Source organism: Acidovorax sp. SRI_002 (assembly GCF_057586455.1).
Window position 1 is genome coordinate 57,672 of the sequence record NZ_JBYCZW010000001.1, and the last position, 54,306, is coordinate 111,977.

Genomic DNA, 54,306 nt, shown 5'->3' on the forward strand with positions numbered 1-54,306 from the left:
TGGTGGTGTTTGCCGTGTTCTTCAACACCGGCATGCCGTCCACCACGGGCGTGCTGCAGGCGGTCTTCAGCCCGCAGAACTGGAGTTTTGTGGCGGTGTACCTCGTGGTGGGCGGCGTATTTGCAGCGCTGGTGTTCTCCACCTCCGTGGTGTCCATTCCCATGATTCTGGACCGAGACACCGATGCGCTTACGGCCGGTATCACCAGCATGCGCGTGGTGCTGGAGAATCCCCTGGTCATGCTGCTCTGGGGCGCACTTATCACCACCCTCGTGGTGTTTTCCCTCTGGTTCTGGGGCATCGGGCTGCTGGTGGCCGGGCCGGTTCTGGGCTTTGCAAGCTGGCATGCGTACCGCGCATCGGTCATCCCGCTCCAACGCCCCCCAGCGGGGGCTTGAAAAACCCATGCTGTTACAGTGAGTCTCAACTTCAGGAAGCAATTACCTTGGCAACACCCAACTACGGATACGAAAAACGCCAGCGCGAACTCGCCAAAAAGAAAAAAAAGGAAGAGAAGCTGAGGTCCAAAACACAGCGCAGGCCGGACGATCCGCAAGGCGACGACCAGCCCGCTGACGGCCAACCCAGCGGCGATGCTGCGGCCCCGGACCAGCCCACAGGCGCTCCCGGCGCCTGAGCCCTCAGCGCAAGAGTTTTTTCAGTTCCGGCCACACATTGGCAAGCATCTGCGGATGCGCCTCGGCGCGCGGGTGGATGCGGTCAGGCTGGAACAGGCGGGTCGGATCGGGCCCGTCGGCCACCCCCTTCAGGAAGAAGGGCACCACGGCCACCTTCTGGGCCTTGGCCACTGTGGTGAACAGGCCCGCGAACTTGTTGGCGTAGTCGGTGCCATAGTTGGGTGGCACCTGCATGCCCACCAGCAGCACCTTGGCCCCGGCCTTTTGCGCCGCCTGCGTCATAACCGTCAGATTCTCTTCCGTGTTCTTGAGCGGCAATCCCCGCAGGGCATCGTTGCCGCCCAGTTCAATTACCACATGGCTGGGCTTGTGCTGCGCCAGCAGCGCCGCCAGGCGCGAACGGCCGCCCGAAGTAGTCTCCCCACTCACGCTGGCGTTGACCACCGTAGCGGCCAGCTTTTCCTGGGTCAGCTGTTTTTCGAGCAAGGCCACCCAACCCGTGCCACGTGCCAGGCCATATTCGGCGCTCAGAGAGTCTCCCAGCACCAGGATCACGGGCTGGCGAATCGGCGCGGCCGCTGTCTTGGACGTTGCCTGGGCCATGGCGCAGGGCGCCGAAAGCCCCACCAGAAGCCCGATAGAGGCGCGCAGGATAAAGTGGCGCCGTTGCTGATATCGAATCAAAGTAAAGAGCCTTTCATGTCCGAATCCTCTCCATTGCCCAAGACAGCTGCTGCCACACCCATCATTGCCGTGGAGCATGTCTTCAAATCGGTCACGGATTCCACCGGAACCCTCGACATTCTGCGGGATATCGATTTCCGCCTGGCCGCCAGGGAAACCGCCGCCATCGTGGGCGCGTCGGGCTCGGGCAAGAGCACCTTGCTGTCCATCATCGCGGGGCTGGACACCCCCAGCCGTGGCACGGTGCGGCTCGATGGCCACGACCTCTTTGCCATCGACGAGGATGAGCGCGCTGCGCTGCGGGCCCAGAAGGTGGGTTTTGTGTTCCAGAGCTTTCAGCTCATGGGCAACCTCACCGCGCTGGAGAACGTGATGCTGCCGCTGGAGCTGGCCAACCGCCCTGAAGTTCGCAAAAATGCCCGCAAGGTCGCCGCCGACATGCTGGCCCGCGTGGGGCTGGGCCAGCGCCTCTCTCACTACCCCAAGGTGCTCTCGGGTGGCGAACAGCAGCGCGTGGCGCTGGCGCGGGCGTTTGTGGTGCAACCTGCCGTGCTGCTGGCCGATGAGCCTACGGGCAGCCTCGACTTTGCCACCGGCGAAACCATCATGAAGCTCATGTTCGACCTGAACCGCGAGCAGGGCACCACGCTGGTGTTGGTCACCCATGACCGCGCCATCGCCGAGCAGTGCGAGCGGCGCATCACCATCGAAGCCGGGCGGGTCGTGTAAGCGCAATTTGCCGCGCTGAGAGGGAGGCGGAAACCAGGTTTTTGAGTGTTTTTGACCTCTAGCGCTTATTCATAAAGCGCTAGCAGCTATCAAATTGATAGTTTTCCAAAGCCGGTGCCCTGCGCCAGCGGATAATCCCCCCATGTCCAGCCCCAAAGTTCTCTTCGGCTTTCACGCCGTGGGCGTGCGTCTGAAGACCGCGCCGAAATCCATCATCGAGATTTACTACGAAGCCACGCGGCGCGATGCCCGCATGCGCCAGTTTCTCGATCGCGCCCGCGAGGCCGGTGCCCGCCTGATCGAAGCCGACAGCGTGCGCATCGCCAAGCTGGCCGGCAGCCATGGCCACCAGGGCGTGGCTGCGCGGGTAGAGCCCGTGAAGGTTGCCACCTCATTGGATGAACTGCTGGAAGACCTGGAAGCCGCCGGCATTGAGCAGCCCCTGTTGCTCGTGCTGGACGGCGTGACCGACCCGCACAACCTGGGCGCCTGCCTGCGAGTGGCCGATGGAGCGGGCGCGCATGCCGTCATCGCCCCCAAGGACCACGCCGTGGGCATCAACGCCACCGTGGCCAAGGTGGCCAGCGGCGCAGCCGAAACCATGCCGTACTTCATGGTGACCAACCTCGCGCGCACCTTGAATGAGCTCAAGGAGCGCAACATCTGGTGCATCGGTACCAGCGACGACGCGCCCAAGACCATCTACCAGGTCGACCTGAAAGGCCCCGTGGCCCTGGTGCTGGGCGCCGAAGGCGACGGTATGCGCCAGCTCACGCGCAAGACCTGCGACGAGCTGGTCAGCATCCCGATGAAGGGCGCTGTGGAGAGCTTGAACGTATCGGTGGCCAGCGGCGTGTGCCTGTACGAGGCGCTGCGCCAGCGCACCTGAAACGCTCTCAGGCGCTCAAGTGCGCCGGCGGGGGGCCGTTCCTGCGGGACACGCCGATCAGCCCGCCCGGCGCCGGGGCCGCAGGCGCGCCGCCATCAGAAAAAGCAGCGCAGCCAGTGCCACGGTCGCAGGCTGTGTGAGCGTGGGGATGGTTTGCAAGGGCACCACCGCCAAGCCCTGGGCGGCGGTGTTATCAGACAGGATGGCCTCGCCCACGGCGGCGGTGCTGGCCACAATCACCATCTGCCCGATGGTTACAGGCGTACCGGCCACATTGCAGATGACGGTGGCGCCTGCTGGCACGGTGTCTCCCGCCGACCAGGCCGCATTTGTACTGTCCAGCACGCAGCCGGTCTGGCTCAGGCCCGGGGGGAGTCCTGAGTCGATGGCGCAGCGCGTGCCACCGACGGCGTCCAGCAGTCCTGCATTGGTGCAGGAAAACGTCCCGGAATAGGGCTGCCCGGAGATCGCTTGCAGCGGCATGCCCGACAGGCTGATGACCATGTTCACCACCGCGATGGTGGTGGTGGCCGTGGCGCTGTTGTTGGCGGTGTGCGCGTCCCCCGGGGTTGCCACCGTCGTGGTGATGGGCACCTGACCCAGGGTGGGCGCCTGGTAGCGGAAGCTCAACGACAGGATCTGCCCGTCGGCCAGCGTGGGGGGCAGGCCGGAGAGGGCCACCGCACAGGTGGCAGCGTCGAAGCCGACCATGGTCACCCCGGGCGGGGCGCTCACCAGTTGCACGGCAGAGGGGCAGTTCAGCGCCGCCCCGATGGCAATGCTGGGTGTCCAGGGTGTCGCTGCGGTACCGCTCAGGTTGGCAAACGATGCCAGGACGGTCACCGATTCACCAGCCAGCGCCGTCAGGGGCGCGCTGGCGGTGGTTTGCAGATCCACCGGGCTGATCACCGTGGTGCCGGTGGCCGAGTTGTTGGCGGGCAGGTCATCGGGCACGGGGCCGGAAATCGTGGCGGCCGCAGTCACGGTTCCGGCCGCTGGGGCTGTGTACGAGAACGCCATGGGCGCCGCGGGATCGGCGCCGAGCACCGACGCGCCGCCTGCCAGCGTGGCCGGGAAGCCCGAGAACACGTAGCGGCCTTGGCCCAGCGTGTCCACGCAGGATGCGGACGCACCGGTGGGCAGATTGGAGAAGCTCACTGCCGTATCGGCACAGCTGTGATCCAGGGTCAGGCTGTACTGCAGCCCCGTGGCTGTGTCTGCACCACGGTTCGCAAAAGTCAGGCGCCCCTGCACCCCGCTGCCCGGCCTTGCCGCTGCAGGCACAAAGATGGACGCCGCTGTATCCCGCAGGAGCGGGTCAATCCAGAGCACGCCATTGCCGGCCGGGGATGTGATGTAGGTCCAGAGGTCCAACCCCTTGGCATCGCCCCACCCGCCGGTGGCCGCACAGTCGGCGTTGGCATTGGCACCGGGCGGCCACCAGCGGTACAGCTGTGACGAAGCGCCATAGACCAGTGTTGAATCCGCACCGCCCAGGGCCTGCGCAGGGTCGGAGGCGGGTGGCGGGGAGCCGGGGCAGAGGGTTCCGTTCAGCTGACCCACCAGGGTGCCACTCTGGGTGACATAACCCCGGTCATCAAAATAGACGGTGGTATTGCCAGCCTGCGGCCCGTTGAGCTTGGTGATGGTGGGGCCGCCGCCAAAGGTCGCCGTGGCGGTGCTGGTGCCATTGCCGTTGTTCTCGGTATCGATCATGGGCAGATGAATCTCGCCAGCACGCGCAAATGCCCGGTAGGCGTAGGGCGTGGCGCTGGCGGGAAAGGCGGTGCCCGCGGCATCGTTGCCATCCCACGGCACATCCTGTGTGCCCGTGGCGGCGATACCCGTGATGACTGCGTTGGCCGTATTGGAGGGGCTGAAATCCACACCGTCGCGGCTCACGACGATCTGGAAGGTGGAGGCACCGGTGATCGAAAGCCGGAACGTGCCGCCCGCACCCGGCAGGGTGCGTGAACCCACGCTGGGCGGGCGCCCGGTGAATGTGGCGGCCGACAGCAAAGGTGGCTGGGGCGTGAGCGGAATGCGCAGCGCTGTGAGCACCTTGTTGACCTCGGCCGAGTGGGGGGCTGCGGGGGCGATGCTGCTGAAAAAAATCGGAAACTCCGGCCGCTGGGCAGACAGGCCCGCCGCCAGGTTCGTCACAAACGAGTCGCTGCCGCGCACACCCTTGTACAGGGGATGCCCGTTGTCCAGAAACCCCAGCCGGTTGGCATACAGCGCAAAGCCATTGGGATCGAGCCCCGCCAGTGCCTGCGAGTAGCGGTAGCCATCAAGCGTCACGTAGTCGTGGCGTGAATAGACAGGGCGGTTGTTCACCCCCGTGAAGCCCAGCCAGGCGTAGGTGAACAGGCGGCCATTGAGATCGCTGAGACTGCTGGCCGAGGCCCGCACCGTGACGTCCCACGCGGCCACGGTGGAGGTGCTGGGCAGCGGATTGAAGATGTCGGCATTCAGATTGGTGTTGCCGCTAGTGGCGGGCATGAACTGCACGCCATAGATCCCGGTGGCGGGAACACGGTAGGCGCAGGGCGCGAACCCGTTGGTGACGGTAGCGCTGCCGTCGGCGCTGTGGGGGCCAGCGAGCTCCTGGTCGCGGGAGTTCAGTTCCCCCAGAGTGCTGCCGCCAAAGCTCCCCGGCGGCGGCGTGTTGGATGCGCACGAGAAGTCGGCGCTGGCCGGCAGGGTCTCGTCGCCCGGTGTGCCGAAATCCTGCGGGTTGTAGACCAGGATGTCGCCGCCCGTCGTGCGGTTGCGGGAGCCCAGCAGCACATACTCGCCCGCCTCTGCGTAGACGTACAGGAAGGTGCGGCGCTGGACCTTGCCCACATAGCGGTTGCCTGGCTGGAGGTCCAGGTTGGCGCGGCATCCCCGGTCGAGCGTGTTGGCACAGGTGCCGCCGCTGGTAGGGTAGGTGGAGGGGTACAGCGTACGGCTGCCTTCCGCCCAGGCCTGCGGAGCCGCGCACAGCCCAACGAATGCGCTCAATGCCATGGCTGCAAAGGTGCTGTGGCGGCGACAAGCGGGTGGTCCGTCGGACATGTGTGGGTCTCCCTGGTTCATTGTCTGGATGCCGGAAGTGTGGACCCCTGGCGATTCATGAGGCTGGGTGGCTGCGCGGCACAGTCCCCAGGCCGCTGTTCAAAAATTCCTTCAGACATCGCGCCGGGGTGCATTCGGCATGGGTAGGCACTTTAGATACACCGCATGAGTCCGCAGCCAGTCAATCAGCCTGTTCCTTCGCAAGCATGATCAGCGGCTGATCCCTCAAAAGGGTATGCCTCAAGTCTCTGGCTTTGCATGCACATTTTGCTGATGTTGGGCGGCAAGCCGCAAGTGCGTTGGATAGTGGTAGCCGCTTGGCGTTAAACCGTATTGCTTTTTGAACAAGCGACAGACGCGCGCGCTGCCTTTGGCCCTCATGTAGATGCAATCTCTGCAACGGAGCGACGCTGGAATGCGAGTGGCAGGTGAGCATGCAAGGGGTCAATAGGGGTCAATAGGGGGCAATGACCCTTGCGCACCCCTCTGCACAGGGAGCACTGCGCATCCCCAATGCCCAATGGCCCAAAGTGAGCGCTGTTCTGGTTCAGGCATCGCCGTGGCACAACCAGGGCCGATTCGTGGAAGGCTTGCCCAAGGGGGCGCCCATGTGTAACGCGACGGGGTCATGGGTGTAGGCCAACTGCCCGACTAATGGCCGCCGTGGACATAAGTCGCGCAAATCGCACCGCTGGGCAGACAAGCGCAGTACTGTGGGTCACACAAGATAAGTTTTTGTTTGATTAATGACTTTTAAGTCACCACAGAAGGTTTAACACCATGCCATCCGACAGCACAACCACCCTCACCAAATCAGGGTACGCCACACGCGATGCTGCCCCGCTGCTGTCCAAGTTCGGTCGAAAAAATCCCGCCTTGCTGCTGAGCCTGGGGCTTGTTTCCCTGCTGTCCCTGGCATACAGCTGTGGCGCATTGGCGGCGACGGCACCGCCGCTGGGTAGTGCCAGCAACTTCGCCATCGTTTCCGACACCTTTACCAACAGCGGAAATCCGACCACGATCAACGGCTCGGTTTGCTACACCACCCCCCCGTCCACTGCGCCCACCACAGTGACCGGGATCATCAAAACGCCGTGTGATACCGAGATTGCCGACCAAGGCATTGCGTTGGCGGATCTGGATTCCCAACTGGGCACCTGCATTCCCCTCGGCTCCGCCGTTGATCTCAGTGCCGTCGTTGTGAGCGGCGGTACGCCTGGAGTGATCCCGCCTGGCTGTTACTCCAGCACGGGAGCCATGAGTATTGGCTCGACGGTAACCCTGAACGGTTCTGGAATCTACGTCTTTCGCCCCGGCGCCGGGGCGACGACTGCGGCGCTCAACACCGCCGCCGACTCCATCGTTTCCCTCAATGGTGGCGCTTGCGCCGGCAATGTGTTTTGGGCGCCCACTGCCGCGACCACGCTGGGTGCCAACTCCACTTTCATCGGAACGGTCATTGGAAACGCCGGTATGTCCATGGGCGCCGGTGCCACCTTGTCCGGCCGAGCCTTGACGTCGGGCGGAACCGTCACGACGAGCGCCAATGCGATTTCGCTCCCTGGCGTGTGTGCAGCCCCCACCGTGCCTTCGATCACGGTATCCAAAATCTCCAATGGTGGCGTGGGTACGTTTGGCTTCAGCGGCAGCAACGGCTTTGCCAACCAGTCCATCACGACCCTGGCATCCGGCTCGGCCGTGGCTGGGGCGACGCAGACGCTGACCGCAGCGGGTGTCAGCACTTCCATCACTGAAGCAGCGCCACCCTTGGGTTACACCCTGGCTTCCATCAGTTGCACCGGCCTGGGTTCAGGTGGAACGCAGACAAACGACCTCTTGACGCGCACCGTCACGCTGGATGCTGCGGCCACTGCAGCAGGGACGGCCATCGCGTGCACCTTCACCAACAACTTGGATGGATTCGTTCCGCCCTCGACCATCCCCTCCCTTTCCGAGTGGGCGATGCTGTTCCTCGCCGGACTTCTGGCCATTGCGGGATTTGCTGCAATTCGGCGCAAGGGCCTGTAGGTCGAGAAACCATGGGCGCAGCGACGCAGACAGACGCCGCCGTTGTGCGGTGATCTGCTGATCCACAACATGCCCCGGTGAGTTTCACGGAGTGCGGCGTTGGCTCGCACGATGTCGGGGTGTCGTGCGGTTCGGCACCCTGTGCACTGCAGGCTGCCGTCGCCAAGTACTGCATCCCCCGGAGAGAGCCGGTCCTTTCTGGGTATGTTCTGTCGCGAAACTGACAGCAAGTTTCCCCAGCTCCCGCTAGGCTGCCCCACCTTTGCTTTCTTCGGGATCTCCCACACCATGAGCCGTCGTCAATTTCTCTTGCGCGCCACCCAGGCCGTTGCTGCCACTGGCCTGCCCGCATGGGCCCACACGGCCCAGGCCGCCGAAGAAGCACTGACCGCCCGCACCATCAACCTGGGTTGCTCCATCGCACTGACCGGCCCCTTGGGCCAGGCTGGCATCGAGCAGGTGGCAGGCATGAAGGCCGCGTTTGCTGAAGTGAATGCTGCTGGCGGCGTGCATGGCCGCGAAATCCGCATGGACCCCAAGGACGATGGCTATGTGGCTGCACGCACCCTCAAGAACGTGACCGAGATGGTCGAGGCCCAGTCGGTGTTCGCGCTGATCTCGCCGCTGGGCACCGCCAACACGGCATCCATCCTGCCGTTGATCGAATCCAAGGGCATTCCCACCGTGGGCCCGGTGACGGGCGCGACCTCGCTGCGTGCGCCTGAGAACCGCCATGTATTCTTCCTGCGCCCCACCTACCGCGAAGAGACGCAGCGCCTGGTCAAGCAGATCGTGGACATGGGCCTCAAACGCATTGCCGTGGTGTACCTGGACAACCCGTTTGGCAAGGAAGTGCTCAAGGACATGTCCCGCGCGCTGGACGAGATCAAGGTCGAACGCGGTGGCGAGTTTGCACTGGCCGTGGACGGCAAGAACGGCGCTGAGCTGGCCGACAAGGTGGCTGCAGAGCGCCCGGGTGCCGTCCTGCTGGCCACCACGGGCACAGCCAACACCGCGTTTGTGCAGGCCTTCCGTGCCAAGGCACAGGGCGTGCCGCTGGCGGGGCTGTCGGTTACGGTGATCTCGTCCGAGCTGCCCAAGCTGGCTGCGTCCACACGGGGCCTTGCGCTGGTGCAGGTGTTTCCGGACGCGAATTCGCAAAAATCGGTGGTGGTTCGCAAGTTTCAGAGCACCATGAAGGCTACCGGGGCTGACCCGGCCTTCTTGAACAGCGGCAGCGCGCTTGAAGGCTGGCTCAACGGCCAGATCATGATCGAGGGGCTCAAAAACGCGGGCAAGGACCTCACACGCGACCGTCTTCGCGCGGGCCTGGCCAGCATCCGCGCGCTGTCGTTTGGGGACTTCAACGTTGGCTTTGGCAACAAGGCGCCCTACATCGGTTCCGACGCGATCTACCTGGCCGTGTACGCGGAAAACGGGCGCCGGATCAGCTGACCCAGCCCCGTGTCACGCAGGGGTGCCAAGCGCGGCACCTCTGCCATCGCCTACACCCAGCCGATAGCCCCCAGCACCGCCCCGGCGCCCAGCATCCACAGCAGGTGCAGCCTGGTGCGCCACACCAGCACCACGGTCACGGCGCTGAGCAGCCACAGGGGCCAAGCGGTGTCGAAGCTGCCGTGTGCGCGTGTCAGCACCCACGAGGTGGCCAGCAGCAGGCCAATGACCACCGGCGCCATGCCTTGCTTGAAGGCACGCACGCCGCGCCGCTCGCGGTTGCGGTGGCCCCAGCGGGTGGCCGTCCAGGTCAGCAGGCTGCTGGGCAGCATCACGCCCAGCATGCACACCGCCATGCCCAGGGCGCCCAGCAGCCAGCCTGCAAGGCCCGGGCCGCCTGCGTTGATGCCCACGTTCCAGCCCAGCAGGGCGATGAACAGCACGTTGGGGCCGGGCGCCGCCTGGGCAATGGCGATGGATGCGTTGAACTGCGGGTCGGTGAGCCAGGCGTTGCGCTCCACCAGGTAGCGGTGCATGTCGGGAGCGGTGGCAATGGCGCCGCCCACGGCCAGCAGTGACAGCGACAGGTAGTACAGGAACAGGTTGAACCAGTCGCCGGCGCCCAGGGCCGTCAAGGGTGTGGTGAGGGTGGTGGCTGCATTCATGGCGCGAGCTTTCTCCACGTCAGCACGCAGGCCGCGCCACCGATCACCGGCAAAATCCAGAACAGCGGCCAGCGCAGCCACGCCATGGCCACGATGGTCAGCGCTGCAAACGCCACACACAGCGGGCGGCCGAGGGGGTGGTTTTTGATCGACACAAACAGCTTGATGCCCACCCCCGCAATCAGCCCCGCCGCCACGGCGCCCATGCCGCGCAGCGCACCGGCCACGGCCGGGTGGCTGGCAAACTGCGCATAGACCACGGCCAGGGCCAGCACCAGGATCAGCGGAAAGGTCAGCATGCCCGCCAGCGCCGCCAACGCGCCGCGCAGGCCGAAGTAGCGGTCGCCAATCATGATGCTGAGGTTGACCACGTTGGGGCCCGGCATGATCTGCGCCACGGCCCAGTCCTCGACAAACTCCTCGTTCGTCATCCAGCGCTTTTTCTCCACCAGCTCGCGCTGCACCACGGCCAGCACGCCGCCAAAACCTTGCAGGGCCAGCCAGGTGAAAGACCAGAACAGATCGGACGGGTTGCGGGGTTGGGGCCGGGGTGGGGATTCCGGGGGCGGGGAGGGCAGATCGGTGGCAGTGGCCATGGAAAATTGAGTAAAAATGGCTGCTAGCGCTTATCTGGTAAGCGTTGGAAGCTATTAAATCAGGAGTATTTGGGGTGCGCGGCTGGCGCTGCGGTGCACCCCGCACCATGTTACGCGCGCCACACGGGCTGCGCAGGGGATGTGGCCCTCGTCTTGCGGCAAGGCAGGGCCGGTGATTGGCGTACACGCTGGGGGTTGCGTGCCGCTATGCTGCGTGTCGGCGCAGCGCGGCTCTGGCTGCGACTGCCACCTTTCGCCGACCCCACCAGGATTTCCCGCCATGAAACTCATCCGTTACGGCCAGCCCGGCGCAGAACGCCCCGGCCTGATCGACGCCACCGGCACGCTGCGCGACCTGTCCATGCTGCTGCCCGACATGGGCCCGGCCCAGCTCAACCCGCGCACGCTTTCTGCCCTGGCCGCCATCGACGCAAGCCGCCTGCCGCCCGTCTATGGCACACCGCGCCTGGGCAGCCCGGTGGCTGGGGTGGGCAAGATCGTGTGCGTGGGGCTCAACTATGCCGACCATGCGCGCGAGGCGGGCCTGCAGCCGCCCGCCGAGCCTGTGTTGTTCATGAAGGCCGTGACGGCGCTCAGCGGCCCTAACGACGATGTGCGCATTCCGCTCGGCGCTGTCAAGACCGACTGGGAGGTCGAGCTGGGCATCGTCATCGGCACCCGTGCGCGCCAGGTGGCCGAGGCCGATGCGCTGCAGCATGTGGCGGGCTATGTGCTGGCCAACGACGTGTCTGAACGCGCCTGGCAGATGGAGCGCGGCGGCCAGTGGGACAAGGGCAAGAGCTACGACACCTTTGCCCCGATCGGCCCTTGGCTGGTGACGGCCGACGAGGTGCCCGACCCGCACGCCATCGACCTGTGGCTGGAAGTCAACGGCCAACGCGTGCAAAACGGCAGCACCCGCAACTTCATCTTTGGCGTGCCCACCGTGGTGTCGTACATCAGCCAGTTCATGACGCTGGAGCCCGGCGACGTGGTGCTGACCGGCACGCCCGCAGGTGTGGGGCTGGGGCAAAAGCCCGCCCCCTGGTTCCTCAAGCCCGGTGATGTGATGCGCCTGGGCGCCACGGGCCTGGGTGAGCAGGTGCAAAAGTGCGTGGGGGGATGAGTCGGGCGGTGGGCCTGGTGCGGTTCACACGGCGCAGCGCTCTTGGGGCCGGACCTATTTGCCCAGCTTGCCGATCAGCAGATGGTCCTTGGTTCGCCAGCCAGCCTGCTCCGGGGTGCTGACCCTGAAGATTTTCAGGTCCGCCTGGCTGGCGTGCTTGACGCGGTAGACCTTGAAGCTGGCCTGGTTGGCATAGGCCACAAAGAACCAGATCGCATCGCCGCTGGCCTGGGTGGCGTAGTGCACCTCGTGCCAGCATAGGTCGGCCTGGCTTTCATGCGCCACCTCGCAAATGTGGGCGTCGGCCTGGTTTTCGTATTTCACTTCCAGGATCTTGGCCATGGGCATCCTTTCGGGCGGTGGTTCGGGCGGGGGCTTGTCCTTCCAAGGGTATCCAGACTTTGGGCGCGCCAGCCCCCGGGTTGCCCTGTAGAGATGTAAGATTTTGAGTAAAAACAGGGCCTGGCGCTTGATGGGAAAGCGCAAGCAGCTATCAAATTGGGAGTGCGAGGAGCAACCAGGGCCCAGTGGCGGGTCAGTTCTCCACCTGCACCGACTCTACAAATACCAGCTCGCAGGAATTGGCCCCGGAATCTGATCGTGTGAGCGAACTCGTCCAGCGCCAGCCGCTGGGGTGTGTCACCTCCACCAGCCTGCCGGTGATGCGGATGTAGGCCCCCGCACGGGCCTTTTTGAGCGCCCGCTCCACCACGGGCGTGGCGGCAATCATGTGCATGTTGGCTGACGATTCGATGATCTCCTGCAGCGGGATGGGCGGTTGGTCGCGCCAGGTATAGCGGTACCAGCGGCCACCCTGGGTGATTTTCAAGGCTTCGTACACCGCAGGGTCGGCCATGCGCTTCCAGCCCAGGGCCAGGTCCAGAGGGGACAGCTCGGCCTCCTTGCCCACGTAATAGTCTTCGCGCGACAACACCCGTGCGCGCACGGCAAACGTGGCCAGTGGCTTGACCTGGTACCCCCGGAACTCGAAAGCCGCCTGGCTGGTGGCCTCCTGTACGGGGCTGTCGGCCGGTGGCTGAGAGACAGCGGCCAGCCCGTGGTTTTGCAGCCGCTGGTCGGCGTAGTGCACCCTGAGCTTCTCGACGGCAAAAAACGCCACGAGCAGGGCCATGGCGATCTTGAGGAGGGTGGAGACGTTCATGGGCTTTCACAAGAGTCACGGAATTGTGCACAGATGCAACGCCAGGTAACGCCGAAAGGCGCTCCACCGATTGGCGACATCCGCTGACAGCCCGGGGGGCCGCACCCCCGCAGCGGTGGGCCCGGGTGGCGTGCACAGTGGCCGGATGCGCGTGCAACCTATTCCTCCTCCAGTCCGTGTTCCATGACCGCTGAGCTGCTTCCCGCCCTGGGCTTTGTGCTGGTCGGCCTGCTGCTGGTGGTGATGACGCTGACCAGCTCCTTCATCGCGCGCGTGCCGCTCAGCTCGGCCATCCTGTACCTCGCCGTGGGCGTCGGCATTGGGCCCTGGGGGCTGGGCCTGCTGGTATTGGACCCGGTGGGTGATGCCCCGCTGCTGGAGCGGCTGACCGAGATTGCCGTGCTCATCTCGCTGTTTACCGTGGGCCTGAAGCTGGATCTGCCCCTGCGCGACCGGCGCTGGCGCATTCCGGTGCAGCTGGCCACCCTGTCGATGCTGATCACCGTGGGCGCCATCACCGCCGTGGGCGTGTGGCTGCTGCACCTGCCGCTGGGTGCTGCCGTGCTGCTGGGGGCCATCCTGGCGCCCACCGATCCGGTGCTTGCGTCCGATGTGCAGGTGTCCGACCCGCAAGACCGTGATCGCTTGCGTTTTGGCCTGACGGGCGAGGGCGGGCTGAACGATGGGGCGGCGTTTCCGCTGGTGATGCTGGGCCTGGGCCTGATGTCGCTGCACGACCTGGGCGAGAGTGGCTGGCGCTGGTGGGCGGTGGACGTGCTCTGGGCCGTGGTGGGTGGCCTGTTGATTGGCTACCTGCTGGGCGTGGTTGTGGGCCGGGCCATTTTGTACCTGCGCATCCGCCACCGCGAGGCGCTGGGCCCGGACGAGTTCATGGTGCTGGGGCTCATCGCGCTGGCTTATGGCGTGGCCTTGTTGTGCCATACCTACGGCTTTCTGGCGGTGTTTGCTGCCGGGTTGGCGCTGCGGCGCGCGGCGGCGGAGCCAGCTGCGTCCGTGGCATCGCCTGCGCAAGGCGACAACAACGATGGTGAAGCCCCCGTGGCCGCTCAGGCGCCGGGCCACATGATGGAGTCGGTCGAGCGCTTCAACGCCCAGCTGGAACGCCTGGCCGAAGTGACCGTGGTGCTGGTGGTGGGTGCGCTGCTTTCGGTGGTGGACTTTGGCACCGAGGTGTTGTGGTTTGTGCCCGTGCTGCTGCTGGTGATCCGCCCGCTGGCGGTGTATGCAGGGCTGGTGGGCGCCAAGGTAGAGCGCTCGCAGCGCCGCCTGATCGCATGGTTTGGCATCCGGGGCATTGGCTCCATCTACTACCTCATGTACGCCATCACACACGACCTGCATCCGGTGATTGCGCAGCGCCTGCTGGCGATCACGCTAGCGGTGGTGGTGGCGTCGGTGCTGCTGCACGGGGTGTCGGTAACGCCGCTGATGCGGCGCTACGAGACGCGCCGCAAAACCAAGGCACAGCGGCCACGGTGAGTGAGCAAGATCTGTTCAATCGAAAATGAACTTTGGCGCTTTATCTGTATGGTTTTGTTGCTATGATTTTTGCAGTTTTGGGGGGCGACCCCCTCTCGCCGCACCTCAGAGGCTGAGAGTTTTTTAGCCGAGCCGAGGCGTTTTCGCGTGCAAGGCGGGCATGGATAAAAGACTCTCAGCCTCTCAGACCCAGGTGTCGTGGCAAGGCACATGGGCGGGGGCCAGGTTGATGTACTGCACCAGCCGGGGCTGCGTGCCCCGATTGGGGCTGGGGCCATGGGGCAGGGCCTGGTGCCAGATCACCAGATCGCCCGTGCCCGCGCCGATGGGGATGGCACCCAGCGCATGCAAGTCTTGCTGGCGGGGCTCGACCCCAGCGGGTAGCTGGGCCAGCCAGTCGCCCACCCGGCGGTGAAAACCTGGCACCAGGGTGAGGGCACCTTGTTCGGGGGGCGTGTCGGTCAGGTACAGAATGCCCTGGGTGGCAAAGGGAATAGGCTGGTGCAGGCTCACATCCCAGTGCATGCCCTGGCCGCCGTAGGGGTAGCCGGGGCGTTCTGGAGGGTTGAAGCCACAGCGGTCGGTGCTGCGCCACAGGTCTGCCGTGCCCCACAGCTGCGCAAATGCCTTGTGGATGCGCAGGGAACGTCGGTTGACGTCGAATGCCGGGTGCTGAAACATCTGCACCATGGTGTTGCGCGGGGCGTGGTCGTACCACGACTCCACATCTGCCGGGTCGGCGCGCACGGCCTCCCACACCGCCTGTGCGGCGGCGACGCAGTGCTCTGGCGTGGTGGCCTGGCGTACCACCACATAGCCATGCTCGTCCCAATGCGCCAGGTCGTCCGCATCCAGCACGGGCTCCATCGCATCGATCCGGGCCTGCAGCTGCAAGGCCGCTTCGGGCGCCGGGCCGCCATCCACAAGGGCTTGAATCCGCGCCACGGTGGCGGCATCGGGCGCGCCCGCCGTGCGCACGATCCAGTCCTCAAAGGCAGCGAACTCCGGGGCCTCGCGCAGCACGTATTGCATGGTCTGCTCCAGCCCCACACCCAGCGCGGCCAGCACGATCTGTGTGCGGTGGGCCTCCGCTTCGGCGCCCTTCAAACCCTGGCCCTGGCGTGCGGCCATCCAGCGTGACCAACAGCGTTTGAGGTGTGGGACCTGCAGGGCGCCCCTGTCCGCATCGGGCGGCAAGGAGCCAGACGCTGTTGGGGGCGTGGTGTTTGGGATCGGGGAGTGCATGGATGGAGCAAATCAAAAACGGTTCGGGGTCACAAGGCACGGCCCGCGCCGAACCCTGCGCGCAGGCCTGCCGATTTTGCAGGGTGGTCCGCCATCACCGGGCCAGGGCCACATCGCCTGCAAGCCGCTGCGCCACCACATTGCGCACAGACGCCGGGGCGCTCTCCAGCAGGCTGGGCCATTCCGTTTTGGCCCGCGCCACCGTGTCGCGCAACAAGGCCAGGTGCCTGGGCACGCGCAGCAGCCCGGCCGATTTCATCAGGCCTTCCATGTCGTCCCAGGTCAGCGCCCGCAGGGTGTTGTCGATGGCGCGGTTCACGGCATATTGCTGGTCCGGCACGCCCTCAAAAAACGCGGCCACACACACCGGGTCGTACACCGGGGCCAGCTGTGGCACGCGGCCGTCGGGGTAGACCAGGGCCCAGTTTTTCAGGTGCGCGTCGGTGTTGCCCATCAGGATGAAGGCCACCATGCGCGCCAGAAACTCGCGCGTGTCCAACACCGGCTGGCGGCTCAGGCGGTTGAGCACGCGCAGCATGGTGGCCCAGTCCTGCAGCGCGCCCTTGCCATGGGTTTTGCCGTATTTCTGGCGCGGCGTGTAGCCCAGCACCTGGTTGAACTCTTCCATGTGCACGCGGGCGCCGCCGGGCAGGTGGTCAAAACGCTGCACGGCCAAAATTTCGTTGAAGGGCACGGCATCGGGCAGGTCGGCCTCAGCGCGGGTGATGACGCGCACATCGGCGCAATGCAGGCCCAGTGCCTTGCACAGCTGGTAGCCGGTGAACTCGTTGGCCACCAGGTCGGGGTGGGCGGTGGTGGGCAGCTTCAAGATCACGCTGCCCGCTGCGCCCTTGCGATGCACCGTGTAGCGGCGGCCGTCCTGCACCGCGCTGAACTTGGTCACCACGCCGGGCAGCGAGGCCGCGTCTTCCACCGGGTATTCCACAAACCCCGGCTCCAGCACATCGAGCCCCTGCGTGGTGTGCCAGTGCCGCACCACGTCCGGGATGCCGTCTTGCGCAGGCACGGGCTCCACCTCCAGCGCGCCCATCAGGTCGTGGCCTGCGGCGGCCAGCAGCTCAAACTCGTCATCGGGGCTGCAGCCGCGCTCGCGCGCCAGGCGGTCGCGGTTGTGGCCTTCGGGCAGCAGGTTCTGGAAGTACACGGGCCAGCGCCCATCGGTGCGCACCAGCCGCGCATCGCGTGCTGATGCCAGGATCTGCTGCGTGGCTGCCTCGTCCGCGCCCTGGTAGCTGAGCGACAGGGTGGGGCGCTGCGGGTTGCGGATATAGCTCTCGTCAAACGACACGCGCAGGATGTCGCCGTATTTCGAGAGGTAGCCAATCGGCTCGCGACCGCCCGCCGCCCCGTCCGCCTTTGCCGGGCGGTGCAGGTACAGGCGCAGGTAGCGGATGGAAGTGCTCATGGGGTGTTGCTATCGTCAGCGGCGCAGACCGTCCACCACCGAGGGCGGTGCATCCACACCCTCCGGCTGGCCCAGAAACTTGCCCCCCGCCTGAATGAACGCCTCCAGGCTGGGCCGCAGGCTGCTGGGCACGGCAATGATGTCCATGCCCAGCACGCGGGCCATTTCAGCCAGGGTGGAATAGCGCGGGTCCAGGTCGCCGCCTTCGGTGCGCTGCACCGTCATGCGGCTAAGGCCTGCACGCTCGGCAAGCTGGGCCTGGGTCATCTGGTGGGCCTTGCGGGCGGCGGCAAGGGTAGGTATGAGGTCAGTAGACATGATGCTATTTATACTCTTAATATTTAAAAAGAGTATAAATTTTATCTTTTCGCAAAGTTTTTTGACCCAACGGGAGCGAGAAGTGGCGGGTATGCCGCTACAGGTCAGGCCCAGTCTGTGCCACTGTTCCGGCGGGACTGCCCGGAACGGGCGCATTGCAGCGGTTGCTGTCGGTGATGTCGGCCCTCTGAGTTCACGGTCTGGGCCACTCAGCGCTCATTCACGCGCATGGACATCTCGGACCCAGTGGCCTGGTTCAAAGTTCGGCTGACCTTGCCAGCCAGCCGGTACGTTCACGCCCGAACCTCTATTGACATCGGCCCATTCGGCGTGGACTTACATGCAGCTTAATGAACCCGCAGCACCTCAAACTGCTGTCGGATTGAAGCGACCTGTATCGACACCTCGTCACCCTCGCATTTACCCAGCATGGCCCCGCCCAAAGGGGCCTCGCTGCTGATGACCTGAACGAGCTGTGCGCCGCTGACCAACTTCATGCTGCCCCCATCCGGGCCGAGGAAGAGCTGCTGCTCCTTGTCGTCAGAATCAACCAGGCAGACCAGCGCGCCGAGCTGGATACCTTTGCTGGCGTCGTAGGGGCGCGGGCGGAATTGGCGCCAATTGGCTATCGCCTGGCGGATGGCTTCGGCGCGCCGAGCTTGGCCGGTGGCCAGGTAGGCGGCTTCGAGTCCTAATGTGTCGTATTTGTTTTCGGCGATGTTTTCTTCGTGAGTGGCCGTTTCATGGGCCGCCCGCATTGCCTGTTCTGCTTGCACCAGGTCTTCGGCGAGCCGTTCCAGCACCTGCTTCTGCAGCAAAAATTTATCCATGATGAAGGGGCGGCATCTCGAACAAGCGGGGGTAAGTCTTGATTGTGAAGGACTCCACCAGCCCTCGACGCTCTTGTTGGCTGCCGTGACCTTCAGCTAAGTGCACGCTGCTACCGATGAGATCATTGATGGAGCCCATTGCCAGGTACGAAGGGATAGACTGAGCTATGCAAAGATTTCCCCTCAGCGTTGTTGCAGCTGTTCGTTGGTTGGCTTTGGCAATTTTTTGCTTCGGCATTGTCACTGTCGGCCAAATGCTGATTTTTTATCAGGTCACGCGTTGGGGGAAGTTTGTCTGTCCAGAAGGGTGGTGGCGTTCGTCGCCCGGACTCTGTGCTTTTCCACCCGTATCAATTTCGATCTGGTCGATTAGCTACGCTGCAGTTTCGATACTTCTTGTTTGCACTGGCGTGTTGCTCGCGCCCTCACATAAGCTTAAAGCTTGCGCGACCATGCTGATCGCGTTGATGAGTTGGCAAGCCTACATCCTCATCGCCAAATCGTTTTCTTGGGTCGCTCTCGGGTCGCTGTGTGCAGTGGTTGGCATAGCAACATGCTTTGGTCTTGGCGCACTGGCTTCGCGTGGCCCATCATTGCGGCGAACGTACGCAAAAATTCCCGCTCCTCAGTAGATCAAGCCTCCGTTGCCGGTAGCCCTGGACGGCTCTTATTGGTCAATAGCAACAGTCGTTGCAACGGCTGCAACGGGCCCGAAGCCGCCGTTGAACAACGCCACCCGGAAGCTGCAGTTGATTCACTGCCCGCTAGCTAACAGCCCCAAACGTGCTGTCGGAATGTCCAGTCTCTGCCTACTGGCAAGCTATAGTTTGCGCACATAAAACTTGCGGGGTTTCACGGATTTTTTATACCTGTGCTTTTGAACAGCGCACTACCTGCAACTCCAAGCTGCAAACCGCGTTCAGGAAGAACCAATGTCCAGAATATCTCGCACAGTACAGCTTATCCCGCAAGGTTTGCGTGATACATCACGTTATATGGCTCCATGACTGAATCGCTGCTCGACAAGGCATCCGACTATGCGTTCGCACGGCTGAAGGAGGTGGGCGGCGATGTATCTCGCCTACCTATGCCTCTCCAGACCGTTGCAGTAATCTACTCGGCTCAGGGCGTTATAGACAACGGTGGCCTCGAGTACTTTTACGAGAGCGACTTCGACGGAACGCCCGAGTACTCCTTCTTTGTGAATGCGTACAGGCGCATAGGTGCTGAGAGCGCCGCAGCTTGTATCGAAGAGTCTGCGGCAATGTTCCCATTTGGTCAGCCGCACCTGTATGAAGCAAAGCGGCAGCAATGGCTTGATGGGGTTCGCGATGATGAAAACCACATATTTGTCAAGCTCAGTCGCAAGATCTGTGGCGACCAATCCGTGTTTCTAAAACTTGCCGAATATGTGGGTGCAAACCGTGATGCTTTCAAATCTGTATAGCTGGTCGCCCAAGGCGGACGCCTGCGGCGCCGCTTGGCTTCGACGTTAGACGTCTTCCAAGGAAGGTCTGCAATGCTCACCGCTCACATGCACGCAGTTGAAGATCACCTTCTGGCGATCTCGCGGATTCCCGCGAATTCGGGTCACTCGCTGCACAAAGGAACTCCTCGTGAAGCGTTCATCCGCGAGTTTCTTCAGAAGCATCTGAACTCAACGGTTTCAATCGGAACGGGCGAGATCATCGATCACAGATCAAAACCGAATGAAAAACGAAATCAGTTCGACATCGTTATCTACAAGCAAAACTACCCTCGCCTAGACTTTGGAGGGGGCATCAATGGCTTTCTCGTAGAGTCGGTGGTCGCCACGATCGAGGTGAAGTCAACTCTCGATAAGTTGGGTATTGAGCAAGCCGTGAAAGCCGCGCGCAACGCGAAGCAACTTCAAAAGAATGAGGTAAAGAGCTTCTCTACCGGGTACATCCCTCCAAGCGCTCTGTCCTTCGTAGTCGCATACGACGGCCCAGCAAAGATGGAGACGATTCACACCTGGATCAAGGAAGTCTATCAAGCCGAAGGGATCGTCGAGCCTCCGATGACCGGAGAGCAAGACCGTTCGGCAGTAGCCGGCCCAGCCCTTGAGGGAGTCTTCGTTCTCGGAAAGGGGTTTCTCAACTTCGACAACGCGCCTTACGGGTTCGTACAGCCCGCGGCTCGCATCGCAAATCCCAACCTACGCTGGGCAATCGCCCAAGCCGAACGAGGCAGCCTGCTCTCCCTTTTCCTCTTGCTCTCTGTCGCCACCAGCAATGTTGAAGGTTCTTGGCTCAATCCCGTCCCCTACCTTCAGGCATTCAAGGTTTCCAGTTTGCAGTTCGGCGCGTGAATCCGTCTAACCCTTCAATTGAGAGGACGTGCCCCGGCAAGCCGGGTCACGCCTCTCATCTCAAACGTTAGCAGTCAATGCCAGCACCGTTCATCGCGGCGTTCTTGGGCGCAATGGCAATGTCAGCTGTCGGCTTCTATTTTTTGAGTGCAGCTCGCGGCCGTAGGCCAATTTGGCTGAGGACTACGATTGTGGTGGTGCTCCTGTCATATGCGATGCTGATGGCGGTTTACGTATGCATCGGCGTGGTGGAAGGCTGGGTCACGGAAAATATGGTCACCGGTTGTGTAGCTGGGACCATCGCACCCCTCCTTTGCGGCTTTGCTGACTACGCCTTGGCTGGCCGCTTCTGGATCGTGTTTGGATTAAGCATGACCTCTGTCTTTCTCATAATGAGTGCTTCGCTTTGGCTCGGCCCCAGGTTGTTGACACGCGAGGCATAGCTTCAATTTGGTATGGACTCAGCTTGATACCTTGATTGCTAACCGGTTAGTCAAGCGGGCGCACTCTGGTCGGCTTTGCCTCCCGGCGCGCGCCGGTTACCTCCAATGTTGAGAGTCCGCTTTCGCCAGCGGCGACCGACTGCTCTTGGCCGGAAGCGGTCGTCCTCGTTATCTCAGACATTGCCGTCGCGACTGCTCGCGAGTGACCTGCTGGGGCCTCCTGTCTCAGACTTTCGCCGTGAAAGAGTGGGCCGGGTCACGGGGCCTGTTGTCTCAGGATTCATTGGCCGTGAACAGCCAAGAATCTGTCAAAAACAATAGCTGCTAGCGCTTGCTCAATAAGCGCTAGGGGCCAAAAATATCGAATTTGTAGCCGCAGTATTCGCCTCGACTCACTGGGTACCACCTGACACCTAGTTGCTGGGTAGTGCGCCGGTTGGGCGTCGTTACCTGGCCTACCCAGCTACCTGGCATCCTGCGGCGCTGGCAGCACCTGCGCCCGCTCCCCACAAAACCGCAACGCCTCATCCCCCAACCAATCCCGCACTAACTGCATCGCCGGGCTGGGATGCGTCGTGGTCACAAACGAATACGCCGCCCGCGACAACACGCTGCGCCCCAGCAGCGGAACCAAACGCCCGGCCTTCACGTCCTGCAGCACCAGCGCCGCGCGGCCCATGGCGATGCCTTGGCCAGCCAGGGCGGCGCCCAGGGCCAGTTGCGACAGGTTGAACTGCTGGCCGCCTGCCCAGGGCGGGGGTGTGGTGCCCACCTGCGCAAACCAGTGTTGCCACTCTTCATAGGTGTCGGCGCCGTCCCAGGCGCTGCCGTCGTGCAGCAGCCAGTCGCCGTGCAGGTCTTGCGGCTGGGTGATGGGCGGGTGGCGGGCCAGGAACTCGGGGCTGGCCACGGGGATGAGCCACTCGTCCAGAAACACGGTGGCGTTCAGGTCGCGGTAGCCGCCTAAATCGAACCGCACGGCGGCCTCGATGCCGTCGCGCACCATGCGGGTGCGGTCCAGCGTGTGGAATTCGCCAAACACGCGCAGGCCGGTGTGCGGGTGCTGGCGAAAGAAGTCGCCCAGGCGGGGCGTGAGCCAGCTCATGGCAAACGAGGGTGAGCAACTCAAGGTGGCGGTGGCGGCCTCGGGAGGCTGGCGCATCTGGGCCAGCGTGCTTTCGATGGCGTCAAAACTTTCGCGCAGCACCACGGCCAGCCATTTGCCCTCGGGCGTGGGCACCAGCGCGCGCGGGGTGCGCAGGAAAAGCGGGCGGCGCAGCCAGTCTTCAAGCTGCTTGACCTGCTGGCTGACAGCGCCCTGGGTAATGCACAGCTCGGCCGCTGCCTTGGTAAAGCTGCCATGGCGGGCAGCTGCATCAAAACTGCGCAGCCAGGCGAGCAGGGAGGGGGAGAGGCGAATGTCCATTATTAATACTAATGCTGCGCTCACTATAAATGGCTTGTGACAGCGGCGTGACCGGCGAAGAATGCAGTCAAGACTTCAACGACTGAATGAATCTGTATGACGCCTGCTGAACGAACGCCTGCTGTGGATGCACTGTTGGCCTACCGTCTGCGCAATGCTCAGCCCGCGCTGTGGACCAACCCGGCCCGGCAGGCGCAACCCCCGGCTGCTTTGCAGGCGCTGGGGCACAGCATTAGTCTGGATGATACGCAGGCCGCCGCCGACCGGTTGGCCCGTTTTGCGGGCCTGCTGGCGCAGGTGTTCCCGGAGCTGGCTGCCACCGGGGGCGTAGTGGAGTCGCCTCTGCTGCCCGCCTCCGCGTTGCAACCTGCGCTCGGTTTGGCCGAGGGGCAGGGGCGCCTGTTCATCAAGGCCGATCACAGCCTGCCGGTGGCGGGCTCCATCAAGGCCCGGGGCGGCATGCACGAGGTGCTGGAGTTTGCCGAGCGGCTGGCGCTGGAGCATGGGCTGGTACAGCCCGGCGGTGATTACCGTGCGCTGGCCACTCCGGCAGCGCGCGAGGTGCTGGGCCGCTACCAGGTGGCGGTGGGCTCCACCGGCAACCTGGGGATGAGCATTGGCGTGGTGGCGTCGGCCCTGGGTTTCCAGGCCACGGTGCACATGTCGGCCGATGCGAAGGAGTGGAAGAAGGACCGCCTGCGCCAGCGCGGCGTGCAGGTGGTGGAGCACACCGGCGACTACGAACGCGCCGTGGCCGCAGGCCGTGCCGAGGCGGCCAGCAACCCGATGTGTCACTTTGTGGACGACGAGCAATCGTTCTCGCTGCTGCTGGGCTACAGCGCGGCGGCGCTGCATTTACAGAACCAATTGGTGGAGCAGGGCGTGGCGGTGGATGCCGAGCACCCGCTCATCGTGTACCTGCCTTGCGGGGTGGGTGGCGCGCCAGCGGGCATCGCGTTTGGCCTGCGGCAGTTGCTGGGGCCGCATGTGTTTTGTTTTTTTGCCGAGCCGGTGCAGTCGCCATGCTTCATGGTGCAGATGCTGGCCGACACCACACCAGGGATGGACGACCACCCCTCGGTGTACGACTGGGGTCTGACCAACCGCACCGAGGCAGATGGCCTGGCCGTGCCGCGTGCGTCGCTGCTGGCCGCCGAGCTGATGCTGCCGCTGCTGTCGGGCGTGTTTACCGTGGCCGATGACACCTTGTTTGCGCAGCTGGTGCTGGTGCTCGATGCCCTGGGCGAGCGCATCGAGCCCTCGGCTGCGGCAGGCTTCAGCGGCCCGGCCATGCTGACGGGCACTACCGCCGGGCAGGCCTGGCTGCGCAGCACGGGCATCGACGCGGTGCTGCACAACGCCACACACCTGGTGTGGACCACGGGCGGCCTGCTGGTGCCCGATGCGCAGTACCAAGGCTTTGTGCAGCGTGGGCGGGCCGTGCTCGCGGCGCAAGGCTGATTGTTGTCATTCCCTGATTCGTCCATTTCTCTATCCCCCAACCTTTGTCACCTTTGGAGAGCTCCCCATGAACCGCAAGCAACTGCTTTTGTCGTCCGCCATCCTCTGTGCTTTGGGGGGCGCTGCATGGGGCCCTGCCGTGGCGCAAGAGGCTACGTTCCCTTCCAAGCCCATCACGCTGGTGATTCCGTTCCCGCCCGGTGGAGCCACTGACGTGCTGGGTCGCCTCATTGGCAAGAAGCTGGGCGACAAGCTGGGCCAGAGCGTGGTGATCGACAACCGCGCGGGGGCGGGCACCACCATCGGCGCGGCCTATGTGGCCAAGGCCGCGCCGGACGGCTACACGCTGCTGATGAGCTCGGGCACCACCTTCACCGTGAACCCCGCCGTGCGCGCCAAGCTGCCGTACGACCCGGTCAAGAGTTTTGAGCCCATTGGCATCGCAGGGCGCACCAGCCTGATCCTGCTGGCCAACAAGGACGTGCCGGTCAGCGACGTGAAGCAGTTTGTGGCCATGGTGAAGGCCGCGCCCGACAAGTATTCGTATGGCTCGTATGGTGCCGGCACCACGTCGCAGTTTGCGGGCGAGATGTTCTTCCACGCGGCGGGCCTCAAGATCCAGCATGTGCCCTACAAGGGCAGCTCCCCCGCCATGGTGGACCTGATGGGCGGACAGATTCCGTTTACCGTCGATACCGTGTCGGCCGCGCTGCCCCAGCTCAAAGACGGCAAGATCAAGGCCATTGCCGTGACGGCGGGCAAGCGCTCGGCCCTGCTGCCCAAGGTGCCCACGCTGGCAGAAAGTGGCTACCCCGGCGTGGAGATGGACACCTGGCTGGCCATGGTGGCCCCACGCGGCTTGCCGCCCGCCGTCAAGGCACGGCTGGAGCTGACACTGGCGCAGGTTGTGGCAGACCCCGAAACTCGCGACAAACTGATCGCCGTGGGGTTTGAACCGACCTATGCTTCTGCCAAGGCGGTGAGCGAGCTGATCGACAAGGAACTGCCGCTGATGCGCGCCGTTGCGCAGCGGGCGGCCATCACGGCAGACTGATCTGCTCCCCACCAGGCAAGCAAGAAAAAGGAGACAAATTCGACATGACGACTTCACACAGCACCCTGGTCGAGCTGACCGCCAACGAACTGCGCCACCGCATCGGCACGCGGGAAGTCTCGCCCGTCGAGCTGCTCGACGCTTGCATTGAGCGCATCGAGGCCGTCAACCCGCATGTCAACGCCATCACCGCCACCTGCTACGACCGCGCCCGCACCGAGGCCAAGGCCGCCGAGCAGGCGGTGCTGCATGGCGAACCGCTGGGCCTGCTGCACGGGCTACCACTGGGCGTGAAGGACCTCGAAGCCACGGCCGGGCTGCTGACTACCTACGGCTCGGAGATCTACCGCAGCAATATCCCGGCGGAGGACAACGTGCTGGTGGCGCGGCTGCGTTCGGCGGGCGCCATCGTCACTGGCAAGACCAACATCCCCGAGATGGGTGCAGGCGCCAATTCGCGCAATACCGTGTGGGGCGCCACCGGCAACCCGTTCAACCCGAACCTGAATGCCGGGGGCTCGTCGGGCGGATCGGCCGCTGCGCTGGCGTGCGACATGCTGCCGGTGTGCACGGGGTCGGACACGGGCGGGTCGCTGCGCATTCCGGCGTCCATCTGCGGCGTGGTGGGCTTTAGGCCATCGCCCGGGGTGGTGCCCAGCTCGCGCAAGCTGCTGGGCTGGACCCCCATTTCGGTGGTGGGGCCCATGGGCCGTACGGTGGAAGAGGCCTGCTTGCAGCTGGCCGCCACGGCGGGCATATCGGCGGGCGACCCGCTGAGCTACCCGCTGGACCCGATGAGCTTCTTGTTGCCCGACACGGTAGACCTGGGCCGCCTGCGTGTGGCCTACACCGAGGACTTCGGCGCCTGCGCTGTGGACAACGGCATCCGCGCCGTGTTCCGCCGCAAGGTGCAGGCCATGAAGCACCTGTTTGCCAGCTGCGATGCCATCGACATCGACCTGGGTGACGTGCACCGCTGCTTTGACGTGCTGCGCGCCGAAGCCTTTGTGGCCAGCACGCGCGAGGCCTATGAGCGCGACCCCACCAGCCTGGGCCCCAACACCCGCGCCAACTACGAAATGGGCGCTGCGATGACCCTGCTGGACAGCGCCTGGGCGCAGGCCGAGCAGACGCGCATCCTGGCGCGGTTCCAGAAGTTGTATGAGCAGTACGACGTGATCCTGGCGCCCACCACGCCCGTGTCGCCTTTTGCGTGGACGCAGCTGTTCGCCAGCCACATCAACGGCGAGCCGCAGGCCAACTACTACAGATGGCTGGCGCTGACCTATGTGACCACGTTGACCACGCACCCAGCGCTCAGTTTGCCGTGCGGGCTGGATGACGTGGGGATGCCGTTTGGTCTGCAGATCGTCGGGCGCTTTCGCGCCGACCGCCACACGCTGGGCGTGGGCCACGCGCTGGAGCAAGCATTCAAGGGCATCGCCGGGCTTGCCCGCCCACGGCCTGACATCGCCAAGCTGATGCAAACAAACGCCGCGCCCGCGCTGACCTCCATCGTGACCGGTGCGCCCGATCCGCGCGATGCGCGCAGCCTGCCGCGTGATGACCGTGCCACCTCGGCAGCGCAAGTGTCAGCGGTGTAATTCGAGCCAGGAGACAAAACCATGCAATCAGTGGACACCATCGTCATTGGCGCGGGCATTGCAGGTGCCTCGGTGGCTTGGCAGTTGGTACAGGACAAAGCCGGTGGGGAGGGCGCCAGCGTGCTGCTGCTGGAGCGCGAATCGCAGCCCGGTTACCACACCACCGGCCGTTCGGCCGCGCTGTACATGGCTACCTACGGCACACCGAACATCCAGGCGCTGACGCGGGCGAGCCGCGCTTTTTACGACGCACCCCCGCCGGAGTTCGGGTCCGACCCCATCCTCTCGCCCCGTGGCGTGGTCTACGTGGCCGGGCCGGACCAGCTCGATATGCTGAAACAGGCCTATGCAGAAGCCCATGCGATCTCGCCCAACGTGGAATGGGTGGAGCAGGCCGCACTGCTGGCCCAGCTGCCGTGCCTGAAGCCCGAAGCCGTGGCCGCAGGCATGAGCGAGCCCGAGGCGGCCGACATCGATGTGCACGCGCTGCACCAGGGCTACCTGCGTGGCCTGCGCCAGCGCGGCGGCCAGGTGCTGACGAATGCCGAGGTCACGGCCCTGCAGCGCGTTGGCGATAGCTGGAAGGTGACCCTGGCCGATGGCCGGGTGCTGCAGGCCAAAACCATTGTGAACGCCGCAGGCGCCTGGGCTGACGTGGTAGCGGGCCTGGCAGGCGTGCCGCCCATTGGCCTGGAACCGCGCCGCCGCACCGCCTTCACCTTTGCCGTGCCCGAGGGCATGGATGCCACGCACTGGCCTGCGGTGATCGGCATCGACGAGAGTTTTTACTTCAAGCCCGATGCGGGCCAGCTGCTGGGCTCGCCGGCCAACGCGGACCCTACGCACCCGCACGACGTGGTGCCCGAAGAACTGGACGTGGCCACGGGGATTTATCACATCGAGGAAAAAACCACCTTCCAGATCCGCCGCCCCTCCCACACCTGGGCGGGCCTGCGCTCGTTCGTGCCCGATGGCGACATGGTGATTGGCTGGGACAACCATGTACCCGGCTTCTTCTGGCTGGCCGGGCAGGGCGGGTATGGGATCCAGAGCGCGGCGGGTGCCTCGTTGTTGGCCCGGCAGTTGTTGCGCGGCGAGCCGCTGGCCGAGGAGCTGGTGCGCGAGAAGGTGGATGTGGCAGGGCTGTCGCCTGCGCGGCTGAGGTAGTTACGCGCCCTTGCTCTGGGTTGTCGAGGGGCTCAGGCGAACGTGTTGACCTGGGTGCCCAGCGTGCCAGACGTTGCCAGCGCCGGTTGGGGCATGGACTGCTGCATGGCGTCCAGCATCGTGGCGGCCGACACGGCCTGCATGTCCAGCGCCTTCTTCAAGACCACCATGTTCAGCGCGTCCGACGTCTTGGCACTGGCCAGCGCGGTGGCGGTGTTGACGATGCTGTTGGTGAGGGCGACGTCCATGGTGGTTCCTTGGGGTAATGGGTGGATATCGGTAATTTGGGAAGTGCGCTTGAGGAGTGTTACATCTCTGCCCTGTTAAGGATGACCTGCATAACCCTCGCGAGGCGGTGGTAGTGCGGATCGGGATGGGGCACAAGGCGTCTTTTTGCAGCCAATAGCCGCGCTATTGGCAAGAAAAGCAACGCAGTGGCCCGCCCGAGACCGCGCTATCACAGACCGCAGGGAGTTGTGCAGGTCATCCTTAAGAGCCTGTTTACGATCTCCCAGGGGTCGCGTTGGAGTGCAATCGGGATGAGTGGATGCTTCGGGTGCGCCGCGTGGGCTCATGCCCATGCAAGCAGCCGAGGCGTTCAATCGCCCGATTTCGCTCCAACCCTTCGGGCAGCGGTCTTTGCGGGCGGTCTGCGGCGTTGCGGCGCTTGCCAATAGCCGAGCTATTGGCTGCGCACCGCGCCTTGCATACCATCCCGCAAAGACCGCTGCGCGACTCCTGGGAGATCGTAAACAGGCTCTAAGGCTCCTATTCCAACGCCGCCACCCCAATGGCCGTGCACGTCGCCAAATCAGACTCGCGCCCCCGGGGCAATTGCCGTGCTGTATCCCGCAGCGCAGTGCGCAAGCCTTCTTCCAGCGTAGGGTGGTAGAACGGCATACCCAGTAGATCGTGCACGGTGAGTTTTTGCTGAATGGCCAGCGCGAGCAGGTGGGCCATGTGTTCGCCTTGTGGGGCGCACATTTCAGCGCCCAGCAGGCGGCCGGTGGCCTGGTCGGCGTGGATGCAGATGCGCCCGTGGTTTTGCTGCGCGGTGCGGGCGCGGCCCTGGTTGTCAAAGCTGGCTGTGCCGGTGACGGTGTGGGCGGGGTCCATGTCGGCAAAGCGCTGGCCCACGGTGGCGATGTTGGGGTCGCAGAACACGATGCCCAGCGGGGTGCGGCGCTGAAAGCGTGTGGGGGCGTCCGCCAGCGCGTTCATGCCCGCAATGTGGCCTTCGTCGGCGGCCTCGTGCAACAGGGGGGCATGGGTGTTGGCGTCTCCGGCCAGAAACACGGGCAAATCGCCTATTTGCTGGGTTTGTGGATTGACGGTGGGCATGCCGCGCTGGTCCAGGGGCACCCCCAGCGTCTCCAGGCCCAGGTACTGGATGTTGGGCACCCGGCCCATGGCCGCGATGACCTGGTCCACCACCACGCGGTTGTTGCCACTGGTGACTTCAATGCCGCCGGGTACTTCACGCAGCTGCGCTTCGGCCCCCATGTGCAGCACCATTTCCTGCTTGAGCAGCGCTGTCAGTTCGGCGTTGAGCACTGGGTCGCTCAGGCCCGCCAGCGTATCGCCCGTGGTGAATGCGGCCACCTGCAAGCCCAGCCGCGCAAGGGCTTGCGAAATCTCCACCCCAATGGGGCCCATGCCAATCACAGCAATGCGAGGGCCGAGGGTGCTTTGCTCGAACAAGGTGTCGGTGGTGAGCATGCGGTCGCCAAACGCGAGCCATTCTTCCGGCACGCTGGGGCGTGACCCGGTGGCGATGATGATGCTGCGGGTGGCGTAGGCGGTGCCGTCAATGTCCAACGAGTGGGGGCCCAGCAGGGTGGCGCGCCCCGACATCTGTGCGCTGCCCAGTTCGCTGGTGGCTTTGAGGGCACCGGCCACAAAGTCGTCGCGCAGATCGCGCACGCGCTGCAGCACGGCGGGCAGGTCGGCGGTCAGCGCGCTGGCGCCCCGCAGGCCGAATTCTTCAAACGTATGGCGGCGGTGGAAGGCGTTGGCCGCCTCGATCAGTGCCTTGGAGGGCATGCAACCCACGCGGGCGCAGGTGGTGCCCCAGGGGCCTTCGTTGACGATGAGGTAGCGGTCCGTGCGCTTGCGTACTTCGCGCAGGGCGGCCAGACCGGCGGTGCCTGCGCCGATGATGATGGTGTCGAGCGGTTGGCTCATAGCGTCTCCTTAGCAGCCCGGTAAAGCTCTGAGTGTGGCGGCCTGCCGCTACAGCGCTTGTAGGCGTAAAGGCATTTGTTCCGAGTCGGCGCCAGGTCCGGCTGGGCTGCCCCTAGGAGGGTGGGCGGCAGAAGGCATCGAAGCGAAACGCGCGAGACCGGTTTATCGCGGGTTGCAGCCGATGCTCCCTCTGCAGCCCACACTCCCAGCTCAGGCGTCGGGCTCGGTCCAGCCCACGCGGCCTTGGCCGCTGTTGTTGATGCGCAGCACAAAGGCGGCGGCCTGGGCCTCGGGCAAGCGCAACTGCAGCGTGACGAGCGTGCCGTGCTGCACGTTGATCAGCTCCGCACCCGCGGCCTCGATCTCGCGGCGCAGCAGCCCCTCCAGCGCATAGGGCACATGGCACTGCAGGGTTTTCATGCGTTGCAGCGTGACCTTGGGCGCGGTCAGCAGGGCCTGGGCAATGGTGTCGGTGTAGGCTCGCACCAGTCCGCCTGCGCCCAGCTTGACGCCACCAAAGTAGCGCACCACGGTAGCCAGCACTCCTTCCAGGTCCTGGTGGCGCAGCACGTCGAGCATGGGGCGGCCTGCCGTGCCACCAGGCTCGCCGTCGTCCACCGCCGCCGACTGGCCGCCCGCCAGCAGCGCCCAGCAGATGTGGGCGGCGCCGGGGTGCTGCTTCCACAGGGCATCCACCGTCGCCTGCGCACTGGCACGGTCGGCCATGGGTTGCACACAGCCGATGAAGCGGCTTTTCTTGATGATGATTTCGCTGTGCGCGGGCGCAGCCAGGGTCTGTGACATGGGGCGAAGAGTTTACGGCGTGGCGGATTCGGCCGATTTGTGGCGTGCACCGTGCCGTTTGTCGCGATAAGCGCGCCCTTCGTGACAAAACCGTGTTGTTTGTGCGTTCTGTCACACCTGCAAAAGGCGCTCGTTCCTACACTTGAGGCTTGTTGCTGTGGCCTAACCTGCTGCTACCGATTTGAAAGCACTCAGGCCATCAGAAAAGGAACTGCCATGTTTGCCGCACCATTTACCGCTCCCCTGCATGAAACCCTCGCCAGCCACGTTTTTGGTCGGTTGATGCCCCTGCGCGCGCAGCCAAGTGTGGCGGAGGCGGTCATGGCCCCAGTGCAGGCAGCACCCGTTGTGGAGGACGATGCGATCCCGGACTTGGCCCAGCGGGTGCGCGAAGTGGGGGAGTGGTAACCAAAAGCGCCGGGCTGCCGGGCCGTGCACTCTGGCCTGCAGGCTGCTATGAACAAAAAATGGACCATCGGGACCATTTTTTTATGAATCAATCACTCCAGGTTGCGCGCACCAGCACAGGAGCAAAGGGTGCAGGCCATGGGAGATATCAGGACGTTCGTCTGTGAAGGACTTGTTTGGTCAGTTGACAAGCAGGCACAACGGCGCGCCCCGTCAGGTGTTTCTAGAGCTTGAGCTCCCACGTCTCACCCACCAGTTGCCGGCCAAAACCTTCGTACGGCTCTGACTTGACCAGCTTGAATCCGCGTTTGGCATAAATGCCCCGTGCAGCAGCCAGGCAGCTGTTGGTCCACAGCGCCATCTTCTTGTAGCCCTTGGCCCGCGCAAAGGCGATGCACTCGTCAGTCAGGCGCGCACCCAGACCCAGCCCGCGCGCCTTGGGCGACAGGATCAGCATGCGCAGCTGGGCCGTGGTGGCCGATTTGCGCACCACAAACACGGCGCCTACACGTTCGCCGTCCAGCTCGGCCACCCAGCACCGCTCCCACGCCGGCTGGAACTTGCGCAAAAACTGCGCGGCGATGTCGGCCACCAGGGCTTCAAAGCGGCTGTCCCAGCCGTATTCGCGCCAGTAGATCTCGCCGTGCTGTTGCACCACCCAGCCGATATCGCCAGGAACCGGGTCGCGCAGCACAGCCATGCGCGTGGCCTTAGGCGCCGCGTTGGCGGGGTCCAGCAAGGCTTCGATGCGTTCCATGGCGTCCACCAGCTCCTGCTGGCGCGCGGGGGGCAGGGGGGTCAGCAGGGCTGCGGCCTCGTCGCGTGAGCGTTGTTGCAGCGGCTCGAACACCTCGCGCCCCGTGGGGGTGAGGGTCAGCATGCTCTGGCGGGCATCCTTGGCGCTGGCGCTGCGGGTGATCCAGCCGGATGCTTCAAAACGGCGCAGGATGCGGCTCAGGTAGCCGCCGTCCAGGCCCAGGTCGCGCGCCAGTTCGCTGGCAACGGGCGCCTCGCGGTGCGCCAGTTCGTACAGCACGCGTACATCGGTGAGCGACAGGTCGCTGCCCAGATACGGGTCGAGCACGCCCACCCGCCGGGTAAAAAAGCGGTTGAAACGCCGCACTGCTTTCACGGCTGCGGAGGTGGGCTGGGATGTAGTGCTGGTCGTGGTCATGAATGCCTTAGTCATGCAATTAATTGACTTTGGCAAGTATATGCCTGATGTTCATCAAGACCTCCAACGCACAAGGGCAACGCGCAAGCAGCGACAAAAAGAGCTTGCCGCCGTAAAATCGCGGGTTAACCACCACAGCCGCGCCCCACGACGCCCTTGACGCACAAGGGCCGGCCGCGAAACTCCTCTGCATGAACGCCCCCGTTGACGTCTCCTTTTTTGCGCGCGCCGCAAAGCCATTGACCAGCTACCGTCCGTACTGGGCCAAGCGCTTTGGCACGGCCCCGTTCCTGCCGATGAGCCGCGCCGAGATGGACAAACTGGGCTGGGACAGCTGCGACATCATCCTGGTGACGGGCGATGCCTATGTGGACCACCCGAGCTTCGGCATGGCCGTGATCGGCCGCACGCTCGAAGCCCAGGGCTTTCGCGTAGGCATCATCGCCCAGCCCGACTGGCAAAGCGCCGAGCCCTTCAAGGTGCTGGGCAAGCCCAACCTGTTCTGGGGCGTGACGGCGGGCAACATGGATTCGATGATCAACCGGTACACCGCCGACCGGAAGATTCGCAGCGACGACGCCTACACCCCCGGCGACATCGGCGGCAAGCGCCCTGATCGCGCCGCCATCGTCTACAGCCAGCGCTGCCGCGAGGCGTTCAAGGACGTGCCCATCATCCTGGGTGGCATCGAAGGCAGCCTGCGCCGCATTGCGCACTACGACTACTGGAGCGACAAGGTGCGCCGCTCCATCGTGGTGGATGCCAAGTGTGACCTGCTGCTGTACGGCAACGCCGAGCGTGCTCTGGTTGAGGTTGCCCACCGCATCGCCGCACGCGAGCCGGTCGAGCAGATCACCGACGTGCGTGGCACGGCGTTTGTGCGCCGGCCCGACGATGAGACCGGCAAGGGCTGGTTCGAGATCGACTCCACCAGCGTGGACGAGCCTGGCCGTGTCGAGGCCCACGTCAACCCCTACATGACCACCAGCGAGCAGGCCGCCGCCCAGGGCAGCACCTGCAGCAAGGACGATGCTCCTGATTCCGTAGCAGATAGCGAAGGTGGAACAGGCGCTGGTGGCCAAAAAGACCTAAAATCTGCCGAGCCCAACCCCGCCATCCAGCCCATGCTGTTCGTGGCGAACCCGGCGCTCAAGGCCAAGCTCAAGGTGCCACCACGCGACAAAAGCGTGATCCGGCTGCCCAGCTACGAGCAGGTCAAAAGCGACCCCGTGCTGTATGCCCATGCCAACCGCGTGCTGCACCTGGAGACCAACCCCGGCAACGCCCGCGCGCTGGTGCAGGCGCATGGCGAGGGCGTGACCGCGCGCGACGTGTGGATCAACCCGCCGCCCATCCCGCTGACCACGGCGGAGATGGACTACGTGTTCGACCTGCCTTACGCCCGTGGCCCACACCCGAGCTACGCCGACGAGAACGGCAGCCACGACGGCGCGACCAAGATCCCCGCGTGGGAGATGATCCGCTTCTCGATCAACATCATGCGCGGCTGCTTTGGCGGCTGCACCTTCTGCTCCATCACCGAGCACGAGGGCCGCATCATCCAGAGTCGAAGTGAAGATTCCATCATTCAGGAGATCGAGGACATCCGCGACAAGGTCAAGGGCTTCACCGGCACCATCAGCGACCTGGGCGGCCCCACGGCCAACATGTACCGCCTGGGCTGCAAGAGCCCCGAGATCGAAGCCGCCTGCCGCAAACCGAGTTGCGTGTACCCAGGCATCTGCTCCAACCTGGGCACCAACCACGATCCGCTGATCAAGATCTACCGCCGTGGCCGCGCGCTCAAAGGCATCAAGAAGATCCTCATCGGATCGGGCCTGCGCTACGACCTGGCCGTGAAAAGCCCCGAGTACGTGAAGGAGCTGGTGCAGCACCACGTGGGCGGCTACCTCAAGATCGCGCCCGAGCACACCGAGCAGGGGCCGCTGACCAAGATGATGAAGCCGGGCATCGGCAGCTATGACAAGTTCAAGCAGATGTTCGAGAAGTTCAGCGAAGAAGCGGGCAAGAAGCAGTTCCTGATACCGTACTTCATTGCCGCGCACCCGGGCACCAGCGACGAGGACATGATGAACCTCGCCATTTGGCTGAAAAAGAATGGCTTCCGTGCCGACCAGGTGCAGACCTTCTACCCCAGCCCCATGGCCACGGCCACGGCCATGTACCACAGCAACAAGAACCCGCTGCGCAAGATCACGCGCGACAGCGAGGCTGTGGACATCGTGCGCGGCGACAAGCGCCGCCGCCTGCATAAGGCCTTCCTGCGCTACCACGACCCCAACAATTGGCCGCTGCTGCGCGAGGCGCTCAAGGCCATGGGCCGCGCGGATCTGATCGGCAACGGCAAGCTCCACCTGATACCGACCTTCCAGCCGCTGACCGACGGCGGATACCAGAGTGCGCGGCGCAAGAACTCGACGCCCGTGGGACAGAAGGCAGAAGCCGCCAAAGTGCTGCCATCCCGGCCTGCCAAGCCAGGGCAGCCCCAAAAGGGCCGCATGCTGACCCAGCACACCGGCTTGCCGCCGCGTGTGACCGGGGCGGCCAAACCATCGGCACGCAAGCCCCGCTGACCATGCCTACGCCCTGACGCATCTGTCTGGCCCGTTGGGTTTGCGGGATGTGTCGCGGGAGGCGGATCCACAAGGTACCTCCACCGGCGAATTTGGCGTGCAGATGCGCACCCGCGACATGGCGCGCCTGGCGCTGCTCTACCTGCGTGGCGGCGAGTGGAATGGCCGCCAGCTGGTATCGCGCGATTGGGTAGCCAGGGTGTTTGCGCCCACGGTGTCTATGGGTTGGCGGCTGCGCGCTATGCCGACCAGTGGTGGAGCATGCCGGAGCGGGGGAGGCACGGCCGTGGGGTTCCACCGGCAAATCCTGCTGGTGATGCCCCGGTACGGCATTGCGGCAGCGTTTACCGGGCGCAAGCACTGGGCCTTTGCGCCCTGGATGGATTTGCTGGAACTCGCGGCCAAAACTCCTTCTGCCGTTTCAACCAGCGTTGCCAGCCCGGCTGGTACCGCTGCTGCGGGATGAACGCAAGCTTCAGCCTTCTGCTGCGTGGGTGCCCACCACCACCGATTGCGGGCCGTCACCGGCGGGCTGTGAGATCAGGTCTTCGATGATGAAGGTACGGTAGTAGAAGGCGGTGACTGCACCTTGGGGGGCAATGGCTTCCACCAGGGTATCGGTGTTGTCTTTGTCGGCCATGGCGATCAGCATGCCGTGGTGGCCAGTGCCCGCTAGGTCGGCAATGCGGCGCACCATGTCGCCCTCGGCGCCCACCGAGGGCATTGGGGCATCTGCCGTGCCCAGGGTGCGGACGATCTCTTGCAGAATGACCTCGGGGCTGGCGTAGGCGGTGTCGCCCTGGTGGCCGGCGGCCTGCAACGCGGTGGCGGCCTGGCGCACGCAGTCCTCGTCGGGGAACAGGGCGAACACATGCCCCGTTGGGTAGAACACGCCGCCCATATTGGTCATGGTGGAGTCAAGAATCATTGGCTTCATGGCCGTCTCCTGTGGAGGGGTGGATACGCATTCCATTGAAGCCGCGGGCCGCTGGAATGCGTGTAGTCCCGGGGGGAATTCCTGTGTCATCCGCGGGCATCTTTCACCACTTCGCCATGCGCGGGAGCGCGACGGATTTCACACCATATCGTTCGAAGTTGTATCTGCCGCCACCCATTCGTTGACACCCGGCCTGCGCCAGCGATGATGCTCGTGCCCCCTGGCCTGGACGCAGCCATCGCGCTTCCTATCTTCCATTCGTGCACCACGGCGCAGTGGGCGCGGGATATTGCGCAGCCGGGCCAGCAACTTCGATTCAACCTTTGATGGAACTGATAAGGAGAGAGCGGTGCCCACTATTATTTTCGCGTTGAAGCCTTGGTCCTCGTCGACGGCCACCATTTCAAGACATGAGAACTCACTTGGCGGCATTGACAGTACTTCCTGGCCGGTCAATTCGGTAACGGTCGCCGATCCCTACGCCATTGCCGTCGGCCGGATCCTGAATTGGGACGAGGGAACTTTCGATGACCAGGGCGGGATCATCGTGCGCCGTTCCGGGGTGGGGTTCGCCTTTCAAAAGGCATTTGAGCACTACACCAAGGTCACTGGGGAGCCCGCGCCCCATAAATACAAGGTCACGCGCGCGACCTTGTCATTCAGGTACCGCAGCCTGGGCATGACGTTCATGGTGGGCGACGTGCAGCATTCCATCAAGCGCGGCGGGTCGCAGCTCAACCGGTTGTTCTTCTCCAGCAGAATCGGTCCCGACGAGCTTTTTGAGCCGACCGAGCCTGTGCCCATCAAGACCATCGCGCCGTTTGATCCGCGGCACCAGAAGATACCGGCGAGAATCGAGACCAGCCCGCTCGATTATTCAAAGATCAAACCTTTTTACAAGGTTCGTGAGGGAGGCCCGCCACCCATTTCCGTACCGATCGGGTTTGTCACAAATCCGGGTGGGCATGTCCTGAGTGTCGATACCAAAAATGATTACGATGGTGTTTACGTCATTGATTTGACCGGGAAAATAAACCCGCAAAACAGGTTCGGCATCGTTTTTGCGGGTGCACCCCATGGCGAGAGCTTGAGCGATCCCGATATCAGTGTCTTCGATTTTGGTGCGGCGCTTTATTACAATTTTGTTCTGGCGGTACAAATCGATTTCTGATGGTTCGGCAGCAGCCGGGTAGCCGTTTGCAAAAGCGATTTCCGCTGCCGACCGTTATTCTGCCCCGCGAAGCAGCCAGGCAGCCAGGCCTGCGCAATGCAGCACGACCGTGGCCCAGTACAGCACGCGGAACGCGGTCTTGCTCGATTTGTGGCGCAGTATCTGCTGGGCGAACCAGGCGCCCGGCCAACCGCCCGCGAGGGCCAGCAGGTGCAGGTGGTTCTCCGCCACGCGCCGTTGGCCGCTTTGCGCAGCGCTCTTGTCCAGGGCGTAGACGATGAAGGTCAGCAGATTGAGCGCCACGGCGGCGCCCAGCAGCCACCAGGGCAATTGGTTGTTCCATGCGCCGAAGGCCAGCATGCCCAGCCACAGCGCCATCAGCAGGAAAGCTAGCCCCTGGAAGGCTGGCGAGGCACCGGATCGACCGGCGCGCGGTGGCTGCGGCCGCCAGGGTGAAGGCGCTTGCGCCTTTTTGCTGCCGCCGGCCGCCGCGCGGGCGGCGGGTGCGGTGACCGCAGGAGTGCCCACGGGCTGCACTGCCATGGCCCGGGGGCCTTTGCCGCGGACATGGATCTCCTGGTAGCTCACCGAATGCCCTTCGAGGGGCGTTCCACCGCCCTCGAAATCCCGCATGTGGAAGAAGACGTCGGCGGGCGTGTCGGGACTGCGGATGAAGCCAAAGGCACGCTCGGCGTTCCAGCGCACCACCGTTCCCTGTTTTTGCATGTCGGTTCTTTGCCTTCAGGCCAGGGTGTGCAGTGGAATGTCCTGCGCCTTTGCCAGCGCATCGAGCTGCGCACGGGTCTGCGTGCGCAAGAAGCCGGCCACGGCCTCGTGTGTGGGCCGGGTGCGCAGCACCTGGGCATCGCCCGTGGCGGGCAGGCCTGCAGCGGCGCACAGACTGGCGGCAAAGTGGGGTTCCAGCGCGGCCACGGCAACACGGCCGTCGGCGCAGGGGTAGATGCGGTAACCCGCGTGGTTGCCGCCCACGTCGCCCTCGGGGGTGGTCAGGCCCCAGTCGCGCGGCTGGGCCAGCCAAGCGGCGGCGTCGGCCAGGGCGACTTCGATGCACACGCCGCTGCCCGTGTGGCCACGCTCCAGCAGGGCCTGCAGCACGGCTTCGCTGGCCATCAGGGCGCCGCCCATGTCGGCGTACAGGGTGGGGGGCATCTCGGTGCCGGTGACCAGCCCGGCATCGGCCAGGTAGGTGAGGTCGTGGCCGGGCTCTTCGGCACGCTCGGCGGCTGCGCCCACGATGCGCACCAGGGACAGGCGCGGGTACTTCGCTTGCAGCGCCTCCCAGGAGAGGCCCAGCTTGGTGAGCGCCGAGGGGCGGAATGAGGTGATCAGCACATCGGTGCGGGTCAGTTCTTCGTGCAGCGCGGCCTGGCCTTCTGCCGTCTTGAGGTGGGCATGCAGCACGCGCACGCCTTGGTGCAGCGTGGCGTAGGCCGCTGGACTGTAGATGCCCATGGGGTCCGCACTGGGATAGCCAGGGGCGGGCGGGGGTTCAAGCTTGGTGCAGTCGGCCCCCATGCGCGCGCAGCGCATCAGGGCGGCGGGGCCGGGCAGGTTGAGCGCGAGGCTCAGGACGCGGACATTGCGAAGGGGCAGGGGCAGGGCGGTTGTCATGGGTGTGGGGTTATCTCGGTGTTGTAGTTTTGAATGGAAGGAGAAGGCGCGGCGCTGGAACTTCAAGGGCGCGCGCGGGCTCACTCCCCGCGTTATACATAATTTGTTACGCTCCCCGACCCATGCAACGCAGAACCTCTTTGGCCGCCCTCACGGGCCTGGCCGCCTTTCCGGGAGCTTTCATGACCACGTCCCTGAGCAGCGCCGCCACAGCGACCGCGCTGCAGGCGCTCAAGCCCTCGCCCCGCATGCCCGTGCTGTTTGTGGGCCACGGCAGCCCCATGAACGCCATCGAAGACAACGCCTGGCGCCGCAGCTGGCAGGCCATGGGTGCGGAGCTGATGGCGCGCGCGGTGCAGCCGCAGCTCATCCTGTGTGTGTCGGCACACTGGCTCACACGCGGCGGCTGGCAGCTGACGGGCATGGCCAACCCCAAGACGATCCACGACTTCGGCGGCTTTCCGCAGGCGCTGTTCGACCAGCAATACCCCGCGCCCGGTGCGCCGCAGGTGGCGCGCAGTCTGGCGGCCGAACTGAAGTCGCCCGCTACCGGCGGGGCACTGGGTGTGGACGAAGGCGAATGGGGCCTGGACCATGGTACCTGGTCGGTGCTCAAGCCCATGTTCCCCCAGGCTCGGATCCCGGTGATGCAGTTGAGCATGGACTACAGCCGCGCCCCGGCCGAGCACTATGCGCTGGGCCAGCAGCTCAAGGTCTTGCGCGAGCGGGGTGTGCTCATCGTGGGCAGCGGCAACATCGTGCACAACCTGCGCGCATCCCGCCGTGGCTCGGCCGCCAACGAAGCCTACGACTGGGCGGCCGAGTTCGACACCGTGGTTCAGGAGCAGATCAAGAAGGGCCAGTTGGGCGCCTTGCAGGACTTCCAGAAACTGGGTGCGGTGGCCCAGCAGGCGCACCCCACGCACGAGCACTATCTGCCGCTGCTGTACGCCGCAGGAGTTGTTTTGCCCAGCGAGATGCCGCGTTTCTTCAATACGGGTTACCAGTCGGCGTCGATCTCGATGCGGTCGGTGCTGTGGGGGTGATGTAGGAAAACGCCGAATGCTTCTATTTTGATAGCTGCCAGCGCTTTTACATCAATCGCTAGGGGTCAAAAAGACGTAAAAATTGGCGGCTTTGCCGATCAGGCGGTGGCCCGGATCGTCAGCCACGGCCAGCGTTCTCGGTAGCTTTGAGCCTTGGCCTGGAACAGCGGTAGATGCGGGCATGCGGGGTTGGGTTTGAGCAGTCCTGCGTACAGTTCTTCCAGCCCGTAGGGCGCGTACAGGGTGGACTCGTTGACGCTCAGGTTGTCAGCAGGTTGCAGCCCGACGCAGGTGCAGGGCACCAGAAAACGCTCGATCCCGTTGCGGGCTGATTGCAGTGGCGCATACGGGTAGCCAAACCAGCGTTCGTACCAGAGGTGCACGCGGGCCTGGTTCTTGGCTTCCACGGTGATGGGCAGGTCGGCGAAGAGGGCGGCGACTTGGGCTTGCACCTGCTGCTCTGCCGATTCGGACAAGTCGTTGCCGTCGAAGTAGAACAGGTCGTAGTCCTTGATGTTCGCCGTGGGCGCCACGCCGGAGTGCAGATTCCACACCGTCTGGAACAGGCAGCCCGCCACCAGCCACGCATCGGGCAGGCCCAGAAACGGCAAACGCTCCAGAAGGGCCGCGTTGTGCGGGTTCTGGAGCGCTTCGCTCACAAAGCGGTGCTGAAGATCAGAGTGAGGGTTCAAGAGGGCATTCAATGGATTGCGTATCGCCACTGCCCCCCGAACAAGCGCAGCCCATGCGAGGTAGCCGCGCAAGGGCCGCCCCGCCGCGCTGGCTGCGTCCCCCTTCCCGAACTGCGCAGCAATTCGAGAGAAAGGGGGAAGGCGCGCAAGCGCCTCAGGGGGTTAAACCACCTTGGCGATCGCCTGGCAGACGTAGTCGATGTTCTTGCTGTTCAGGGCTGCCACACACATGCGGCCGGTGTCGGTACCGTACACGCCGAACTCATTGCGCAGGCGCACCATCTGGTCCTTGGACAGGCCGGAGTAGCTGAACATGCCGATCTGGGTGGTGATGAAGCTCATGTCTTGCTTCACACCCGCAGCCTTGAGACCGTCCACCAGCTTCTGGCGCATGGCCTTGATGCGCACGCGCATCTCGCCCAGTTCCTTCTCCCACATCGCGCGCAGCTCAGGGTTGTTCAGCACGGCAGCCACCACTGCGCCACCGTGGATGGGTGGGTTGGAGTAGTTGGTGCGGATCACGATCTTGAGCTGGCTCAGCACGCGCGAAGCTTCTTCCTTGTCGGCGCACAGCACGGACAGGCCGCCCACGCGCTCACCGTAGAGGCTGAAGCTCTTGCTGAACGAGGTAGAGACAAAGAAGTTGAGGCCTGCAGCCACGAACTTGCCGATCACGGCACCGTCTTCGGCGATGCCGTGGCCAAAGCCTTGGTAGGCCATGTCGAGGAAGGGCGTCAGGCCCTTGGCCTTGACGGCCGCAATCACTTGGTCCCACTGCTCGGGGGTGATGTCGTAGCCCGTGGGGTTGTGGCAGCAGGCGTGCAGCACAACGATGGTGCCGGGGGCTGCAGCGTTCAGGCTGGCGAGCATGCCTTCGAAGTTCACGCCACGCTTTTCCGCGTCGTAGTACGTGTAGGTATCGACTTCAAAACCGGCGTTGGTGAACAGTGCGCGGTGATTTTCCCAGCTGGGGTCGGAGATCAGCACCTTGGCGTTGGGGCTGAGTTTCTTGAGGAAGTCAGCGCCGATCTTCAGGCCGCCCGTGCCACCCACCGCTTGCACGGTAGCCACGCGGCCCGAGGTGACGGGTTCGCTGTCCGCGCCGAACACCAAAGCCTTCACGGCGTTGTCGTAAGCCACGATGCCGTCGATGGGCAGGTAGCCACGGGCCGTGGGGGTGGACATCATGGTCTTTTCTGCCGCCTGCACGCATTGCAGCAGGGGCAGCTTGCCGTTGTCGTCGAAATAAACGCCGACGCCCAGGTTGACCTTGTTGGGGTTGGTGTCGGCGTTGAATTGCTCGTTGAGGCCCAGGATGGGGTCGCGGGGGGCCATTTCGACGGCGGTGAACAGAGACATGAGAATCCTTGAAAGGTTGTCAGTAGCGAAGAATCCGGGCGTGGTGTACTGTGCCGGGTTCGGCCGATTTTAACGGCCTGCCTCTACCAATCGTTGACCGCACCTATGCCGGATCTCACAGAAGTCATAACGGAAAAGCAAGACGGCGAGTTCGTCCATTTCCCCAACTCCCCCTTCGAACTGTTCCAGCCGTACCCACCGGCCGGCGACCAGCCCGAGGCCATCAATAAGCTGGTGGAAGGTTTGAACGATGGGGAAACCTTCCAGACGCTGCTGGGGGTGACGGGCTCTGGCAAGACCTTCACCATGGCCAATGTGATCGCCCGCATGGGGCGCCCGGCGATCATCTTCGCACCCAACAAGACGCTGGCCGCGCAGCTGTACAGCGAGTTCCGCGAGTTCTTCCCCAAGAACGCCGTGGAGTATTTCGTGAGCTACTACGACTACTACCAGCCCGAGGCGTATGTGCCGCAGCGCGACCTGTTCATCGAGAAGGACAGCGCCATCAACGAGCACATCGAGCAGATGCGGCTTTCGTGCACCAAGAGCCTCATGGAGCGCACGGATGTGGTCATCGTGGCCACGGTGTCGGCCATCTACGGCATTGGCGAGCCCGAGAGTTACCACCGCATGGTGATGACGCTGCGCACCGGTGACAAGCTGGGCCAGCGCGACGTAATCGCACAGCTGATACGCATGCAGTACCAGCGCAATGAGGCTGATTTTTCGCGCGGCAAGTTCCGCGTGCGGGGCGACACCATTGATGTGTTTCCGGCCGAGCATTCCGAGCTGGCCGTGCGCATCGAGCTGTTTGACGACGAGATCGAGAGCCTGCAGCTGTTTGACCCGCTCACGGGCCGGGTTAAGCAGAAGATCCCGCGTTTCACGGTGTACCCGAGCAGCCACTACGTCACTCCACGCGACAAGGTGCTGGCAGCGGTGGAGACCATCAAGGTCGAACTGGCCGAGCGCCTCAAACAGTTGCTGGCCGACGGCAAGCTGGTGGAGGCGCAGCGGCTGGAGCAGCGCACGCGCTTTGACCTGGAGATGCTCAGCGAAGTAGGGCACTGCAAGGGCATTGAGAACTACACGCGCCACCTGTCGGGCGCCGCGCCCGGCGACCCGCCCAGCACGCTGACCGACTACATGCCCAAGAACGCTCTGATGTTCCTGGACGAAAGCCATCAGATGATCGGCCAGCTCAACGCCATGTACAGCGGCGACCGCTCGCGCAAGACCACGCTGGTCGAGTATGGCTTTCGCCTGCCCTCGGCGCTGGACAACAGACCGCTCAAATTCGAGGAGTTCGAACAGCGTATGCGGCAGGTCATCTTTGTCACCGCCACGCCGGCAGACTACGAGCGCACGCACTCCGGTCAGATCGTCGACCAGGTGGTGCGCCCCACCGGACTGGTGGACCCCGAGGTTGAAGTACGTCCCGCCACCCATCAGGTGGATGATGTGCTGCAAGAAATACGCATTCGCGTCGAAAAGCATGAGCGCGTACTCATTACTACACTGACCAAGCGCATGGCTGAACAGTTGACCGACTACCTGACAGACAACGGCGTGAAGGTGCGCTACCTGCACAGCGACGTGGACACGGTGGAGCGGGTGGAGATCATCCGCGACCTGCGCCTGGGCGCCTTTGACGTGCTGGTGGGCATCAACCTGCTGCGCGAAGGTCTGGATATCCCCGAGGTGTCGCTGGTGGCGATTCTGGATGCGGACAAGGAAGGCTTCCTGCGGGCCGAGCGCAGCCTGATCCAGACCATCGGCCGTGCGGCGCGGAACCTCAATGGCCGGGCCATCCTCTATGCGGACCGCATCACCGACTCCATGAAAAAAGCCATGGGCGAGACGGAACGCCGGCGCATCAAGCAGATCGCACACAACGAGGCCCACGGAATCACGCCGCGCAGCATTGTCAAGCGGGTAAGAGACCTGATTGACGGGGTTTACAGCGAAAAGGCCGGTAAGGACGCAGAACGGCTGGAGCAGGAAGCCCTGCAGCGCGCCAAGGTGGAGGACATGTCAGAGAAAGACGTGGCGCGCGAGATCAAGCGGCTGGAAAAACTCATGCTGGAACACGCCCGCAATCTGGAGTTCGAGCAGGCCGCCCGGGTTCGGGACCAGCTCACGCGGCTCAAGGACCAGGCATTTGGTGCACATGGCAATGATTCGGTGGCCTTGTAATGGGCGAAAGAACAATCGGAAATAACTATCGGGTCAATTAAAAACTAGTTGGTTTTTTAACCCGACAGATTCGATAGGGATTTGTGTTATACTCGCACAAAATACTCAAGAAAACAGCCCAGCGATGAAGGGCTCCGTGGCAGGCGACTGTTCGGAGTAAGGGGCGGAGACGGTGCCTTGCTGACCAACAGTCAGTGCAGGCGGTTTCTACAACGAACAAGCCTTAGCACAAGGAGCTTGCGATGCGTCTCACAACCAAAGGCCGTTTTGCGGTCACCGCCATGATTGATCTGGCCCTGCGCCAGAACAATGGCCCAGTCACCCTCGCGGCCATCAGCCAGCGCCAGCAGATCTCGCTGTCGTACCTGGAGCAGCTTTTCGGCAAGCTTCGCCGCCATGAACTGGTCGAATCGACCCGTGGCCCCGGTGGCGGTTATACCCTGGCCCGCAAGGCGGGCGACATCACCGTGGCCGACATCATTGTCTCGGTGGATGAGCCCATTGACGCCACGCAGTGCGGTGGCAAGGAAAACTGCCTGGGCGAAGCTGGCCGCTGCATGACTCATGAGCTGTGGGCATCGCTCAACCAACGCATGGTCGAGTTTCTGGATTCCGTCACTCTGCAAAAGCTGGTGGACGAACAGATTGCCAAGGGCGTGCAGATCGAAGACAAGCCGGTGGTACGCCGTGCCATTTCGACGACCCCGGTGGTCAAGCCGATCCGCGTGAATGCTCCGAACTCCGTGTTCGCGCTGGGCAACGTTTTCGCCAAATCCTGATAGCCCAAGGGCTTGTGTCGACCCTGGGGTCGGCACCGCCCTGAACAGTTTTTGAACCCGTTTTTGTTTCTTATTGCGTTTGCCAGCCAGCAACCACTACTGAGCCAGCCATGGACATGACCCCGCACTTCCCCATCTATCTCGACTACGGCGCCACCACCCCCGTGGACCCCCGTGTGGTCGATGCCATGATTCCCTGGTTGCGTGAACACTTCGGCAACCCGGCGTCGCGCAGTCATGCCTGGGGCTGGGAGGCTGAGGAAGCGGTTGAAAAGGCGCGGGTGCAGGTGGCAGACTTGATCGGTGCGGACCCGCGTGAAATCGTGTGGACCAGCGGCGCTACCGAATCCATCAACCTGGCCTTGAAGGGTGCAGCGCACTTCTACAAAGGCAAGGGCAAGCACCTCATTACGCTCAAGACCGAGCACAAGGCCGTGCTGGACACCATGCGTGAGCTGGAGCGGCAGGGTTTTGAAGCCACTTATCTGGATGTGCAGGAAGACGGTCTGGTCAACATGGATGCCCTGAAGGCCGCCATCCGCCCCGATACGGTACTGATCAGCATCCTGTTCGTGAACAACGAAATCGGCGTGATCCAAGACATCCCTGCTATCGGCGCGCTGTGCCGTGAAAAGGGCATCCTGCTGCACGTGGATGCCGCCCAAGCCACAGGCCGGGTCGAAATCGACATGAACGTGCTGCCCATCGATCTGATGAGCATGACCGCGCACAAGACCTACGGACCCAAGGGCGTTGGCGCGCTGTATGTGCGACGCAAGCCTCGTGTTCGGCTGGAAGCGCAGATGCACGGCGGTGGTCACGAGCGTGGCATGCGTTCGGGCACCTTGCCCACGCACCAGATCGTGGGCATGGGTGAAGCCTTTCGCATCGCCAAAGAAGAAATGGCCGAGAGCAATGCCAAGGCCCATGCCTTGCAGCAGCGCTTGCTCGATGGCTTGAAGGACATTGAACAGGTGTTCATCAACGGCAGCATGGAGCGCCGCGTGCCGCAGAACCTGAACATGAGCTTCAACTTCGTCGAAGGCGAATCGCTCATCATGGGCATCAAGGGCCTGGCGGTGTCGTCGGGGTCTGCCTGCACATCCGCCAGTCTGGAGCCCAGCTACGTGTTGCGCGCCCTGGGCCGCAGCGATGAGCTGGCGCACAGCAGCCTGCGGATGACCATCGGCCGTTTCACGACCGAAGAAGAGATCGACTACGCCATCTCCACCATCCGCGAGAACGTGGCCCGCCTGCGCGAATTGAGCCCACTGTGGGAGATGTACAAGGACGGCATCGACATCAGCACCATCCAGTGGGCTGCGCACTGATTTCCTGAAGATTTTGGAAGAATTGAAGAGGTACACATCATGGCTTACTCAGAAAAAGTGGTTGACCATTACGAAAACCCCCGCAATGTGGGTTCGTTCGACAAGGGCGACGATTCGGTGGGCACCGGTATGGTGGGCGCGCCCGCCTGCGGCGACGTGATGAAGCTGCAGATCAAGGTGAACCCCGAGACCGGCGTGATTGAAGACGCGCGCTTCAAGACCTACGGCTGTGGCTCGGCCATCGCCTCGTCTTCGCTGGTGACTGAATGGGTCAAGGGCAAGACGCTGGACGAAGCGGCAGCCCTCAAGAACAGCGAGATCGCTGAAGAGCTGGCCCTGCCGCCCGTCAAGATCCATTGCTCCATCCTGGCTGAAGATGCCATCAAGGCTGCTGTGCTCGACTACAAGACCAAGCACGCAGCCACTGCAACTGCCGCTGCCTGATTTGACAGATAAATAGATCGAGAGACATGGCCATTACGCTGACAGAAGCCGCTGCACGGCACGTCAACCGCTACTTGTCCCGCCGAGGCAAGGGCCTGGGAGTGCGCCTGGGAGTCAAGACGACCGGCTGCTCCGGGCTTGCCTACAAGCTCGAATATGTGGACGACAGCGAGCCTGAGGACATCGTGTTCGAGAACCACGGTGTCAAAGTGCTGATTGACCCCAAGAGCCTGGCCTACATCGACGGCACCGAGCTGGACTTTGTGCGCGAGGGTCTCAATGAAGGCTTCAAGTTCAACAACCCCAACGAGCGTGACCGCTGCGGTTGTGGGGAGAGTTTCCGCGTTTGATCACCAGCTGCTTTCGCGCCGTCGAACCGCCATCGCGTCGCGTGCTGGCGGTTTTTTTCTTGGATTTCCGCATTCAGCCTACTAGCGCATGAACCTGCAATCTGACGACTTTGAATTGTTTGGCCTTGAGCGCCGCTTTGCCCAGGAGCGCAGCGCCATCGATGCGCGCTGGAAGGAACTGCAGCGCGAAGCCCACCCCGACAAATTCGCGGCGCAGGGTGCGGCGGCGCAACGCGTGGCCATGCAGTGGTCCGTGCGCATCAACGAGGCTTACCAACGCCTGAAAGACCCAATGCGCCGCGCGGCCTACCTGTGTGAACTGCATGCAGCCCCCATCAACGCCGAGGACAACACGGCCATGCCCGCTGCGTTTTTGATGCAGCAGATGGAGTGGCGCGAGGCTTTGGAAGATGCCCGCGAAGAGGGCGAACTCGACACGTTGGACGACGCTGTCGCGCAGGCCCGCAGCGCCGCGCTGGCGCAGTGCGAGCAACTCATCGACCAGCAGCAGGACTACGCGGGCGCGGCCCGCCAGGTTAGAGCCCTCATGTTCATTGCGCGATTTGCCGACGACATTGAACGACGCCGAGAGCAACTGGGACAATAGAGCGGTTTTGCCTTCCCCTTGGGGCCTCTATCGTTTGCTGATCTGACGGTAGGCTCCACCACGTTGAGACCCGAAATTTCATGGCGCTTTTGCAGATTTCCGAACCCGGCCAATCTCCCGACCCACACCAGCGGCACATTGCCGTGGGCATTGACCTGGGCACGACCCATTCGTTGGTTGCCGCCGTGCGCAATGGCGTGGCAGAGTGCCTGCCCGACGCGCAGGGCAGGGTGCTGCTGCCCTCCGTTGTGCGCTACCTCGAAAACGGTGGTCGCCAGATCGGATATGACGCCGTGGCGGCGCAGGCCCAGGATGCGCGCAACACCATCGCCTCGGCCAAGCGCTTCATGGGGCGTGGCCTGAAAGACGTGGCGGAAGCGGGCAAGTTGCCCTACGACTTCGTGGTTGCTGCCGATAGTGACGAGGGCGGTATGGTCAGTCTCGCTACGGTGGATGGCAACAAGTCGCCCGTTGAGGTCAGCGCTGAGATTCTGGCCACGCTGCGCTACCGAGCCGAAGACACCTTCAACGACGATCTCTATGGCGCCGTCATCACCGTGCCGGCCTACTTTGACGACGCGCAGCGCCAGGCCACCAAGGATGCGACCAAGCTTGCCGGCATTAACCTGCTGCGCCTGATCAACGAGCCCACCGCTGCCGCGATTGCCTATGGCCTGGACAACGCCAGCGAGGGGGTCTATGCCGTATACGACCTGGGCGGAGGCACCTTTGACATCTCGATCTTGCGCCTGACGCAGGGCGTGTTTGAAGTCATTTCCACGGGGGGTGACTCGGCTTTGGGGGGGGATGACTACGATGCCGCGCTGGCTGACTGGGTCCTGCAACAGCTAGGGCTGCGGGCGACCACTGCAGCCGACAAATCCGCCGTGCGCATGGCTGCACGCGCCTGCAAGGAGGCCTTGACTGCTACTGATTTGGCAGCATTCAGCGCTTTACTATCAAGCGCTGAGGCCCGATTTGACGTCAAACGGTCGGACTTTGAAGCGATCACAGCCGACTTGACGGCACGCTCCATGGCCGCAGTGCGCCGTGCGCTGCGTGATGCCCATCTGGCACGGGACGAGGTGCAAGGCGTGGTGATGGTGGGTGGCTCCACCCGCATGCCGCAAGTGCAGCGCGCCGTTGAGGAGTTCTTCGGCAAGCCGCCGCTGACCAACCTCAATCCCGATGAAGTCGTAGCCTTGGGCGCCGCCATCCAGGCCAACCAGCTGGCGGGCAACAACACCTCAGGTGATCTGCTGCTGCTTGATGTGATTCCGCTGTCGCTGGGCATCGAAACCATGGGCGGGCTGGTGGAACGCATCGTGGCGCGTAACGAGACCATTCCCACCGCCAAGGCGCAGGACTTCACCACGTACAAGGATGGTCAGACCGCCTTGGCGATCCATGTGGTGCAGGGCGAACGCGACCTGGTGCAAGACTGCCGCAGCCTCGCGCGTTTTGAGCTGCGTGGCATCCCGCCCATGGCCGCAGGGGCTGCTCGCATCCGTGTGACCTTTACCGTCGACGCCGATGGACTTTTGAGTGTGAGTGCGAAGGAGCAGGGTAGCGGTGTGGAAGCGCGCATTGATGTGAAGCCGTCATATGGTCTCTCCGATGACCAGATTGCGCGCATGCTGCAGGACGGGTTTGCCACTGCCGCGCAGGACATGAAGGCTCGCGCCGTGGTCGAGGCGCGCGTGGATGCCGACCGTATGCTGATCGCCACCCAGAGTGCGTTGGATGCGGATGGCGATGTGCTCAGCCCCAAGGAGCGCGCCGCCATCGATGCCTTGATGGTGGCCTTGCGCCACCAGCGCGATGCCGATGATGCCGCTGTCATCGAAGCCGCGACCGATGCACTGGCCAAAGGCACCGAAGGTTTTGCGGCCCAGCGCATGAATCGCGGCATCCAGCAGGCATTGGCTGGCAAGAACGTCGCGAGCCTCTGAGCGTGCCCGGCGGATCCCTCTGAACAAGAAAAAGACACCCCATGCCCGTCATCAAAATCCTCCCCCATCCCGAATACTGCCCCGCAGGTACTGAAATCACGGCGCCTGCTGGCACCTCGATCTGCGAAGCCCTGCTGGACAACCACATCAACATCGAGCACGCCTGTGACATGAGCTGCGCTTGCACCACCTGCCACGTCATCGTGCGCCAGGGGCTGAGCTCGCTCAACCAGGCCGAGGAAGAGGAAGAAGACCTGTTGGACCGCGCCTGGGGCCTGGAGCCACAATCGCGCCTGTCGTGCCAGGCCATCCTTGCGCAAACCGATCTGACCGTCGAAATTCCGAAATACACGATCAACCACGCGAAGGAAAACCACTGATGTCCCGGCAAATTGTTCTGGACACCGAAACCACCGGCCTGTCGGCCGAGGGGGGCGATCGCATCATTGAACTGGGCTGTGTAGAGCTGCTCAATCGCAAGCTCACCGGTAACAACCTGCACCTGTACTTCAATCCCGGCCGCGACAGCCACGAAGACGCGCTGAAGGTGCACGGCATCAGCAACGAGTTCCTGAAGGACAAGCCCAAGTTCGCCGAGGTGGTGGATGACATCCTGCAGTACCTGCAAGGTGCCGAGATCATCATCCACAACGCCGCGTTCGATGTGGGCTTTCTGAACAAGGAGCTGGAACTGGTGGGGCGTCCCGCGTTTCGCACCTATGTGGAGAGCGTGACCGACACGCTGGCCATGGCCAAGGAGATGTACCCGGGCAAGCGCAATTCGCTCGATGCCCTGTGCGACCGCCTGGGTGTGGACAACTCGGGCCGCACGCTGCATGGCGCCTTGCTGGATGCCGAGCTGCTGGCCGATGTATACATCAATCTCACGCGCGGCCAGGATGCCCTGCTGATTTCCGATGATGCGCAGGACAGTGGCGATGGCCTGAAGATCGCAGCCATCGACCTGCGCGGATTGAGCCTGCCCGTCCTGCGTGCCAGTGAGCAGGAACAGGTGGCCCACGCGGAGCTACTGGTGCAGATCGACAAGGCCAGTGGTGGCAAAACAATTTGGAGAACTGTTCAGGCGGCCTGAAAAGCTGTGCCATAATAGAGGGCTGTCACAGAGACACGGGTGATTAGCTCAGCGGTAGAGCACTGCCTTCACACGGCAGGGGTCACATGTTCGATCCATGTATCACCCACCACGCTTTTTGACTTCTTGCGAATGCACTCTGTTTCAGGGTGCCTACGTCGGGTGATTAGCTCAGCGGTAGAGCACTGCCTTCACACGGCAGGGGTCACATGTTCGATCCATGTATCACCCACCAATTTGAAAACCCCTGCAGATTTTGGTCTGCAGGGGTTTTTTCATGGGCGTTTGCATAGGCGGCTGTTTCGCCTGCTGCACGCCGCAGAGAGACTAAAGTGTCGGACCATGATTCCACGGGAGTTGCATTTCCTGGAACCGCACTCGCTGTCCTCTGGCCTCTTTGCCGCTATCGATACGCCCTGACCCATGATCACCTTCCACAATCCGTTTCACCAGGGTCACGCCCCCGTCCATGAATTTTTTCGCGGCGAACGCGTGCCGTGTTTTGAGAAGCCTGCACGCGTGGACTATGTCGAAGAGGCGCTGCGGGCGCGGGGCCATGGCCTGATGGCCCCGGATGTGGATAGTGCCCCGGTGTTGTCTCAGGTGCACGCGCCACGCTATTTGGCCTTTTTGCAGACCGCTTGGCAGCATTGGCTGGCCCTCGACCCTGCCAACGCTGGAGTGCAGCCATTCCCGTCGGTCTGGCCCGTGCGTACCTTGCGCAGTGATCTGGAGCCTGAGAATTTTGTGGCACGCCTGGGCCTGTACTCCATGGACAACGGCACGCCCATGGCGTCGGGTACCTGGGCTGCAGCCAAGGCGGGAGCCGATGCTGCCGCCAGCGCTGCGACCCTTGTGGCGCGAGGGGCCCGCGCGGCGTTTTGCTGCACAAGGCCGCCCGGCCACCATGCCGGCCCCGACTTCATGGGCGGCTATTGTTTTCTGAACAATGCTGCCGTGGCCGCACAGGTGCTGCGCAACCAGGGTGCACAGCGTGTGGCGTTGCTTGATGTGGACTACCACCACGGCAACGGCACGCAAAGCATCTTCTACGACCGGGCCGATGTGCTGTTCATCAGCATCCATGGCGATCCCCGCACCGAGTACCCGTTTTATCTGGGCCATGCGGACGAAACCGGGGTGGGCGAGGGCGCGGGATTCAATCTGAACCTGCCGCTGCCTGCAGGCACCAGTGCGACGACCTGGTTCGATGCGCTGGAAAGCGCCTGTGCGCGTATTGCCAGCCAGGGGGCCGACGCCCTGGTGGTCTCCCTCGGGCTCGATACCTTTGAGGGCGATCCCATCTCCAAGTTTGCGCTGGCGTCCGCCGATTTCACCCGGGTGGGTGAGCGCCTTGCACGGGCGGGCCTGCCCACCGTCTTTGTGCTGGAAGGTGGCTATGCGGCTGCAGAACTGGGCACCAACGCCGTCAATGTGCTCGACGGGTTCGAGCAGGTTTGAGGATGCGGTGCCTATTGGAGAGCTGAGTGATGGCGGATGCTGTTGATTGTGTGGTGGTTGGTGCGGGTGTCGTGGGCCTTGCCGTCGCGCGGGCGCTGGCCCTGCAGGGCCGTGAAGTAATGGTGCTGGAGTCTGCCGATGCCATCGGAACGGGTATCAGCTCGCGCAACAGCGAGGTGATCCATGCCGGGATCTACTACCCTACCGATTCGTTGAAGGCCAAGCTGTGCGTGCGAGGCCGAGACATGCTGTATGCCTACTGCATTGAGCGCAATGTGCCTCACCGCCGCTGCGGCAAACTCCTGGTGGCAACCTCGACGGGCCAGTTGTCAAGTCTTGAGTCCATCCAGGCGCGGGCGCAAGCCAACGGCGTGCTGGATCTGCGCTGGCTAGGTCGCCATGAAGCCCAGGCCATGGAACCTGCGCTGGAATGTGTTGCCGCTTTGTTTTCGCCCAGTACCGGCATTGTGGACAGCCATGCCCTGATGCTCGCGCTGCAGGGCGATCTGGAGCATGCGGGGGGACTTGTTGCACTGAATTCGCCCATGGCGCTTGCGGAATGTGCGCAAGATGCTATAAATTTGGAAGCATTCGACGGTACGCGCTTGCGAGCGCGCACGGTGGTCAATGCAGCAGGGCTGCACGCCCCCGCGCTGGCCCGCCGATTCGCAGGGCTGGGGGTGGATCAGGTGCCCCATGCTCGCTGTGCCAAAGGCAGCTATTTCACGCTGTCCGGCAAAGCCCCCTTCAGCCGCTTGATCTACCCCGTGCCCGAGGCCGCAGGCCTGGGTGTGCATCTGACACTGGACCTGGGTGGGCAGGCCAAGTTCGGCCCCGACGTGCAGTGGGTGGATTCGCCAGATGACCTGTTGGTAGACCCCGCACGCGGAGATGCGTTTTACGCCGAGGTCCGCAAGTACTGGCCCGCACTGCGCGACGGGGAGCTGGCACCCGGCTATGCGGGCATGCGGCCCAAGATCCACGGACCGGATGAGCCGGCAGCGGACTTTGTGATCCAGGGACCATCAGTCCATGGCATCCCCGGTCTCGTGAACCTGTTTGGCATTGAGTCCCCGGGGTTGACAAGTTCTCTAGCGATTGCAGAACATGTGGCCGCACTCATTTGATCTGGGGCAAGCCATTTGCAATCGGTAACCTCTTGAGACCCCGTCCTACGAAGGGGAACAGAGCGGATGACTAAGATGAACTGGTGTTTTGCACGGCTCTGCCGACAGGGCTGACTGATTTTTTTGTTGCTTAAAGAAAGGCTTGTATGACTGCTTCCGACACCACCACGACCCAGGGCGAACTGGAAAAGCTGGTTTCTGATCTGCGGGGGCTACTGGCCAACAAAGATCTCGACGCGGTTCCGGAAATCAAGCTGCTGCGCCAGCGTCTTGACGATGGCATGCACAACGTGCGCGAGTCTGCCGTGCGTGCGGCGCAAGATGCCGCCCGCCAGGCCAAAGAAGCGGCACTTGCGGCCGACCGCTATGCGCATGATGAACCATGGCGCGTGGCCGGGGCCGCACTGGCGGTGGGCGCGCTGGTGGGCTTCCTGCTTGCACGCCGCTGATCCGGGCCGTCAGGGCTCGGTTGCACAACACGGGGGCTGCGCATGAACTGGCTTTCTCTTCTGGGGCTGGAGTCGCTGGTGGCCCGGTGGCGCGCCAATGTGATCGAAGGCGCCATTGCGGCCGAAGACCGGATGGACCTCGCCCGTCTGGAATGGCAGGATCAGAAACAACGCCTGCAGCAGATGCTGGTGTTGACCATCGTGGTGGCGGGGCTCACGGTGGTGGCCTTGATCATGCTTTCGTTGGCGGTGCTGGTTCATTTCTGGGATACCCCCCATCGCACGCTGGTGGCCTGGTTGGTCGCGGCCGTGTGGACTGTGGGATGGGCCGCGACGCTGATGTCGCTGGTTTCCGTGGTTCAGAAGGCGGGCAATGGCTTCGCCCTCACGCGCCGCGAACTCGCACAGGACTGGCGTGACATCAAGGAGCGTTTGTAATGGCGACGACCCCTTCATCTCCATCCCCCATGTCACAGCCTGTGTTTCCCCCGCCGACGGCTGCCCAGCAGCGGGTGCTGGACCGCATTGCCCTGCAACGCGAACGTCTTCGCGCTCGCAGGGCTGCACGGGCCCAGTCGCTGGCCTTGGCGCAGCGTGACCCTGGGGCAGGCGGCATGGACGAATCCCTGGCGCTTCGCGCCGCAGGGTTTGCGCGGGAGCATCCCCTGGCGGTTGCGG

At 63.6% G+C, this 54,306-nt stretch carries 55 protein-coding genes and 2 tRNA genes (2 of these 57 running past the window's edge); 37 read left to right on the plus strand and 20 right to left on the minus strand.

What is annotated here, in order from left to right; genetic code table 11:
* Positions 1 to 398, plus strand: partial view of a DUF2189 domain-containing protein gene (locus tag AC2YJX_RS00235; protein WP_487254894.1) — the end only. The gene continues 451 nt to the left of window position 1, outside the view; only the last 398 of its 849 coding nucleotides appear in the window; its start codon lies beyond the left edge, outside the window; its stop codon occupies positions 396 to 398.
* A gap of 47 nt (positions 399 to 445) precedes the next feature.
* Positions 446 to 637 (plus strand): hypothetical protein, encoded by a 192-nt coding sequence (locus tag AC2YJX_RS00240; RefSeq protein ID WP_218301002.1) that lies wholly within the window; start codon positions 446 to 448, stop codon positions 635 to 637.
* A gap of 4 nt (positions 638 to 641) precedes the next feature.
* On the opposite strand, the gene AC2YJX_RS00245 is transcribed toward AC2YJX_RS00240, so the two are convergent.
* Positions 642 to 1,322: an arylesterase gene (locus AC2YJX_RS00245; protein WP_228895166.1), complete on the minus strand. Its 681-nt coding sequence runs from the start codon at positions 1,320 to 1,322 to the stop codon at positions 642 to 644.
* 15 nt (positions 1,323 to 1,337) lie between these two features.
* Here AC2YJX_RS00245 and AC2YJX_RS00250 point away from each other — a divergent pair, with 15 nt between their 5' ends.
* On the plus strand, positions 1,338 to 2,051 hold the full coding sequence (locus AC2YJX_RS00250) for an ABC transporter ATP-binding protein (RefSeq protein ID WP_055398119.1): 714 nt from the start codon (positions 1,338 to 1,340) through the stop codon (positions 2,049 to 2,051).
* A 142-nt stretch (positions 2,052 to 2,193) separates the two neighbouring features.
* Positions 2,194 to 2,940 carry a 23S rRNA (guanosine(2251)-2'-O)-methyltransferase RlmB gene (gene rlmB / locus AC2YJX_RS00255; protein ID WP_056644258.1) on the plus strand — a complete coding sequence of 249 codons (747 nt, stop codon included), beginning with the start codon at positions 2,194 to 2,196 and terminating at the stop codon, positions 2,938 to 2,940.
* A gap of 57 nt (positions 2,941 to 2,997) precedes the next feature.
* Here the strand turns inward: rlmB and AC2YJX_RS00260 are convergent, their stop codons facing one another.
* Positions 2,998 to 6,000: a hypothetical protein gene (locus AC2YJX_RS00260; protein ID WP_487254895.1), complete on the minus strand. Its 3,003-nt coding sequence runs from the start codon at positions 5,998 to 6,000 to the stop codon at positions 2,998 to 3,000.
* 780 nt (positions 6,001 to 6,780) lie between these two features.
* Between AC2YJX_RS00260 and AC2YJX_RS00265 the strand changes: the two genes are divergently transcribed.
* Positions 6,781 to 8,028 (plus strand): IPTL-CTERM sorting domain-containing protein, encoded by a 1,248-nt coding sequence (locus AC2YJX_RS00265; RefSeq protein WP_487254896.1) that lies wholly within the window; start codon positions 6,781 to 6,783, stop codon positions 8,026 to 8,028.
* 288 nt (positions 8,029 to 8,316) lie between these two features.
* On the plus strand, positions 8,317 to 9,483 hold the full coding sequence (locus AC2YJX_RS00270) for an ABC transporter substrate-binding protein (RefSeq protein WP_218301006.1): 1,167 nt from the start codon (positions 8,317 to 8,319) through the stop codon (positions 9,481 to 9,483).
* Positions 9,484 to 9,533: 50 nt separating this feature from the next.
* On the opposite strand, the gene AC2YJX_RS00275 is transcribed toward AC2YJX_RS00270, so the two are convergent.
* The gene (locus tag AC2YJX_RS00275) at positions 9,534 to 10,148 is read right to left on the minus strand and encodes a chromate transporter (protein ID WP_228895174.1); all 615 of its coding nucleotides are present in this window, start codon (positions 10,146 to 10,148) and stop codon (positions 9,534 to 9,536) included.
* On the minus strand, positions 10,145 to 10,744 hold the full coding sequence (locus AC2YJX_RS00280; protein WP_121420015.1) for a chromate transporter: 600 nt from the start codon (positions 10,742 to 10,744) through the stop codon (positions 10,145 to 10,147). The genes AC2YJX_RS00275 and AC2YJX_RS00280 overlap by 4 nt, the downstream gene beginning before the upstream one ends.
* Positions 10,745 to 11,024: 280 nt before the next feature.
* On the opposite strand from AC2YJX_RS00280, the gene AC2YJX_RS00285 reads away from it, so the two are divergent.
* Complete coding sequence (locus AC2YJX_RS00285) at positions 11,025 to 11,870, plus strand: fumarylacetoacetate hydrolase family protein (protein WP_487254897.1); 846 nt, start codon at positions 11,025 to 11,027, stop codon at positions 11,868 to 11,870.
* Positions 11,871 to 11,924: 54 nt separating this feature from the next.
* Here the strand turns inward: AC2YJX_RS00285 and AC2YJX_RS00290 are convergent, their stop codons facing one another.
* Complete coding sequence (locus tag AC2YJX_RS00290; RefSeq protein ID WP_055401176.1) at positions 11,925 to 12,212, minus strand: 7(1) septoil knot domain-containing protein; 288 nt, start codon at positions 12,210 to 12,212, stop codon at positions 11,925 to 11,927.
* Positions 12,213 to 12,405: 193 nt separating this feature from the next.
* Complete coding sequence (locus AC2YJX_RS00295) at positions 12,406 to 13,032, minus strand: hypothetical protein (RefSeq protein ID WP_487254898.1); 627 nt, start codon at positions 13,030 to 13,032, stop codon at positions 12,406 to 12,408.
* A gap of 183 nt (positions 13,033 to 13,215) precedes the next feature.
* Between AC2YJX_RS00295 and AC2YJX_RS00300 the strand changes: the two genes are divergently transcribed.
* The gene (locus AC2YJX_RS00300; protein WP_487254899.1) at positions 13,216 to 14,532 is read left to right on the plus strand and encodes a cation:proton antiporter; all 1,317 of its coding nucleotides are present in this window, start codon (positions 13,216 to 13,218) and stop codon (positions 14,530 to 14,532) included.
* 183 nt (positions 14,533 to 14,715) lie between these two features.
* Here the strand turns inward: AC2YJX_RS00300 and AC2YJX_RS00305 are convergent, their stop codons facing one another.
* The 4 genes from AC2YJX_RS00305 to AC2YJX_RS00320 form a co-directional block, all read right to left on the minus strand.
* Complete coding sequence (locus AC2YJX_RS00305) at positions 14,716 to 15,663, minus strand: phytanoyl-CoA dioxygenase family protein (protein WP_487254900.1); 948 nt, start codon at positions 15,661 to 15,663, stop codon at positions 14,716 to 14,718.
* 208 nt (positions 15,664 to 15,871) lie between these two features.
* Positions 15,872 to 17,203 carry a type II toxin-antitoxin system HipA family toxin gene (locus AC2YJX_RS00310; RefSeq protein ID WP_487254901.1) on the minus strand — a complete coding sequence of 444 codons (1,332 nt, stop codon included), beginning with the start codon at positions 17,201 to 17,203 and terminating at the stop codon, positions 15,872 to 15,874.
* A 15-nt stretch (positions 17,204 to 17,218) separates the two neighbouring features.
* The gene (locus AC2YJX_RS00315; RefSeq protein WP_487254902.1) at positions 17,219 to 17,521 is read right to left on the minus strand and encodes a helix-turn-helix transcriptional regulator; all 303 of its coding nucleotides are present in this window, start codon (positions 17,519 to 17,521) and stop codon (positions 17,219 to 17,221) included.
* A gap of 347 nt (positions 17,522 to 17,868) precedes the next feature.
* Positions 17,869 to 18,351 (minus strand): GreA/GreB family elongation factor, encoded by a 483-nt coding sequence (locus tag AC2YJX_RS00320; protein ID WP_055401157.1) that lies wholly within the window; start codon positions 18,349 to 18,351, stop codon positions 17,869 to 17,871.
* Positions 18,352 to 18,518: 167 nt separating this feature from the next.
* On the opposite strand from AC2YJX_RS00320, the gene AC2YJX_RS00325 reads away from it, so the two are divergent.
* The 4 genes from AC2YJX_RS00325 to AC2YJX_RS00340 all read left to right on the plus strand — a co-directional run bounded on the left by AC2YJX_RS00325 (position 18,519) and on the right by AC2YJX_RS00340 (position 21,126).
* Entirely contained in the window at positions 18,519 to 18,983 is a 465-nt protein-coding gene (locus tag AC2YJX_RS00325; protein ID WP_487254903.1) for a hypothetical protein, read from the plus strand.
* 371 nt (positions 18,984 to 19,354) lie between these two features.
* A complete protein-coding gene (locus tag AC2YJX_RS00330; protein WP_487254904.1) occupies positions 19,355 to 19,798 on the plus strand; it encodes a DMP19 family protein in 444 nt (147 codons plus the stop codon).
* A gap of 72 nt (positions 19,799 to 19,870) precedes the next feature.
* A complete protein-coding gene (locus tag AC2YJX_RS00335; protein ID WP_487254905.1) occupies positions 19,871 to 20,683 on the plus strand; it encodes a DUF6602 domain-containing protein in 813 nt (270 codons plus the stop codon).
* 77 nt (positions 20,684 to 20,760) lie between these two features.
* Positions 20,761 to 21,126, plus strand: coding sequence for a hypothetical protein (locus AC2YJX_RS00340; RefSeq protein WP_487254906.1), 366 nt, complete (start codon positions 20,761 to 20,763; stop codon positions 21,124 to 21,126).
* Positions 21,127 to 21,589: 463 nt separating this feature from the next.
* On the opposite strand, the gene AC2YJX_RS00345 is transcribed toward AC2YJX_RS00340, so the two are convergent.
* Positions 21,590 to 22,552, minus strand: coding sequence for a LysR substrate-binding domain-containing protein (locus AC2YJX_RS00345; RefSeq protein ID WP_487254907.1), 963 nt, complete (start codon positions 22,550 to 22,552; stop codon positions 21,590 to 21,592).
* 96 nt (positions 22,553 to 22,648) lie between these two features.
* Here AC2YJX_RS00345 and dsdA point away from each other — a divergent pair, with 96 nt between their 5' ends.
* The 4 genes from dsdA to AC2YJX_RS00365 all read left to right on the plus strand — a co-directional run bounded on the left by dsdA (position 22,649) and on the right by AC2YJX_RS00365 (position 27,838).
* The gene (dsdA, locus tag AC2YJX_RS00350; RefSeq protein WP_487254908.1) at positions 22,649 to 24,013 is read left to right on the plus strand and encodes a D-serine ammonia-lyase; all 1,365 of its coding nucleotides are present in this window, start codon (positions 22,649 to 22,651) and stop codon (positions 24,011 to 24,013) included.
* Between the two features lie 67 nt (positions 24,014 to 24,080).
* Positions 24,081 to 25,067 (plus strand): Bug family tripartite tricarboxylate transporter substrate binding protein, encoded by a 987-nt coding sequence (locus AC2YJX_RS00355; protein ID WP_487254909.1) that lies wholly within the window; start codon positions 24,081 to 24,083, stop codon positions 25,065 to 25,067.
* A gap of 44 nt (positions 25,068 to 25,111) precedes the next feature.
* Positions 25,112 to 26,671 carry an amidase gene (locus AC2YJX_RS00360; protein WP_487254910.1) on the plus strand — a complete coding sequence of 520 codons (1,560 nt, stop codon included), beginning with the start codon at positions 25,112 to 25,114 and terminating at the stop codon, positions 26,669 to 26,671.
* A gap of 21 nt (positions 26,672 to 26,692) precedes the next feature.
* Positions 26,693 to 27,838: an NAD(P)/FAD-dependent oxidoreductase gene (locus AC2YJX_RS00365; RefSeq protein WP_487254911.1), complete on the plus strand. Its 1,146-nt coding sequence runs from the start codon at positions 26,693 to 26,695 to the stop codon at positions 27,836 to 27,838.
* A 32-nt stretch (positions 27,839 to 27,870) separates the two neighbouring features.
* Here AC2YJX_RS00365 and AC2YJX_RS00370 read toward each other — a convergent pair whose 3' ends face one another.
* The 3 genes from AC2YJX_RS00370 to AC2YJX_RS00380 all read right to left on the minus strand — a co-directional run bounded on the left by AC2YJX_RS00370 (position 27,871) and on the right by AC2YJX_RS00380 (position 30,826).
* Entirely contained in the window at positions 27,871 to 28,086 is a 216-nt protein-coding gene (locus tag AC2YJX_RS00370) for a putative motility protein (protein ID WP_121420030.1), read from the minus strand.
* Between the two features lie 520 nt (positions 28,087 to 28,606).
* Positions 28,607 to 30,022, minus strand: a complete 1,416-nt coding sequence (locus tag AC2YJX_RS00375; protein ID WP_487254912.1) for a dihydrolipoyl dehydrogenase — start codon at positions 30,020 to 30,022, stop codon at positions 28,607 to 28,609.
* Positions 30,023 to 30,232: 210 nt separating this feature from the next.
* Positions 30,233 to 30,826 (minus strand): IMPACT family protein, encoded by a 594-nt coding sequence (locus tag AC2YJX_RS00380; protein WP_121506494.1) that lies wholly within the window; start codon positions 30,824 to 30,826, stop codon positions 30,233 to 30,235.
* Between the two features lie 216 nt (positions 30,827 to 31,042).
* Here AC2YJX_RS00380 and AC2YJX_RS00385 point away from each other — a divergent pair, with 216 nt between their 5' ends.
* Positions 31,043 to 31,234, plus strand: a complete 192-nt coding sequence (locus AC2YJX_RS00385) for a hypothetical protein (RefSeq protein WP_487254913.1) — start codon at positions 31,043 to 31,045, stop codon at positions 31,232 to 31,234.
* A gap of 223 nt (positions 31,235 to 31,457) precedes the next feature.
* On the opposite strand, the gene AC2YJX_RS00390 is transcribed toward AC2YJX_RS00385, so the two are convergent.
* Positions 31,458 to 32,408, minus strand: a complete 951-nt coding sequence (locus AC2YJX_RS00390) for a bifunctional helix-turn-helix transcriptional regulator/GNAT family N-acetyltransferase (RefSeq protein WP_487254914.1) — start codon at positions 32,406 to 32,408, stop codon at positions 31,458 to 31,460.
* A 191-nt stretch (positions 32,409 to 32,599) separates the two neighbouring features.
* On the opposite strand from AC2YJX_RS00390, the gene AC2YJX_RS00395 reads away from it, so the two are divergent.
* Both AC2YJX_RS00395 and AC2YJX_RS00400 read left to right on the plus strand, forming a co-directional pair.
* Positions 32,600 to 35,002, plus strand: a complete 2,403-nt coding sequence (locus AC2YJX_RS00395) for a YgiQ family radical SAM protein (RefSeq protein ID WP_487254915.1) — start codon at positions 32,600 to 32,602, stop codon at positions 35,000 to 35,002.
* A 97-nt stretch (positions 35,003 to 35,099) separates the two neighbouring features.
* Complete coding sequence (locus tag AC2YJX_RS00400) at positions 35,100 to 35,468, plus strand: hypothetical protein (RefSeq protein WP_487254916.1); 369 nt, start codon at positions 35,100 to 35,102, stop codon at positions 35,466 to 35,468.
* 9 nt (positions 35,469 to 35,477) lie between these two features.
* On the opposite strand, the gene AC2YJX_RS00405 is transcribed toward AC2YJX_RS00400, so the two are convergent.
* Positions 35,478 to 35,939, minus strand: coding sequence for a hypothetical protein (locus tag AC2YJX_RS00405; RefSeq protein ID WP_431152932.1), 462 nt, complete (start codon positions 35,937 to 35,939; stop codon positions 35,478 to 35,480).
* Between the two features lie 349 nt (positions 35,940 to 36,288).
* Here AC2YJX_RS00405 and AC2YJX_RS00410 point away from each other — a divergent pair, with 349 nt between their 5' ends.
* Positions 36,289 to 37,110 (plus strand): hypothetical protein, encoded by an 822-nt coding sequence (locus AC2YJX_RS00410; RefSeq protein WP_431152933.1) that lies wholly within the window; start codon positions 36,289 to 36,291, stop codon positions 37,108 to 37,110.
* Positions 37,111 to 37,164: 54 nt separating this feature from the next.
* On the opposite strand, the gene AC2YJX_RS00415 is transcribed toward AC2YJX_RS00410, so the two are convergent.
* The gene (locus AC2YJX_RS00415) at positions 37,165 to 37,836 is read right to left on the minus strand and encodes a DUF1294 domain-containing protein (protein ID WP_487254917.1); all 672 of its coding nucleotides are present in this window, start codon (positions 37,834 to 37,836) and stop codon (positions 37,165 to 37,167) included.
* A 15-nt stretch (positions 37,837 to 37,851) separates the two neighbouring features.
* Complete coding sequence (locus tag AC2YJX_RS00420) at positions 37,852 to 38,742, minus strand: CoA transferase (RefSeq protein ID WP_487254918.1); 891 nt, start codon at positions 38,740 to 38,742, stop codon at positions 37,852 to 37,854.
* Between the two features lie 182 nt (positions 38,743 to 38,924).
* On the opposite strand from AC2YJX_RS00420, the gene ygiD reads away from it, so the two are divergent.
* Positions 38,925 to 39,788, plus strand: coding sequence for a 4,5-DOPA-extradiol-dioxygenase (gene ygiD / locus AC2YJX_RS00425; RefSeq protein WP_487255402.1), 864 nt, complete (start codon positions 38,925 to 38,927; stop codon positions 39,786 to 39,788).
* Positions 39,789 to 39,886: 98 nt separating this feature from the next.
* On the opposite strand, the gene AC2YJX_RS00430 is transcribed toward ygiD, so the two are convergent.
* The gene (locus AC2YJX_RS00430; protein ID WP_487254919.1) at positions 39,887 to 40,480 is read right to left on the minus strand and encodes a nucleotidyltransferase family protein; all 594 of its coding nucleotides are present in this window, start codon (positions 40,478 to 40,480) and stop codon (positions 39,887 to 39,889) included.
* Positions 40,481 to 40,642: 162 nt separating this feature from the next.
* Positions 40,643 to 41,839, minus strand: a complete 1,197-nt coding sequence (locus AC2YJX_RS00435; RefSeq protein ID WP_055395858.1) for an amino acid aminotransferase — start codon at positions 41,837 to 41,839, stop codon at positions 40,643 to 40,645.
* A gap of 105 nt (positions 41,840 to 41,944) precedes the next feature.
* Between AC2YJX_RS00435 and uvrB the strand changes: the two genes are divergently transcribed.
* The 16 genes from uvrB to AC2YJX_RS00515 form a co-directional block, all read left to right on the plus strand.
* Positions 41,945 to 44,035: an excinuclease ABC subunit UvrB gene (gene uvrB, locus AC2YJX_RS00440; protein WP_487254920.1), complete on the plus strand. Its 2,091-nt coding sequence runs from the start codon at positions 41,945 to 41,947 to the stop codon at positions 44,033 to 44,035.
* A gap of 242 nt (positions 44,036 to 44,277) precedes the next feature.
* Positions 44,278 to 44,814 (plus strand): Fe-S cluster assembly transcriptional regulator IscR, encoded by a 537-nt coding sequence (gene iscR / locus AC2YJX_RS00445; RefSeq protein WP_008904778.1) that lies wholly within the window; start codon positions 44,278 to 44,280, stop codon positions 44,812 to 44,814.
* Between the two features lie 110 nt (positions 44,815 to 44,924).
* A complete protein-coding gene (locus AC2YJX_RS00450) occupies positions 44,925 to 46,145 on the plus strand; it encodes an IscS subfamily cysteine desulfurase (protein ID WP_121420095.1) in 1,221 nt (406 codons plus the stop codon).
* Between the two features lie 39 nt (positions 46,146 to 46,184).
* A complete protein-coding gene (gene iscU, locus AC2YJX_RS00455; protein ID WP_121420096.1) occupies positions 46,185 to 46,589 on the plus strand; it encodes a Fe-S cluster assembly scaffold IscU in 405 nt (134 codons plus the stop codon).
* A gap of 26 nt (positions 46,590 to 46,615) precedes the next feature.
* Positions 46,616 to 46,939 carry an iron-sulfur cluster assembly protein IscA gene (gene iscA, locus AC2YJX_RS00460; protein ID WP_008904781.1) on the plus strand — a complete coding sequence of 108 codons (324 nt, stop codon included), beginning with the start codon at positions 46,616 to 46,618 and terminating at the stop codon, positions 46,937 to 46,939.
* Between the two features lie 88 nt (positions 46,940 to 47,027).
* Positions 47,028 to 47,546, plus strand: a complete 519-nt coding sequence (gene hscB / locus AC2YJX_RS00465) for a Fe-S protein assembly co-chaperone HscB (RefSeq protein ID WP_218301025.1) — start codon at positions 47,028 to 47,030, stop codon at positions 47,544 to 47,546.
* Between the two features lie 80 nt (positions 47,547 to 47,626).
* Positions 47,627 to 49,498 (plus strand): Fe-S protein assembly chaperone HscA, encoded by a 1,872-nt coding sequence (hscA, locus tag AC2YJX_RS00470; protein ID WP_487254921.1) that lies wholly within the window; start codon positions 47,627 to 47,629, stop codon positions 49,496 to 49,498.
* A gap of 41 nt (positions 49,499 to 49,539) precedes the next feature.
* Positions 49,540 to 49,878, plus strand: coding sequence for an ISC system 2Fe-2S type ferredoxin (gene fdx / locus AC2YJX_RS00475; RefSeq protein WP_228895220.1), 339 nt, complete (start codon positions 49,540 to 49,542; stop codon positions 49,876 to 49,878).
* A complete protein-coding gene (dnaQ, locus tag AC2YJX_RS00480) occupies positions 49,878 to 50,591 on the plus strand; it encodes a DNA polymerase III subunit epsilon (protein ID WP_228895222.1) in 714 nt (237 codons plus the stop codon). Before fdx ends, dnaQ begins: the two co-directional genes overlap by 1 nt.
* A gap of 37 nt (positions 50,592 to 50,628) precedes the next feature.
* Positions 50,629 to 50,703: transfer RNA gene (locus AC2YJX_RS00485), tRNA-Val, on the plus strand.
* Positions 50,704 to 50,751: 48 nt separating this feature from the next.
* Positions 50,752 to 50,826 (plus strand) — tRNA-Val (locus tag AC2YJX_RS00490).
* A gap of 188 nt (positions 50,827 to 51,014) precedes the next feature.
* The gene (locus tag AC2YJX_RS00495; RefSeq protein WP_487254922.1) at positions 51,015 to 52,052 is read left to right on the plus strand and encodes a histone deacetylase family protein; all 1,038 of its coding nucleotides are present in this window, start codon (positions 51,015 to 51,017) and stop codon (positions 52,050 to 52,052) included.
* A 29-nt stretch (positions 52,053 to 52,081) separates the two neighbouring features.
* Positions 52,082 to 53,179 carry an NAD(P)/FAD-dependent oxidoreductase gene (locus tag AC2YJX_RS00500; RefSeq protein ID WP_487254923.1) on the plus strand — a complete coding sequence of 366 codons (1,098 nt, stop codon included), beginning with the start codon at positions 52,082 to 52,084 and terminating at the stop codon, positions 53,177 to 53,179.
* 146 nt (positions 53,180 to 53,325) lie between these two features.
* Positions 53,326 to 53,628 carry a DUF883 family protein gene (locus tag AC2YJX_RS00505; RefSeq protein WP_008904788.1) on the plus strand — a complete coding sequence of 101 codons (303 nt, stop codon included), beginning with the start codon at positions 53,326 to 53,328 and terminating at the stop codon, positions 53,626 to 53,628.
* A 42-nt stretch (positions 53,629 to 53,670) separates the two neighbouring features.
* Complete coding sequence (locus AC2YJX_RS00510; RefSeq protein ID WP_055395878.1) at positions 53,671 to 54,066, plus strand: phage holin family protein; 396 nt, start codon at positions 53,671 to 53,673, stop codon at positions 54,064 to 54,066.
* Positions 54,066 to 54,306, plus strand: partial view of a hypothetical protein gene (locus AC2YJX_RS00515; protein WP_436130208.1) — the 5' portion only. Its footprint extends 92 nt past the window's final position; only the first 241 of its 333 coding nucleotides appear in the window; the start codon lies at positions 54,066 to 54,068; its stop codon lies beyond the right edge, outside the window. Before AC2YJX_RS00510 ends, AC2YJX_RS00515 begins: the two co-directional genes overlap by 1 nt.

What these genes read in the sequence shown, in the direction of transcription:
- AC2YJX_RS00405 (WP_431152932.1), bottom strand. Translation starts at nt 35,939, where the DNA reads ATGAAGCCAATGATTCTTGACTCCACCATGACCAATATGGGCGGCGTG.
- AC2YJX_RS00285 (WP_487254897.1), top strand. Translation starts at nt 11,025, where the DNA reads ATGAAACTCATCCGTTACGGCCAGCCCGGCGCAGAACGCCCCGGCCTG.
- AC2YJX_RS00390 (WP_487254914.1), bottom strand. Translation starts at nt 32,408, where the DNA reads ATGACCACGACCAGCACTACATCCCAGCCCACCTCCGCAGCCGTGAAA.
- AC2YJX_RS00340 (WP_487254906.1), top strand. Translation starts at nt 20,761, where the DNA reads ATGCCAGCACCGTTCATCGCGGCGTTCTTGGGCGCAATGGCAATGTCA.
- AC2YJX_RS00325 (WP_487254903.1), top strand. Translation starts at nt 18,519, where the DNA reads ATGCAAAGATTTCCCCTCAGCGTTGTTGCAGCTGTTCGTTGGTTGGCT.
- AC2YJX_RS00290 (WP_055401176.1), bottom strand. Translation starts at nt 12,212, where the DNA reads ATGGCCAAGATCCTGGAAGTGAAATACGAAAACCAGGCCGACGCCCAC.
- hscB (WP_218301025.1), top strand. Translation starts at nt 47,028, where the DNA reads ATGAACCTGCAATCTGACGACTTTGAATTGTTTGGCCTTGAGCGCCGC.
- AC2YJX_RS00250 (WP_055398119.1), top strand. Translation starts at nt 1,338, where the DNA reads ATGTCCGAATCCTCTCCATTGCCCAAGACAGCTGCTGCCACACCCATC.
- AC2YJX_RS00365 (WP_487254911.1), top strand. Translation starts at nt 26,693, where the DNA reads ATGCAATCAGTGGACACCATCGTCATTGGCGCGGGCATTGCAGGTGCC.
- AC2YJX_RS00360 (WP_487254910.1), top strand. Translation starts at nt 25,112, where the DNA reads ATGACGACTTCACACAGCACCCTGGTCGAGCTGACCGCCAACGAACTG.
- AC2YJX_RS00355 (WP_487254909.1), top strand. Translation starts at nt 24,081, where the DNA reads ATGAACCGCAAGCAACTGCTTTTGTCGTCCGCCATCCTCTGTGCTTTG.
- AC2YJX_RS00450 (WP_121420095.1), top strand. Translation starts at nt 44,925, where the DNA reads ATGGACATGACCCCGCACTTCCCCATCTATCTCGACTACGGCGCCACC.
- AC2YJX_RS00505 (WP_008904788.1), top strand. Translation starts at nt 53,326, where the DNA reads ATGACTGCTTCCGACACCACCACGACCCAGGGCGAACTGGAAAAGCTG.
- AC2YJX_RS00420 (WP_487254918.1), bottom strand. Translation starts at nt 38,742, where the DNA reads ATGACAACCGCCCTGCCCCTGCCCCTTCGCAATGTCCGCGTCCTGAGC.
- AC2YJX_RS00275 (WP_228895174.1), bottom strand. Translation starts at nt 10,148, where the DNA reads ATGAATGCAGCCACCACCCTCACCACACCCTTGACGGCCCTGGGCGCC.
- AC2YJX_RS00280 (WP_121420015.1), bottom strand. Translation starts at nt 10,744, where the DNA reads ATGGCCACTGCCACCGATCTGCCCTCCCCGCCCCCGGAATCCCCACCC.
- fdx (WP_228895220.1), top strand. Translation starts at nt 49,540, where the DNA reads ATGCCCGTCATCAAAATCCTCCCCCATCCCGAATACTGCCCCGCAGGT.
- iscR (WP_008904778.1), top strand. Translation starts at nt 44,278, where the DNA reads ATGCGTCTCACAACCAAAGGCCGTTTTGCGGTCACCGCCATGATTGAT.
- AC2YJX_RS00305 (WP_487254900.1), bottom strand. Translation starts at nt 15,663, where the DNA reads ATGGCCGCACGCCAGGGCCAGGGTTTGAAGGGCGCCGAAGCGGAGGCC.
- AC2YJX_RS00345 (WP_487254907.1), bottom strand. Translation starts at nt 22,552, where the DNA reads ATGGACATTCGCCTCTCCCCCTCCCTGCTCGCCTGGCTGCGCAGTTTT.
- dsdA (WP_487254908.1), top strand. Translation starts at nt 22,649, where the DNA reads ATGACGCCTGCTGAACGAACGCCTGCTGTGGATGCACTGTTGGCCTAC.
- AC2YJX_RS00265 (WP_487254896.1), top strand. Translation starts at nt 6,781, where the DNA reads ATGCCATCCGACAGCACAACCACCCTCACCAAATCAGGGTACGCCACA.
- AC2YJX_RS00270 (WP_218301006.1), top strand. Translation starts at nt 8,317, where the DNA reads ATGAGCCGTCGTCAATTTCTCTTGCGCGCCACCCAGGCCGTTGCTGCC.
- AC2YJX_RS00300 (WP_487254899.1), top strand. Translation starts at nt 13,216, where the DNA reads ATGACCGCTGAGCTGCTTCCCGCCCTGGGCTTTGTGCTGGTCGGCCTG.
- AC2YJX_RS00415 (WP_487254917.1), bottom strand. Translation starts at nt 37,836, where the DNA reads ATGCAAAAACAGGGAACGGTGGTGCGCTGGAACGCCGAGCGTGCCTTT.
- AC2YJX_RS00375 (WP_487254912.1), bottom strand. Translation starts at nt 30,022, where the DNA reads ATGAGCCAACCGCTCGACACCATCATCATCGGCGCAGGCACCGCCGGT.
- AC2YJX_RS00500 (WP_487254923.1), top strand. Translation starts at nt 52,082, where the DNA reads ATGGCGGATGCTGTTGATTGTGTGGTGGTTGGTGCGGGTGTCGTGGGC.
- ygiD (WP_487255402.1), top strand. Translation starts at nt 38,925, where the DNA reads ATGACCACGTCCCTGAGCAGCGCCGCCACAGCGACCGCGCTGCAGGCG.
- AC2YJX_RS00295 (WP_487254898.1), bottom strand. Translation starts at nt 13,032, where the DNA reads ATGAACGTCTCCACCCTCCTCAAGATCGCCATGGCCCTGCTCGTGGCG.
- AC2YJX_RS00380 (WP_121506494.1), bottom strand. Translation starts at nt 30,826, where the DNA reads ATGTCACAGACCCTGGCTGCGCCCGCGCACAGCGAAATCATCATCAAG.
- rlmB (WP_056644258.1), top strand. Translation starts at nt 2,194, where the DNA reads ATGTCCAGCCCCAAAGTTCTCTTCGGCTTTCACGCCGTGGGCGTGCGT.
- AC2YJX_RS00435 (WP_055395858.1), bottom strand. Translation starts at nt 41,839, where the DNA reads ATGTCTCTGTTCACCGCCGTCGAAATGGCCCCCCGCGACCCCATCCTG.
- AC2YJX_RS00385 (WP_487254913.1), top strand. Translation starts at nt 31,043, where the DNA reads ATGTTTGCCGCACCATTTACCGCTCCCCTGCATGAAACCCTCGCCAGC.
- AC2YJX_RS00495 (WP_487254922.1), top strand. Translation starts at nt 51,015, where the DNA reads ATGATCACCTTCCACAATCCGTTTCACCAGGGTCACGCCCCCGTCCAT.
- iscA (WP_008904781.1), top strand. Translation starts at nt 46,616, where the DNA reads ATGGCCATTACGCTGACAGAAGCCGCTGCACGGCACGTCAACCGCTAC.
- AC2YJX_RS00335 (WP_487254905.1), top strand. Translation starts at nt 19,871, where the DNA reads ATGCTCACCGCTCACATGCACGCAGTTGAAGATCACCTTCTGGCGATC.
- AC2YJX_RS00395 (WP_487254915.1), top strand. Translation starts at nt 32,600, where the DNA reads ATGAACGCCCCCGTTGACGTCTCCTTTTTTGCGCGCGCCGCAAAGCCA.
- hscA (WP_487254921.1), top strand. Translation starts at nt 47,627, where the DNA reads ATGGCGCTTTTGCAGATTTCCGAACCCGGCCAATCTCCCGACCCACAC.
- AC2YJX_RS00370 (WP_121420030.1), bottom strand. Translation starts at nt 28,086, where the DNA reads ATGGACGTCGCCCTCACCAACAGCATCGTCAACACCGCCACCGCGCTG.
- AC2YJX_RS00315 (WP_487254902.1), bottom strand. Translation starts at nt 17,521, where the DNA reads ATGTCTACTGACCTCATACCTACCCTTGCCGCCGCCCGCAAGGCCCAC.
- uvrB (WP_487254920.1), top strand. Translation starts at nt 41,945, where the DNA reads ATGCCGGATCTCACAGAAGTCATAACGGAAAAGCAAGACGGCGAGTTC.
- dnaQ (WP_228895222.1), top strand. Translation starts at nt 49,878, where the DNA reads ATGTCCCGGCAAATTGTTCTGGACACCGAAACCACCGGCCTGTCGGCC.
- AC2YJX_RS00510 (WP_055395878.1), top strand. Translation starts at nt 53,671, where the DNA reads ATGAACTGGCTTTCTCTTCTGGGGCTGGAGTCGCTGGTGGCCCGGTGG.
- iscU (WP_121420096.1), top strand. Translation starts at nt 46,185, where the DNA reads ATGGCTTACTCAGAAAAAGTGGTTGACCATTACGAAAACCCCCGCAAT.
- AC2YJX_RS00320 (WP_055401157.1), bottom strand. Translation starts at nt 18,351, where the DNA reads ATGGATAAATTTTTGCTGCAGAAGCAGGTGCTGGAACGGCTCGCCGAA.
- AC2YJX_RS00260 (WP_487254895.1), bottom strand. Translation starts at nt 6,000, where the DNA reads ATGTCCGACGGACCACCCGCTTGTCGCCGCCACAGCACCTTTGCAGCC.
- AC2YJX_RS00330 (WP_487254904.1), top strand. Translation starts at nt 19,355, where the DNA reads ATGACTGAATCGCTGCTCGACAAGGCATCCGACTATGCGTTCGCACGG.
- AC2YJX_RS00310 (WP_487254901.1), bottom strand. Translation starts at nt 17,203, where the DNA reads ATGAGCACTTCCATCCGCTACCTGCGCCTGTACCTGCACCGCCCGGCA.